Source organism: Methylobacterium litchii, from assembly GCF_038442315.1.
Lineage (GTDB): Bacteria > Pseudomonadota > Alphaproteobacteria > Rhizobiales > Beijerinckiaceae > Methylobacterium > Methylobacterium litchii.
Window position 1 is genome coordinate 1 of the sequence record NZ_JBBXMY010000013.1, and the last position, 56,483, is coordinate 56,483.

51 protein-coding genes and 1 tRNA gene (1 of these 52 running past the window's edge) are annotated in these 56,483 nt (G+C 70.5%); 30 read left to right on the forward strand and 22 right to left on the reverse strand.

Translation table 11 applies throughout. The features are described from left to right. Window positions 1-27 precede the first annotated feature (27 nt). The gene (locus AAHF99_RS20240) at window positions 28-408 is read left to right on the forward strand and encodes a hypothetical protein (protein WP_459558955.1); all 381 of its coding nucleotides are present in this window, start codon (window positions 28-30) and stop codon (window positions 406-408) included. Window positions 409-475: 67 nt separating this feature from the next. Next, a complete protein-coding gene (gene guaA, locus AAHF99_RS20245) occupies window positions 476-2,032 on the forward strand; it encodes a glutamine-hydrolyzing GMP synthase (protein ID WP_342166272.1) in 1,557 nt (518 codons plus the stop codon). 12 nt (window positions 2,033-2,044) lie between these two features. On the opposite strand, the gene AAHF99_RS20250 is transcribed toward guaA, so the two are convergent. The 4 genes from AAHF99_RS20250 to tsaA form a co-directional block, all read right to left on the reverse strand. Continuing rightward, window positions 2,045-2,473, reverse strand: coding sequence for a PIN domain-containing protein (locus AAHF99_RS20250; protein WP_342166273.1), 429 nt, complete (start codon window positions 2,471-2,473; stop codon window positions 2,045-2,047). Next, window positions 2,473-2,772 (reverse strand): hypothetical protein, encoded by a 300-nt coding sequence (locus tag AAHF99_RS20255; protein ID WP_342166385.1) that lies wholly within the window; start codon window positions 2,770-2,772, stop codon window positions 2,473-2,475. The genes AAHF99_RS20250 and AAHF99_RS20255 overlap by 1 nt, the downstream gene beginning before the upstream one ends. A 65-nt stretch (window positions 2,773-2,837) precedes the next feature. Further along, complete coding sequence (locus tag AAHF99_RS20260) at window positions 2,838-3,530, reverse strand: SGNH/GDSL hydrolase family protein (RefSeq protein ID WP_342166274.1); 693 nt, start codon at window positions 3,528-3,530, stop codon at window positions 2,838-2,840. Then, window positions 3,527-4,024: a tRNA (N6-threonylcarbamoyladenosine(37)-N6)-methyltransferase TrmO gene (tsaA, locus tag AAHF99_RS20265; protein ID WP_342166275.1), complete on the reverse strand. Its 498-nt coding sequence runs from the start codon at window positions 4,022-4,024 to the stop codon at window positions 3,527-3,529. Before tsaA ends, AAHF99_RS20260 begins: the two co-directional genes overlap by 4 nt. Before the next feature lie 105 nt (window positions 4,025-4,129). Between tsaA and AAHF99_RS20270 the strand changes: the two genes are divergently transcribed. Beyond that, the gene (locus AAHF99_RS20270; RefSeq protein ID WP_342166277.1) at window positions 4,130-5,623 is read left to right on the forward strand and encodes an AMP nucleosidase; all 1,494 of its coding nucleotides are present in this window, start codon (window positions 4,130-4,132) and stop codon (window positions 5,621-5,623) included. Between the two features lies 1 nt (window position 5,624). Here AAHF99_RS20270 and AAHF99_RS20275 read toward each other — a convergent pair whose 3' ends face one another. After that, a complete protein-coding gene (locus AAHF99_RS20275) occupies window positions 5,625-7,745 on the reverse strand; it encodes a TonB-dependent receptor (RefSeq protein WP_342166278.1) in 2,121 nt (706 codons plus the stop codon). 408 nt (window positions 7,746-8,153) lie between these two features. Here AAHF99_RS20275 and AAHF99_RS20280 point away from each other — a divergent pair, with 408 nt between their 5' ends. The 7 genes from AAHF99_RS20280 (at window position 8,154) to AAHF99_RS20310 (ending at window position 15,852) form a co-directional block, all read left to right on the forward strand. Next, window positions 8,154-9,404, forward strand: a complete 1,251-nt coding sequence (locus tag AAHF99_RS20280; RefSeq protein ID WP_342166386.1) for an SLC13 family permease — start codon at window positions 8,154-8,156, stop codon at window positions 9,402-9,404. Window positions 9,405-9,534: 130 nt separating this feature from the next. Continuing rightward, on the forward strand, window positions 9,535-9,936 hold the full coding sequence (sdhC, locus tag AAHF99_RS20285) for a succinate dehydrogenase, cytochrome b556 subunit (protein WP_243958137.1): 402 nt from the start codon (window positions 9,535-9,537) through the stop codon (window positions 9,934-9,936). Window positions 9,937-9,947: 11 nt separating this feature from the next. Continuing rightward, the gene (sdhD, locus tag AAHF99_RS20290; RefSeq protein WP_342166279.1) at window positions 9,948-10,370 is read left to right on the forward strand and encodes a succinate dehydrogenase, hydrophobic membrane anchor protein; all 423 of its coding nucleotides are present in this window, start codon (window positions 9,948-9,950) and stop codon (window positions 10,368-10,370) included. A gap of 23 nt (window positions 10,371-10,393) precedes the next feature. Further along, window positions 10,394-12,208 (forward strand): succinate dehydrogenase flavoprotein subunit, encoded by a 1,815-nt coding sequence (sdhA, locus tag AAHF99_RS20295; RefSeq protein WP_342166280.1) that lies wholly within the window; start codon window positions 10,394-10,396, stop codon window positions 12,206-12,208. A gap of 84 nt (window positions 12,209-12,292) precedes the next feature. After that, window positions 12,293-13,117 (forward strand): succinate dehydrogenase iron-sulfur subunit, encoded by an 825-nt coding sequence (locus AAHF99_RS20300; protein ID WP_243958143.1) that lies wholly within the window; start codon window positions 12,293-12,295, stop codon window positions 13,115-13,117. 188 nt (window positions 13,118-13,305) lie between these two features. After that, window positions 13,306-13,902: an AprI/Inh family metalloprotease inhibitor gene (locus AAHF99_RS20305; protein WP_342166283.1), complete on the forward strand. Its 597-nt coding sequence runs from the start codon at window positions 13,306-13,308 to the stop codon at window positions 13,900-13,902. Between the two features lie 84 nt (window positions 13,903-13,986). Beyond that, a complete protein-coding gene (locus AAHF99_RS20310; protein ID WP_342166284.1) occupies window positions 13,987-15,852 on the forward strand; it encodes an ABC transporter ATP-binding protein in 1,866 nt (621 codons plus the stop codon). Window positions 15,853-15,856: 4 nt separating this feature from the next. Here the strand turns inward: AAHF99_RS20310 and AAHF99_RS20315 are convergent, their stop codons facing one another. Next, a complete protein-coding gene (locus AAHF99_RS20315; RefSeq protein ID WP_342166285.1) occupies window positions 15,857-17,590 on the reverse strand; it encodes a methyl-accepting chemotaxis protein in 1,734 nt (577 codons plus the stop codon). A 557-nt stretch (window positions 17,591-18,147) separates the two neighbouring features. Between AAHF99_RS20315 and petA the strand changes: the two genes are divergently transcribed. The 13 genes from petA to dprA all read left to right on the forward strand — a co-directional run bounded on the left by petA (window position 18,148) and on the right by dprA (window position 28,974). Then, the gene (petA, locus tag AAHF99_RS20320; protein WP_243958157.1) at window positions 18,148-18,717 is read left to right on the forward strand and encodes a ubiquinol-cytochrome c reductase iron-sulfur subunit; all 570 of its coding nucleotides are present in this window, start codon (window positions 18,148-18,150) and stop codon (window positions 18,715-18,717) included. 14 nt (window positions 18,718-18,731) lie between these two features. Next, window positions 18,732-20,018, forward strand: coding sequence for a cytochrome b (locus AAHF99_RS20325; RefSeq protein WP_342166287.1), 1,287 nt, complete (start codon window positions 18,732-18,734; stop codon window positions 20,016-20,018). A gap of 14 nt (window positions 20,019-20,032) precedes the next feature. Further along, the gene (locus AAHF99_RS20330) at window positions 20,033-20,941 is read left to right on the forward strand and encodes a cytochrome c1 (RefSeq protein ID WP_342166288.1); all 909 of its coding nucleotides are present in this window, start codon (window positions 20,033-20,035) and stop codon (window positions 20,939-20,941) included. Window positions 20,942-21,049: 108 nt separating this feature from the next. Continuing rightward, on the forward strand, window positions 21,050-21,925 hold the full coding sequence (locus AAHF99_RS20335) for an S-methyl-5'-thioadenosine phosphorylase (RefSeq protein ID WP_342166289.1): 876 nt from the start codon (window positions 21,050-21,052) through the stop codon (window positions 21,923-21,925). Window positions 21,926-22,010: 85 nt separating this feature from the next. Continuing rightward, complete coding sequence (hisB, locus tag AAHF99_RS20340; protein WP_342166290.1) at window positions 22,011-22,598, forward strand: imidazoleglycerol-phosphate dehydratase HisB; 588 nt, start codon at window positions 22,011-22,013, stop codon at window positions 22,596-22,598. A 16-nt stretch (window positions 22,599-22,614) separates the two neighbouring features. After that, a complete protein-coding gene (locus AAHF99_RS20345) occupies window positions 22,615-23,100 on the forward strand; it encodes a DUF2628 domain-containing protein (RefSeq protein WP_412759920.1) in 486 nt (161 codons plus the stop codon). 16 nt (window positions 23,101-23,116) lie between these two features. After that, window positions 23,117-23,779 carry an imidazole glycerol phosphate synthase subunit HisH gene (gene hisH / locus AAHF99_RS20350; RefSeq protein WP_342166292.1) on the forward strand — a complete coding sequence of 221 codons (663 nt, stop codon included), beginning with the start codon at window positions 23,117-23,119 and terminating at the stop codon, window positions 23,777-23,779. Between the two features lie 34 nt (window positions 23,780-23,813). Further along, window positions 23,814-24,557, forward strand: coding sequence for a 1-(5-phosphoribosyl)-5-[(5-phosphoribosylamino)methylideneamino]imidazole-4-carboxamide isomerase (gene hisA / locus AAHF99_RS20355; RefSeq protein ID WP_342166293.1), 744 nt, complete (start codon window positions 23,814-23,816; stop codon window positions 24,555-24,557). 37 nt (window positions 24,558-24,594) lie between these two features. Next, window positions 24,595-25,071 carry a DUF29 domain-containing protein gene (locus AAHF99_RS20360; RefSeq protein WP_342166294.1) on the forward strand — a complete coding sequence of 159 codons (477 nt, stop codon included), beginning with the start codon at window positions 24,595-24,597 and terminating at the stop codon, window positions 25,069-25,071. Window positions 25,072-25,090: 19 nt separating this feature from the next. Next, the gene (gene hisF / locus AAHF99_RS20365; protein ID WP_342166295.1) at window positions 25,091-25,885 is read left to right on the forward strand and encodes an imidazole glycerol phosphate synthase subunit HisF; all 795 of its coding nucleotides are present in this window, start codon (window positions 25,091-25,093) and stop codon (window positions 25,883-25,885) included. Further along, window positions 25,882-27,186 (forward strand): dihydroorotase, encoded by a 1,305-nt coding sequence (locus AAHF99_RS20370; protein ID WP_342166296.1) that lies wholly within the window; start codon window positions 25,882-25,884, stop codon window positions 27,184-27,186. Before hisF ends, AAHF99_RS20370 begins: the two co-directional genes overlap by 4 nt. After that, window positions 27,183-27,788, forward strand: a complete 606-nt coding sequence (gene plsY, locus AAHF99_RS20375) for a glycerol-3-phosphate 1-O-acyltransferase PlsY (protein ID WP_342166297.1) — start codon at window positions 27,183-27,185, stop codon at window positions 27,786-27,788. Before AAHF99_RS20370 ends, plsY begins: the two co-directional genes overlap by 4 nt. Before the next feature lie 7 nt (window positions 27,789-27,795). After that, complete coding sequence (gene dprA / locus AAHF99_RS20380) at window positions 27,796-28,974, forward strand: DNA-processing protein DprA (RefSeq protein ID WP_342166298.1); 1,179 nt, start codon at window positions 27,796-27,798, stop codon at window positions 28,972-28,974. Window positions 28,975-29,043: 69 nt separating this feature from the next. Here the strand turns inward: dprA and AAHF99_RS20385 are convergent, their stop codons facing one another. Both AAHF99_RS20385 and ade read right to left on the reverse strand, forming a co-directional pair. Beyond that, complete coding sequence (locus tag AAHF99_RS20385) at window positions 29,044-29,469, reverse strand: organic hydroperoxide resistance protein (protein WP_342166299.1); 426 nt, start codon at window positions 29,467-29,469, stop codon at window positions 29,044-29,046. A gap of 110 nt (window positions 29,470-29,579) precedes the next feature. Continuing rightward, the gene (ade, locus tag AAHF99_RS20390; protein ID WP_342166300.1) at window positions 29,580-31,298 is read right to left on the reverse strand and encodes an adenine deaminase; all 1,719 of its coding nucleotides are present in this window, start codon (window positions 31,296-31,298) and stop codon (window positions 29,580-29,582) included. A gap of 129 nt (window positions 31,299-31,427) precedes the next feature. Here ade and AAHF99_RS20395 point away from each other — a divergent pair, with 129 nt between their 5' ends. Both AAHF99_RS20395 and AAHF99_RS20400 read left to right on the forward strand, forming a co-directional pair. Further along, entirely contained in the window at window positions 31,428-32,948 is a 1,521-nt protein-coding gene (locus AAHF99_RS20395; protein ID WP_342166301.1) for a phytoene desaturase, read from the forward strand. Next, on the forward strand, window positions 32,929-34,005 hold the full coding sequence (locus tag AAHF99_RS20400; protein WP_342166302.1) for a phytoene/squalene synthase family protein: 1,077 nt from the start codon (window positions 32,929-32,931) through the stop codon (window positions 34,003-34,005). Before AAHF99_RS20395 ends, AAHF99_RS20400 begins: the two co-directional genes overlap by 20 nt. 4 nt (window positions 34,006-34,009) lie before the next feature. Here AAHF99_RS20400 and hemC read toward each other — a convergent pair whose 3' ends face one another. After that, the gene (gene hemC, locus AAHF99_RS20405) at window positions 34,010-34,933 is read right to left on the reverse strand and encodes a hydroxymethylbilane synthase (protein WP_342166303.1); all 924 of its coding nucleotides are present in this window, start codon (window positions 34,931-34,933) and stop codon (window positions 34,010-34,012) included. Window positions 34,934-35,099: 166 nt separating this feature from the next. On the opposite strand from hemC, the gene AAHF99_RS20410 reads away from it, so the two are divergent. Both AAHF99_RS20410 and AAHF99_RS20415 read left to right on the forward strand, forming a co-directional pair. After that, window positions 35,100-36,017: a metallophosphoesterase gene (locus tag AAHF99_RS20410; RefSeq protein ID WP_342166304.1), complete on the forward strand. Its 918-nt coding sequence runs from the start codon at window positions 35,100-35,102 to the stop codon at window positions 36,015-36,017. Between the two features lie 48 nt (window positions 36,018-36,065). After that, the gene (locus tag AAHF99_RS20415; RefSeq protein ID WP_342166305.1) at window positions 36,066-36,518 is read left to right on the forward strand and encodes an ABC transporter ATPase; all 453 of its coding nucleotides are present in this window, start codon (window positions 36,066-36,068) and stop codon (window positions 36,516-36,518) included. A 22-nt stretch (window positions 36,519-36,540) separates the two neighbouring features. On the opposite strand, the gene AAHF99_RS20420 is transcribed toward AAHF99_RS20415, so the two are convergent. The 3 genes from AAHF99_RS20420 to AAHF99_RS20430 all read right to left on the reverse strand — a co-directional run bounded on the left by AAHF99_RS20420 (window position 36,541) and on the right by AAHF99_RS20430 (window position 39,085). Beyond that, a complete protein-coding gene (locus AAHF99_RS20420) occupies window positions 36,541-37,287 on the reverse strand; it encodes an ABC transporter substrate-binding protein (RefSeq protein ID WP_342166306.1) in 747 nt (248 codons plus the stop codon). A gap of 53 nt (window positions 37,288-37,340) precedes the next feature. Then, window positions 37,341-38,873 (reverse strand): acyl-CoA carboxylase subunit beta, encoded by a 1,533-nt coding sequence (locus tag AAHF99_RS20425; protein WP_243958226.1) that lies wholly within the window; start codon window positions 38,871-38,873, stop codon window positions 37,341-37,343. A 137-nt stretch (window positions 38,874-39,010) separates the two neighbouring features. Next, window positions 39,011-39,085, reverse strand: a tRNA-Val gene (locus tag AAHF99_RS20430). 166 nt (window positions 39,086-39,251) lie between these two features. Here AAHF99_RS20430 and AAHF99_RS20435 point away from each other — a divergent pair. Both AAHF99_RS20435 and AAHF99_RS20440 read left to right on the forward strand, forming a co-directional pair. Then, entirely contained in the window at window positions 39,252-39,581 is a 330-nt protein-coding gene (locus AAHF99_RS20435) for an Rdx family protein (protein WP_243958228.1), read from the forward strand. 124 nt (window positions 39,582-39,705) lie between these two features. Then, window positions 39,706-41,856 carry a sensor histidine kinase gene (locus AAHF99_RS20440; protein WP_342166387.1) on the forward strand — a complete coding sequence of 717 codons (2,151 nt, stop codon included), beginning with the start codon at window positions 39,706-39,708 and terminating at the stop codon, window positions 41,854-41,856. Window positions 41,857-41,860: 4 nt separating this feature from the next. On the opposite strand, the gene AAHF99_RS20445 is transcribed toward AAHF99_RS20440, so the two are convergent. Genes AAHF99_RS20445 through AAHF99_RS20480 form a run of 8 tightly spaced genes read right to left on the reverse strand, consistent with a single transcriptional unit; the run spans window position 41,861 to window position 52,941 of the window. Further along, window positions 41,861-43,006 (reverse strand): ABC transporter permease, encoded by a 1,146-nt coding sequence (locus AAHF99_RS20445; RefSeq protein WP_342166308.1) that lies wholly within the window; start codon window positions 43,004-43,006, stop codon window positions 41,861-41,863. Continuing rightward, window positions 43,003-44,019, reverse strand: a complete 1,017-nt coding sequence (locus AAHF99_RS20450; protein ID WP_342166309.1) for an ABC transporter permease — start codon at window positions 44,017-44,019, stop codon at window positions 43,003-43,005. Before AAHF99_RS20450 ends, AAHF99_RS20445 begins: the two co-directional genes overlap by 4 nt. Next, a complete protein-coding gene (locus AAHF99_RS20455; protein WP_342166310.1) occupies window positions 44,016-45,896 on the reverse strand; it encodes an ABC transporter substrate-binding protein in 1,881 nt (626 codons plus the stop codon). Before AAHF99_RS20455 ends, AAHF99_RS20450 begins: the two co-directional genes overlap by 4 nt. Beyond that, on the reverse strand, window positions 45,893-46,762 hold the full coding sequence (locus AAHF99_RS20460; RefSeq protein ID WP_342166311.1) for a hypothetical protein: 870 nt from the start codon (window positions 46,760-46,762) through the stop codon (window positions 45,893-45,895). The genes AAHF99_RS20455 and AAHF99_RS20460 overlap by 4 nt, the downstream gene beginning before the upstream one ends. Next, window positions 46,762-48,618 carry an ABC transporter ATP-binding protein gene (locus AAHF99_RS20465; RefSeq protein WP_412759921.1) on the reverse strand — a complete coding sequence of 619 codons (1,857 nt, stop codon included), beginning with the start codon at window positions 48,616-48,618 and terminating at the stop codon, window positions 46,762-46,764. The genes AAHF99_RS20460 and AAHF99_RS20465 overlap by 1 nt, the downstream gene beginning before the upstream one ends. Beyond that, window positions 48,600-50,465, reverse strand: coding sequence for a glycosyltransferase (locus tag AAHF99_RS20470; protein ID WP_342166313.1), 1,866 nt, complete (start codon window positions 50,463-50,465; stop codon window positions 48,600-48,602). Before AAHF99_RS20470 ends, AAHF99_RS20465 begins: the two co-directional genes overlap by 19 nt. After that, complete coding sequence (locus AAHF99_RS20475; RefSeq protein ID WP_342166314.1) at window positions 50,462-51,721, reverse strand: glycosyltransferase family 4 protein; 1,260 nt, start codon at window positions 51,719-51,721, stop codon at window positions 50,462-50,464. The genes AAHF99_RS20470 and AAHF99_RS20475 overlap by 4 nt, the downstream gene beginning before the upstream one ends. Further along, a complete protein-coding gene (locus AAHF99_RS20480) occupies window positions 51,718-52,941 on the reverse strand; it encodes a glycosyltransferase family protein (protein WP_342166315.1) in 1,224 nt (407 codons plus the stop codon). Before AAHF99_RS20480 ends, AAHF99_RS20475 begins: the two co-directional genes overlap by 4 nt. A gap of 169 nt (window positions 52,942-53,110) precedes the next feature. Between AAHF99_RS20480 and AAHF99_RS20485 the strand changes: the two genes are divergently transcribed. Continuing rightward, complete coding sequence (locus tag AAHF99_RS20485) at window positions 53,111-54,394, forward strand: glycosyltransferase family 87 protein (protein ID WP_342166316.1); 1,284 nt, start codon at window positions 53,111-53,113, stop codon at window positions 54,392-54,394. Here AAHF99_RS20485 and AAHF99_RS20490 read toward each other — a convergent pair. After that, the gene (locus AAHF99_RS20490) at window positions 54,366-55,226 is read right to left on the reverse strand and encodes a carotenoid 1,2-hydratase (RefSeq protein ID WP_342166317.1); all 861 of its coding nucleotides are present in this window, start codon (window positions 55,224-55,226) and stop codon (window positions 54,366-54,368) included. The genes AAHF99_RS20485 and AAHF99_RS20490 overlap by 29 nt on opposite strands. Next, window positions 55,223-56,483 carry the 3' portion of a 1-hydroxycarotenoid 3,4-desaturase CrtD gene (crtD, locus tag AAHF99_RS20495; protein WP_342166318.1) on the reverse strand. It continues 275 nt past the right edge of the window, so only the last 1,261 of its 1,536 coding nucleotides appear in the window; its start codon lies off the right edge, out of view — the gene reads right to left on this strand; it ends in the stop codon at window positions 55,223-55,225. The genes AAHF99_RS20490 and crtD overlap by 4 nt, the downstream gene beginning before the upstream one ends.

The following is a 56,483-nucleotide window of genomic DNA, read 5'->3' on the forward strand; positions in this document are numbered from 1 at the left end:
TACAACTTTGGCCGCCGCCTCAAGATCCTGCGTGGCCTCACGCCCTACGAGGCTATCTGCAAAGCATGGTCCGCCGAGCCCGAACGCTTCAGGTCAAACCCGCTCCACCAAATGCCGGGACCAAACACCTACCTCTACGGTAAGAGCCACATGCACCAGCTCGGCCTGAAGGTGGCCCGCGCCTGCGATCGCGAGGATCTGATGCGCGTGGCCGGGGAGATCGGCGCCGTGATCCACGGGCAGGCTCATCTCAAGCCGGCCAAGCCCTCCGTCGACGCGGCGGCGGCGCTCACCAAGCACAAGCCCCTGCCGGGCCAGAAGAAGGTGAGCCTCGCGGGGGCGGCCAAGGGGGCGCCGAAGCCGGTGATCAGCCTCGGCGGTTCGGCCAAGATCCGCAACTTCGACTGACCGCCTTCCCCAGACCGAACGGGCACGCGCGTTGCGTGCCCGCCGCGCCTCGTTCACAAAGCGCCCGATGAATACCGACCACGACAAGATCCTGATCGTCGATTTCGGCTCTCAGGTGACGCAGCTCATCGCCCGACGGGTGCGGGAGGAGGGCGTCTATTGCGAGATCGTGCCCTTCACCAAGGCCGAGGCCGCCTTCCGCGAGCAGAAGCCGAAGGGCGTGATCCTCTCCGGCGGTCCCGAATCGGTGACGGTCGAGGCCAGCCCCCGCGCGCCGCAACTGGTGTTCGATTCGGGCGTGCCGGTCTTCGGCATCTGCTACGGGCAGCAGACGATGGCGGCCCAGCTCGGCGGCGCCGTCGAGGGTGGCCACCACGCGGAATTCGGCCGGGCCGAGATCGAGGTGCTGGCCGCGTGCCCGCTGTTCAACGGCGTGTGGCACAAGGGCGAGAAGTACCCGGTCTGGATGAGCCACGGCGACCGGGTGACGAAGCTGCCCGACGGCTTCACCACCGTGGCTATCTCGAAGAACGCCCCCTTCGCGGCGGTGGCCGACGAGGCACGGAACTACTACGCGGTGCAGTTCCACCCGGAGGTGGCGCACACGCCCCACGGCGCCCTGCTGATCCGCAACTTCGTGCGCGACATCGCCGGCTGCTCCGGCGACTGGACGATGGGCGCCTACCGCGAGGAGGCCATCGCCAAGATCCGCGAGCAGGTCGGCGCCGAGAAGGTGATCTGCGGCCTGTCGGGCGGCGTCGATTCGGCCGTCGCGGCGGTGCTGATCCACGAGGCCATCGGCGACCAGCTCACCTGCGTGTTCGTGGACCACGGGCTGCTGCGCCTCGGCGAGGCCGAGCAGGTCGTGGCCCTGTTCCGCGACCACTACAACATCCCCCTCGTCCACGTGGAGGCGAGCGGCATGTTCCTCTCGGCGCTGGAGGGGGTCTCGGACCCGGAGGTCAAGCGCAAGACCATCGGCCGCCTGTTCATCGACGTGTTCGAGGCGGAATCGAAGAAGATCGGCGGGGCGAAGTTCCTGGCGCAGGGCACGCTCTACCCGGACGTGATCGAGAGCGTGTCCTTCACGGGCGGCCCCTCGGTGACGATCAAGAGCCACCACAATGTCGGCGGCCTGCCCGAGCGCATGGACATGAAGCTCGTGGAGCCCCTGCGCGAGCTGTTCAAGGACGAGGTGCGGGTGCTGGGCAAGGAGCTCGGCCTGCCGGAGGCCTTCGTCGGCCGCCATCCGTTCCCCGGCCCCGGCCTCGCGATCCGCTGCCCCGGCACGATCACGGGGGAGAAGCTGGACGCCCTGCGCAAGGCCGATGCGATCTACCTCGACGAGATCCGCCAAGCGGGCCTCTACGACACGATCTGGCAGGCCTTCGCGGTGATCCTGCCGGTGAAGACGGTGGGCGTGATGGGCGACGGCCGCACCTACGACCACGTCTGCGCGCTCCGCGCGGTGACGTCGGTGGACGGCATGACGGCCGATTTCTACCCCTTCGACATGGCCTTCCTCGGTCGCGTGGCAACGCGGATCATCAACGAGGTGAAGGGCATCAACCGCGTGACCTACGACATCACCTCGAAGCCCCCCGGCACCATCGAGTGGGAGTGAGTAAGGGCCAGCTCAGCTGGTCGGCTTCATCGGATTGAAGATCGCGACGCCGTCGAAATCCCTCTCGTTCTCCGTGACGACCACGCAGCCATTCGCCTGAGCGACGGCGGCGATGATGGTATCGAGGACACTGCGGGGGCGCCCGCGCGCCTTTCCCTCGGCCATCAGTTCGGCCCAGACGAGGGCTGCCTTTTCATCGAAGGGCAGTACTCGACCCGCGAACAGCGCCTGTGGCCCTTCCGGCCCGGCAAACCACATCGCGAGGTCGTTGCGCCGCTTGCCGGCCGGAAGGTCGAGAATACCCCGGCGAATTTCCGCCAGGGTCAGCGTCGCAATGGCCAGATCCTGATCGGCCTGCCGCCCCATCCACTCCAGCAACGCGTCCGATGGGCGGGGCTTGATGGCGTTGCTAACGATGTTCGTGTCGAGCAGGAAGCGCATCAGAGTTCGATGACACGCCCATCCTCGCGGGGACGCTCGAGATCGAGGTTGGCCCCGACCAGAGGCGACCGGCGCAACGCGGCAAGGATGCCTCCTGTGCGAGGGGGCTCGCCGGCCATCGCACGGCCGACGGAGGCGCGCAGTTCCGTGGCCTCAGGCGTGTCCTTCGCCAGCGTGCGGGCGATGGACCGGATCAGGTCACGATCAGCCTCGCGGCCGAGCACCTCGAAGCGCGCCAAGCCGCGCTCGCCGAGACGAGACCGATAAGTTTGCGTAGCGCGTTGGCGAGCCTTGCTGATGGGTGCCTCCCGTATCACCGGGAATATAACCGCAGTCGATTCCGGTCACAATGTGGAGCGCAGCGTCACCCCCCGCACAAAGCCGGCGCCAGGGCCTGGATCGCCGGCCTGAACTTGGCCAGATGCAGCCCGTCGCGCAGGGCGCCGGGCTTGGCGTAGCCGGTCGCGCCATCGCGGAGATCCGCGAACGGGTCGGTGAAGGTGCAGCCCAGCCGGCCGCACAGGGCCTTCAGCCTGTCCGAATAATCGCCCACCGCTCCCGCATCCACGAAGGCGGCGATCTCGCGCCCCACCGGGGGGAGGGCGGTGACGACCACGCGATCCGTCACCCCCTGCAGCCCGCGCACGATCCGCTCGGCCGAGGCCTCGAAGCGAGAGGCCGCATCGACGCCGCGCGGGCGGTTCTTCAGGAGGAGGTCGTTGGTGCCGATAGTCAGCGAGGCCGCTGTCGGCCGCACCGGGAAGCGCAAGGTCGCGAGGTAATCGGCATAGGCCGAGGAGGTCGCCCCGCTCACCCCGCCATTGACCAGAGCGCGGCCGCAGGGCCGCTGGTCGCCGGGTTGCAGCTCCGTCTGCGAATCGCCCGCGAGGAAATCGTACGCCGCCGGCGCCTCGTCCAGGGCGACCTGCACGGCGACGAGGCGCATCCCCGCATAGGCCCGCGCGTCGGCGGGGGCTTTTCGCGAGGACCAGCCGGCGATGGCGCCCGCCGCGAAGATCAGCAGCGCGGCGATGGCCGGTGCGAGGAAACGCTTCATCGGCCGGCGCCCGCGCGGTCCACCTGCGCCTCGGGCCGGGCGTCGGTGGAAGCGTAATAGGGTTTGATGTCGAGGAGCGCCGTGCCGTCGAGGCAATCGAGGCCGCGCACACGTAAGCTGTCGCCCTCACGACCCAGGAGTTCCACCACCGACAGGGCGATGGGGTTCGGCCGGGCGGGGGAGCGCAGCGAGAAGGTGCCGCGCGGCCCGTCCGCATGGCGCGGCTGCTGCACGAGGAGTCCCCGCGTCGCCCGGTCCATCCAGTAGAGCAGGATCAGGTGCGTGCAGCCGGTGACGTGGCTCAACCCCGCCGCGTAGGCCGGATCCACTTCGACGGTGCAGATTTCCTGCGTCTGCAACCCGTTCTTCGGGCAGTCGGCGCGCTCCGTCCACGGCGTGCGCAGGCGGCCGATGAAGTGCAGACCGGCGTCGAAGGACGCCGGCAGGTCGGCCATCACCTCGCCGGGGCGCACCCCGAAAGCGTCATCATCCATCGCCCGTCCCCTTACCGCGCGCGGTGTCGGGCAAGGGACGGCGCGGCGCAAGGGCCGTCTCGCGCGAGCCGCCCGCGCGGTGTAAGGCCGAAGGCCGGAGGACACATGATCGAACGCGAATTGCGGCCGATGCAGGCCGTCCCGGATGCCGCTTCGGCGGTGGCGCAACTCGTCACCCTGTACGAAGGCGCGACATCCGCCCTGTGGGAGGCCCTGGAACGCTACCTCGGCGGCGGCGCCCCGCCCGATGCCTCGGAGCGGCTGGCCTTCCGCTATCCCGAACTGCGCGTGACCTACCAGCCGAACGGGCCGCTGCCGCGCCTGCGCCGGGCGACGGCCAAGCTCCAGGCGGGTGGCACCTATTCCACGACGATCACCCACCCGGCCTTCTTCCGCGATTACCTGCTGCGGCAGTTGGAACCGTTGGTGGCGGATTACGGCGTTTCCCTCGAAGTGGGTGTGAGCGCGCAGGAAATCCCGTACCCCTACGTGCTCGAAGCGGGGCTCGACCCCAGCGCGCGGCAGGTCGAGGCGGCCGAACTCGCCACCTACTTCCCCGTGCCGCTCCTCTCCGTGGTGGGCGACGAGATCGCGGACGGCACCTTCGACATGGTCGAGGGCGAGCCGAGGCCGCTCGCCCTGTTCGACGGGGTGCGGGTCGATTACTCGCTGCGCCGCCTCGTCCACTACACGGGCTGCGATTGGCGCGAGGTCCAGCCCTGGATCCTGCTCACCAACTACCACCGCTACGTCGATCAGTTCGTGCGGCACGGGCTCGAACGGCTGGCCTCCGGCGAGGAGGGGTTCGAGCGGCTGGTCCTGCCCGGCGGCATCGTGGTGAATCGCGGCGAGGCCGAGGGCGCCGATCCGGCGGCCCTGCTCGCCGCCTCGCCCTGGCACCGCCACCAGATGCCAGCCTACCACCTCGTCGCCCGCGCCCCCGATGGATCGATGCAGGGCACGACCCTGGTGAATATCGGCGTCGGCCCCTCCAACGCGAAGACGATCACCGACCATCTCGCGGTGCTGCGGCCGGATTGCTGGCTGATGGTCGGCCATTGCGGCGGCCTGCGCCAATCGCAGACCATCGGCGATTACGTGCTGGCCCACGCCTATTTCCGGCGGGACCGCATCCTCGACGAACTCGTGCCGCCGGACGTGCCGGTGCCGGCGCTCGCCGAAGTGCAACTCGCCCTGCAATCGGCCGCCGCCCAGGTGACGGGGGAGCACGACGACGCCCTGAAGCAGCGCCTGCGCACCGGCACCGTCGTCACCTACGATGACCGCAACTGGGAGTTGCGTTTCACCCAGGAGCGGAAGCGCATCAACCAGTCGCGGGCCATCGCGGTGGACATGGAGAGCGGCACGGTGGCGGCGCAGGGCTACCGCCTGCGGGTGCCCTATGGGGCGCTGCTCTGCGTGTCCGACAAGCCGCTGCACGGGGAGATCAAGCTGCCGGGTGCTGCGAACGCCTTCTACGACCGGGCGGTCTCGGAGCACCTGAAGGTGGGCCTCGCCGCCCTCGACGGGCTCCGCGCCGACCGGGCGGGGCTGCATTCGCGCAAGCTCAGGAGCTTCGACGAGCCGCCGTTCCGGTAGCCTACAGATCGACCGCCATCGACAGGAGGTAGGTGCGCGGCGCCGCCTGGAAGAACGTCCCGTACGAGGCGACGCCCGTCCAGTATTTCGCGCCGGCCACGTTGACGATTGTGGCGCGGAACACCGTGCGGCGCCCGCCGATCAGGGTCGCATACCGGGCGCCGGCATCCACCCGTGTCCAATCCGGCACCGCCTGCCGGTTGGCGGCGTCGAGATATTGGCGGCCGGTATGCACCACCGCTCCGTCGAGGGTGAGACCCGGCACGAAGGGGATGTCCCATTCCCCGCCGAGGTTCAACTGGAGGCCGGGCACGCCAATGGGCGTATGGCCGACATTCGCGGCGGTGACAGTGCGGGTGAGGGTGCCGTCGAGGAGCGTCACCCCGCCGAGCGCCCGGATGCCCGGCGCGACCTCGCCGTAGACGCCGAATTCCAGCCCCTCGATCCGCTGCTCGCCGGTCTGTGCGTAGATGCGGCCGGTGCCGAGTTCGCCGTTCGGCTTGTCGATGCGGAACGCGGCGAGGGTGGTGGAGACGGCGCCCCAATCGACCTTCACGCCCACTTCGACCTGATGCGCGACGTAGGGCGCCAGCACCGCGCCAGAATTGGCGGCGGTGGCGGGGGCCACGTCACCCCGGCTCAGTCCCTCGATGTAGTTGCCGTAGACCGAGACGGCGTCCGACGGCCGCACCACGAGGCCGACCAGGGGGGTCGTGGCGCTCCTGTCGTAGGTCGTGAGCAGCGTGCCGGCATTCACCGCGTAGTTGTGCGCCACGACGCCCTGGCGGCGCACGCCCCACGTCAGCAGCACATGCTCGTCCAGCACGGACATCGTATCGGCGACGGATACGCCCGTCAGCGTGCTGTCGGAAAGGCGCGGGCGAGCCTGGCTCACCGCCACGCCGATGGGCGGGACGAGGACGGGGGCATAGATGTTCGAGCGGTAGCTGCGCCCGGCCGGCGAGAGGTAGCGGCCGATCTCCTCGTGGTAGCTGGACGCCTGGACCGCGAAGGCATGGCGGATGAACCCGGTCTCGAAGGTGGCGCGCAGGCCGCCATCGGCGGTGAGGCGGTCGCTGTCGAGACCGTAGAATTGCGGGACCGTCACCGTATCGCCCCGCAGGTTGGTGATGGTCGGCGCGGAGGCGAAGATGCGCGAAACCTCCGTCTGCGATCCGCCGACATCGGCGAACAGGGTGATCCTGTCGGTCAGGTCGTATTCGGCGCGCAGGAGGCCGCCGCGATCATCGACGGTCGAGGTTTCCCAGGGCTGGGTCACATTGCGGCGTCCGTCCGGGGCTCTCGGCACGCGGACACCGGCCGGCAGCAGGAACGGCCGAAGCGGCGCCTGGAAACGGTCGGTCTGCGCGAGCAGGTAGAGCCACGCCCGGAATCGCTCGCCCTGGTAGTCCAGCGCCAGCGCCCCGACGCCGCTCGTCTCCGATTGCCGGTCGACCGGCGTGTCGCCGCCATGGGCGCTGCCGACGAAACGCACACCCCATTCGCGGTTCGTGCCACCCCGCCGCGCCACATCGAGCTGCCCGCCGCCATGGACGCGGGAGCCGTAATCGAGGGTCAGGCGGGTCAGGTCTTCACCCGCGCGCTTGGGCACCACGTTGACGGTGCCGCCGACGCCACCGTTCGGTGCGATGCCGGACAGGGCCGCGGAGGGACCTTTCAGCACCTCGATCCGCTCGGCATAGTCGGCGAAGACGCGGAAGCTCGGGGCAATGCCGTAAAGTCCGTCGAAGGCGGTCTCGCCGCTGAGTCCCTCGCTGGCGGGCAAGCCGCGAATGTAGAGCGAATCGAACGGCGCCCCGGTCGTTTGCGTGGCGCGGACCGAGGGGTCGAGGGCCAACGCCTCCGACACCGTCGAGGCCTGCCGGTCGCGCACGAACGTGTCGGTGTAGCTGGAGACGCTGAACGGCGACTTGGCCGTCTCGGTATTGCCGAGGAGCCCGAGCCGGCCGCCCCGCGCCACCTGTCCGCCGGCATAGGCCGGCACGACGCCCCGTGGCCCTGCCACGCCCTCGACGGTGAGGGTGTCGAGCATCACCTCGGCGGCCGGCGGCGGCGTGTCCCGCGCCCTGGCTGGTGATGTCGTGGCAGAGACGACGATCATGCAGAACAGAATCGAGCGTCGGTGCTCGCGGTGAAGTATTGAAACCATCGAAGTCGCGGTCTCGGCGCTGCCCACGCGCTGGGTCGGTTGGCGCGGCGTAATGACGCAGATTCGACGCGCGTATTCAACATGAAACAAGCGCGAACGACGATTTATCTTTTAGAACATTTACAATTAAATGGCCTTAAAACTTTTGGTTGTGCGCACGATAGACTTGTTTTTATTTGAATCAATCGATGATTGTGAAATTGCCTCACCCTTCGCTTCGCACGAAGGCTGGATGCACGGACGACGCATTGCGATCGGTTGGGAACCGGGCAGGATCGCGGCCAATCGGGATTGGGGAGGACGGCTGCTTTGACCGGACAGGGTGCGTTGCTCGGCACGGCCCTCCTGCTCGTCCTGTGCATGGGCCTCTGGGCGACGGCGCTGCTGCCGGAGATCGTCACCGCCTTGGCCTTCTTCGGGCTGGCGATGCTGTTCAAGCTCGCCCCGGCCGAGACGATCTTCTCCGGCTTCGCCTCGCAGGCCTTCTGGCTCGTCCTGTCGGGGATGATCGTCGGGCAGGGCATGACCCGCACCGGCCTCGGCGCGCGGATGGCGCGGGTGCTCGCCCAGCGCCTGTCGGGCTCCTACACGCTGTTCATTGCCGGGCTCGTGGGGCTGAGCTTCCTGCTCGCCCTGGTGATGCCCTCGAATCTCGGCCGCATCGCCCTGATGATCCCCGTTACCCTGGCGCTCTGCGACGCCTTCGGTCTCGCGGCCGGGCGGCCGGGGCGGGACGGCGCCGTGCTCGCGGTGGGCGTGGCGACCCCGGTCCTCTCGGCGGCGATCCTGCCCGCCAACGTGCCGAACCTCGTGATGGCGGGCTCGGCCGAGCGGCTGCTCGGCGTGCACTTCTCCTACCTGTCGTATTTCCTGCTGCACGCCCCCGTGCTGGCCTTCGTGAAGGGCGTGATGCTGGTGGGGCTCGTCGTCCGCCTGTTCCCCGACCGGGTCTCGGCGGCGACGCGGGACATGCCCGCCCTGCCGCCGCTGTCGGGGCCGGAGCGCCGGCTCGCGGCGATCCTCGTCGGCACCCTCGCCCTCTGGATGACGGACAGCCTCCACGGCCTGCCGCCCGCCTGGGTCGGGCTGATGGCGGCGGTTTTGTGCCTCCTGCCGAAGGTCGGCGTGATGTCGGCGGATGCGTTCGGGCAGGTGAGCCTGCGGACCTGCTTCTACATCGCCGCCCTGCTTGGCCTCGTCGCCCTGGTGAACGCCACCGGCCTGGGGGAGCGGCTGGGCCATGCGCTCCTCGCGGTGGCGCCGCTCGAGCCCGGTGCCACGGCGCAGAACTTCGCGGTGCTCACGGGAATCAGCACGGCGATCACCCTGCTCGTCACCGCCAACGGGGCGCCTGCGCTCTACACCGCCCTGGCGCCGGAAATGGCCCAGGCGAGCGGCCTGCCGGCGCTCGCCGTCGTCTCGATCCAGGTGATCGGCTACTCGACCCTGTTCTTCCCCTATCAGGCGCCGCCCATCGTCTTCGCCAGCGAACTCGGGCGGGTGCCGCTCGCGCGGGCGGCCCGCCTCACCGTGCCCTTCGGCCTCGTCTCGCTCTTCGTGGCCGCGCCCCTCGATTACGGATGGTGGCGGCTCCTCGGATGGCTGAAATGACAGATTAGTCGATGTGTCAGTGGGTTGGGTGCATTGCGCCGCACCATGCCGCCTTGCGGCTTTCCCGCCCAGACACTACCGCTTCCACCTTAGAGACGGTCCAGTTCGAAACCGCGAGGTTCCCCCGCCGATGGCCCCAACAGCCCGCCCGACAGTGGCCCAGCCGCTCTCGCCGCACCTCCAGATCTACCGCTGGACGTGGACCATGGCGATGTCGGTGTTCCACCGCATCACCGGCACCGCGCTCTACGGCGGCACCGCGCTGGTCGCCATCTGGCTCGTGGCCCTGGCCTCCGGCCCGGCGGCCTATGGGTGGGTCGCGGGCTTCTTCGGGTCGATCTTCGGCAAGCTGATCCTGTTCGTCTACACCTGGATCCTGCTGCACCACATGCTCGGCGGCATCCGCCACTTCGTGTGGGACGCCGGCATCGGCTTCGACAAGACGCAGCGCCTCAGCCTCGCCCGGATGACGCTCATCGGCTCGACCGCGCTGACCGTCGTGGTCTGGGTCGTCGGCCTCCTGGCCCGCTGAGAGGGACTGACATGGCCAAGGAATCCATCCGCCAGAACACCGCCGTCTCGATCCGCACGCCCCGCGCGCGGGTACGGGGGCTAGGCGTCTCGCATCACGGCGCCGGGCATTGGTGGCTGCAGCGGCTCACCGCCGTCGCGAACGTATTCCTCATGCTGGCCTTCGTGGTCATCATCGCCCGCATGGCCGGGCGGCCCTACCCTGAGGCGATCCGCCTCGTGGGCAGCCCCTTCGTGTCGCTGGTCCTGATCCTGGCGGTGCTGTCGGTGACGATCCACATGAGTCTCGGCATGCAGGTGGTCATCGAGGATTACGTCCACGCCCCCGCGACCAAGATCGCGGCCATCTTCGCCAACAACTTCTACGCGGTCGTCGTGGCCGTGGCCTGCCTCTACGCGATCCTGCGCGTCGGCTTCGGCCAGCCGCCCGTCTGATCCCGCAACCTTCGGAGCCGACCATGGCCGTGAACGGAACGAACGGCGGCAAGCCCGCCTACACCATCCATGATCACGCGTTCGACGTGGTGATCGTCGGCGCCGGCGGCGCGGGCCTTCGCGCGACGGTGGGCTGCTCGGAAGCCGGCCTGCGCACGGCCTGCATCACCAAGGTGTTCCCCACCCGCTCGCACACCGTGGCGGCACAGGGCGGCATTTCGGCCTCGCTCGGCAACATGGGGCCGGACGATTGGCGCTGGCACATGTACGACACCGTGAAGGGGTCGGACTGGCTCGGCGATCAGGACGCCATCGAATACCTCGTGCGCAACGCCCCGGCGGCGGTGTACGAGCTGGAGCATTGGGGCGTGCCCTTCTCCCGCACGGAAGAGGGCAAGATCTACCAGCGTCCGTTCGGCGGCATGACCACCGATTACGGCAAGGGCACCGCCCAGCGCACCTGCGCGGCGGCCGACCGCACCGGCCACGCCATGCTGCACACCCTCTACGGGCAGGCGGTGAAGAACCAGACGGACTTCTTCATCGAGTACTTCGCCCTCGACCTCATCATGGACGAGGAAGGCCGCTGCCGGGGCGTCATCGCCCTCGATCAGGCGACCGGCGAGATCCACCGCTTCCGCGCGCAGCAGACCATCCTGGCGACGGGCGGCTACGGCCGGGCCTACTTCTCGGCGACCTCCGCCCACACCTGCACCGGTGACGGCAACGCCATGGTGCTCCGCGCCGGCCTGCCCCTGCAGGACATGGAGTTCGTGCAGTTCCACCCAACCGGCATCTACGGCGCCGGCTGCCTCATCACCGAGGGCTCGCGCGGCGAGGGTGGCTACCTCACCAACTCCGAGGGTGAGCGCTTCATGGAGCGCTACGCCCCGTCGGCGAAGGACCTCGCCTCCCGCGACGTCGTCTCGCGCTCCATGACCATGGAGATCCGCGACGGCCGCGGCGTCGGCAAGAACAAGGACCACATCTACCTGCACCTCGACCACCTCGACCCGAAGATCCTCCACGAGCGCCTGCCGGGCATCTCGGAGAGCGCGAAGATCTTCGCGGGCGTCGACGTGACCAAGGAGCCGATCCCGGTCATCCCGACCGTTCACTACAACATGGGCGGCATCCCCACGAACTATCACGGCGAGGTGCTGACCCTGAAGGACGGCAACCCCGACACGGTGGTGCCGGGCCTGATGGCCATCGGCGAAGCGGCCTGCGTCTCGGTGCACGGGGCGAACCGCCTCGGCTCCAACTCGCTCATCGATCTCGTGGTGTTCGGCCGGGCGGCCGGCAAGCGCTGCGCCGAGATCGTCGAGCCGAACGGCCGGGCGATGGAATTGCCGAAGGGCGCCACGGACAAGGCCTTGGAGCGCCTCGACCGCTTCCGCTACGCCAACGGCAGCACCGCCACGGCGGAACTGCGCGCCGAGATGCAGAAGACCATGCAGAACAACTGCGCCGTCTTCCGCACGGGCGAGGTTCTGGAAGAGGGCCGCGGCCTGATCCACAAGGTCCACGACGCCGCCTCGGACGTGAAGATCACCGACCGCTCGCTGGTCTGGAACACCGACCTCCTGGAGACCCTGGAGTTCGACAACCTGATCGGACAGGCGGTGGTGACGATGGAATCCGCCGCCAACCGCAAGGAATCGCGCGGCGCCCACGCCCGCGAGGACTTCCCGGACCGCGACGACAAGGACTGGATGAAGCACACCCTGGCCTGGATCGGCGACACGGGTGGGGTCACCATCGATTATCGTCCGGTGCACACCTACACGATGTCGAACGAGATCCAGTACATCGAGCCGAAGGCGCGCGTGTACTGAGGCTTTTCCTCGGCTGAACCATCAGGCGGCGGGTCGCTCCGCGATCCGCCGCATCGACCTGCCCTCGCGGAATCGATACTCCCCATGGCCCAGTTCAACCTGCCCAAGAACTCGCAGATCACGCAGGGCAAGTCCTGGCCGGCGCCGGCCGGTGCGAAGAACCTGCAGACCTTCCGGATCTACCGCTGGAACCCGGATGACGGGCAGAACCCGCGCGTCGACACCTATCTGGTCGACCGGGAGGATTGCGGGCCGATGGTGCTCGACGCCCTGCTGTGGATTAAGAACAAGGTCGACTCGACCCTGGTCTTCCGCCGCTCCTGCCGCGAGGGCATCTGCGGTTCCTGCGCCATGAACATCGAGGGGCAGAACGCGCTCGCCTGCACGATGGGCATCGACGAGTGCAAGAGCCCCGACAACGCCCTGCCGATCCTGACCCGCAAGGACAAGGACGGCGCCATCCGCATCTATCCGCTGCCGCACATGCCGGTGCTGAAGGATCTGGTGCCGGATCTCACGAACTTCTACGCGCAGCACGCGGCCATCGAGCCCTGGCTCCAGACCGACACGCCCTCTCCCGAGAAGGAGTGGCGCCAGACGCCGGAGGACCGCGCCCGCCTCGACGGCCTCTACGAGTGCATCCTCTGCGCCTGCTGCTCGACCTCGTGCCCCAGCTACTGGTGGAACGGCGAGAAGTTCTTAGGGCCGGCAGCCCTGCTTCAGGCCTATCGCTGGCTGATCGATTCCCGCGACGAGAACACGGGCGCGCGCCTCGACAACCTGCACGATCCGTTCCGGCTGTACCGCTGCCACACGATCATGAACTGCGCCAACACCTGCCCGAAGAGCCTGAACCCGGCGAAGGCCATCGCCGAGATCAAGAAGATGATGGTCGAGCGCGAGGTCTGATCGCCCGCGCCGACCCCCCCGGCGCCCCTGCGGCGCCGGGGCAACACCGGGGCGAAAAGCCCGTAATTCGCCCCCCGACGCCCGAACGAGCCGGACCCCGCCTTGTGGCGAGCGCATTTCCCGCCGAGGCAGGCACGGGGCGCATGTCGGCGCCCGTCCGAGCCACCAGCCCGAGCCAAGTGGGACCGATGCCGCGCCCGAGCCCCTCGTTGATCGCCGTCCTTTGCCTCAGCGCCGGCCTCGGCGCCTGCGCGTCGGACCGTTTCGAGGGACCGAAGACCCGCGCCCCCGGACCCCGTGCCGAGTTCGAGGCGCCCGTGGCGGCGATCCCCTCCGGCACCGTCACCGCCGCTCCCCTCGCGCCCCCGCCGGGCGCCTCGGCGAGCCCGGATGCCCCGCCCCCGCCCCCGCCCCCCGGTCCCGTCGCCGGCCTGAACCCGAGCGCACCTGCCGTCGTCGCGGAGCCGGTGACGCCGCCCCCGCCGCCGCCGCCGGTCACGACCACCGGCCGCGCCGCCGTGGTGGGCGGGTGGGATGCCCGTGACGCCACGGGCGCCAGCTGCCGCGTGACCCTGTCGAGCACGCCCTCCCTCGACCTCTACAAGGCCTCGACCTCCGGCTGTTCGAACAAGGAACTCGGCCGGGTCTCGGCCTGGGATTACCGCGACGGCGAGGTCTACCTCTACCAGCCGGGCGGCAGCGTCGCGGCGCGCCTGCGCCAGGGCGGTGCGGGGCTCGACGGCGCGCTCACCAAGTCCGGCGCGTCCCTCGCCCTCAACCGCTAGTCGGCTGCCGTGGAGTCGCGGTCGCTTGGCCTGCGGCTCCCGGCCCTTACATGACGGGTCCTGCCGGAGAACCCGTCGTACAGCATGTTCCTCGATTGGCTCGAACGCCGGATCGACCCCTTCGCATCCTTTGATGAGACGCGGATGCCCCCGAAGTCGGTCACCGGCTTCGCGTGGTTCTACCTGCGCCCGATCCGGGGGGCGCTGGCGGCGCTCTTCGCCATCGCGGTGATCGCGGGCACGGTGGAGGCGTCCCTCTACCTCGTCATGCGCTGGTTCATCGACATGCTCGGCTCGGCCGACCGGGCCACGGTCCTGTCGGATCATGCGACGGGCATCGCGATCTCCCTCGCCCTCGTCGCACTGGTGCGGCCGGTCTCGATCTGGGCGCACGAGGCCCTGTCGAACCAGCTCGTGGTGCCGCAATCCACCAACCAGATCCGCTGGCGGGCGCATCTCTACACCCTCGGGCACTCGCTCTCGTACTTCCAGGCCGACTTCGCCGGGCGGCTTGCGAACCGCGTGGTGCAGGTCGGCCCGGCGGTGCGCGAACTCGCGGTCGTGTTCATCGACACGCTCCTCTACGTCGCGATCTATGCCGTGACGGCGGTGGGGCTGTTCGGCTCGATCTCCCCCTGGCTCGCCCTGCCGGTGGTGCTCTGGATCCTCGCCTATGCCGCGCTCACGCGGTGGTTCGTGCCCCGGGCGCGGGCGCGCTCGCACGCCACCGCCGACACCCGCTCGGTGCTGATCGGCCGCGTGGTGGACAGCTACACCAACATCCTCACCGTGAAGCTCTTCGCCCGTGACCGGGAGGAGCGCGCGGCGGTGCGCGACGCGGTGCAGACCCACACCGACGCCTACCTGCACCAGTTCCGCCTCGTGACGGCGACGACGACCCTGCTCGGCATCCTCAACAGCGCGCTGCTGATCGCCACCGGCTGGGCCTGCCTCGCCCTGTGGCGGCAGGGCGGCATGACGACCGGCGAGGCCTCGGCCGGGCTCGCCCTGGTGCTGCGCCTCATCGCCATGTCCGGCTGGGTGATGCAGACCGTGCGCGGCGTGTTCGAGAATGTCGGCGTCATCCAAGAGAGCATGCAGACGATCAGCCGTCCGCACGGCCTCGTCGATGCCCCCGGCGCGCGGGAGCTCGCGGTGACGGGTGGCGAGATCCGCTACGAGCAGGTCGGCTTCCATTACGGGCGGGGCGATGCCTCGATCATCGAGGATTTCTCCCTCACGATCCGGGCCGGCGAGCGCGTCGGGCTGGTGGGGGTGAGCGGCGCGGGCAAGTCGACCCTCGCGACGCTGCTGCTGCGCCTCTACGACGTGGAGAGCGGGCGCATCCTTATCGACGGGCAGGACATCGCGGGGGTCACGCAATTGTCCCTGCGCGAGGCGGTGGCGATGGTCAGCCAGGACACGTCCCTGCTGCACCGCTCCATCCGGGACAACATCGCCTACGGGCGCCCGAGCGCGACCGACGCGGAGGTGGATCAGGCCGCCCGGCTCGCCCATGCGGACGGGTTCATCGCCGACCTCGTGGACCACAAGGGCCGGCGGGGCTACGAGGCCCATGTGGGCGAGCGGGGGGTGAAGCTCTCGGGCGGGCAGCGCCAGCGCATCGCCATTGCCCGCGTGATCCTGAAGGACGCGCCGATCCTCATCCTCGACGAGGCGACCTCGGCGCTGGACAGCCAGGTCGAGGCGGCGATCCAGGATTCCCTCGACACGCTGATGGCCGGCAAGACCGTGCTCGCCATCGCCCACCGGCTCTCGACCATCGCGGCGATGGACCGCCTCGTGGTGATCGAGGCGGGCCGGATCGTGGAGGAGGGGACGCACGCCCAGCTCGTGGCGCGGGGCGGGGTCTATGCCGGACTCTGGGCCCGGCAATCGGGCGGGTTCCTGCCCGACCGGACGGCGCCCTTCGAGGACGCCGCCGAGTAGGGTCTCAGGCCGCCCGCACGCCGTGGAGGAAGCCTTCCACCTCGGCGCGCAGGGCCTCTGCCTGACGCGCCAGCTCCTCGGACGCCGCGAAGACCTGCCCCGCCGCCGCGCCCGTGCCGGAGACGGCGTTCGAGACCACGGCGATGCTGGAGCCGACCTCGGAGGTGCCCTGCGAGGCTTGGCTGACCGCCGAGACGATCTCGCGGGTCGCCGCGCCCTGCTGGTCCACCGCAGTGGCGATGGCCGAAGCCGCACGGTTGATGTCGTGGATCGTCCCCACGATGCCGCCGATCCCCGTGACCGCCTTCGCGGTGGTGGCCTGGATGCCGGCGATCTGCGCCGAGATCTCGTCGGTGGCGCGGCTCGTCTGCGCGGCGAGCGCCTTCACCTCGGAGGCCACGACGGCGAAGCCACGCCCCGCCTCGCCGGCCCGCGCCGCCTCGATGGTGGCGTTGAGGGCGAGCAGGTTCGTCTGCGCGGCGATGCCGGCGATGAGCGCGACGATCTCGTCGATGCGGCCCACCATCTCCTTCAGTTCGCTCACCGTGGCGGCGGAGGCCTGCGTCTCCTGAACCGCCGCGGTAGACTGGGAGAGGGAATGATCCACCTGCCGGGCGATCTCCTGCACCGACGCGCCGAGCTCCTCGGCGGCGCCGGCCACGGAGGTGACGTTCGAGCCCGCCTGATGCGCCGCGACGGCGACGGCTTCCGCCCGCGCCGAGGTGTCGTCGGCGGTCTGCGACAGGTGCTGGGCGGTGGCCTGCAACTCGGTGGCGGCGGAGGAGACGATGCCGACGATGGAGCCGACGCTGCCCTCGAAGCCGTGGATGAGCGCGCTCATCCGCTCGGCCTGGCGCATCTTCTCCAGGGTGTCGGCCTCCTTCTCGGCCGTCATGGTGCGCTGGCTGACCAGCCCATCGCGGAAATAGGCGACCGAGCGGGCCATGTCGCCGATGGCGTCGCCCCGGTCCAGGGAGGGCACTTCGCGGTCGAGGCGGCCGGCGGCGATCTCGCCCATCGCGTCGTTCAGTTGCGCCACCGGGGTGCCGATATGGCGGGACAGGGCGTAGGCGGCGGCCATCGCGGCGGCGGCGACGGCCAGCAGGACCGCGCCGAGGGTGTAGATCGCGCGGTCGCGGGCGGCGAGGAGGTCGGTGACGTCGAGGGCGACCTCCAGCGTGCCGATGGCCTTGCCGGAATAGTTGCGCAGCGGCGCGGCCAGCACCGCGACGGGGCGACCGGCGATCTCGCCCATGTGCGGCGCGATCGGCCCGCCCATCGCCTCGCGCTGTGCGTCCTGCGGCAGCAGCGACTTCTGCGCGAAGGTGGCGCCCAGCGTCTGCACGCCGTTTTCGCCCACGAGATGCATCGCGAGATCGACCCCGACCCGGCGCTTCAGGGCGGCGAGGAAGTCGGGCCCGAGGGCCGCGCCCACGTCGGCGACGCCCACGAACCGGCCCTCGACCGTCATCGGCACCACGGCGAAGATGCTGACGCTGTCGCGGCCGGGCTCGATGCCGGTCTGCGTGCCGCGCGCCTGGATCACGTCCCGCACCATGGCGCGGCGGGCGAGCACCTCGTCGCCGAACTTGTCCGGCGCGTGCGAGCGGGCGAAGGCCTTCCCGTCCGCCCCGTGCAGGGTGACGAGGCCGAGATCGAGCTTCTTCATCTCGGGATAAAGCGGGGCGAGGCGGGCGAGGGCGTCGGCGCGGTCGCCCCGGGCGAAGGCATCGGCCACGCCCCCGGTCGTTGGCGATGGCGAAGGCGGCGGTGAGCGCCCGCTGGCCCTGCTCGGCCATGGCCTCCGAGACGGCGTTGTAGCGCCGCAGGAGACTCGCGCCGATGGCGCTGTCGCTCGCCGAGACCTGGGCACGGTAGCTGACTACGCCGACCACCGCCGCAGAGCCGAGAGACAGGCCCAGCATCGCAATCGTCAGCTTCGCGCCAATGGATTTCAGTCCACTCTTCAACAACGACACGCGACTTCCCCAAGCACAACTTGCACGGAATTTTGAATTATCATGCCGTGGCCTAATTAACGCGCGGCTAACGTTTAGGACAGTCGCGTGTTTCTTGATATTGCTGGACGTTCGTCTTCGCAGGGCGGCCCGGCCGCGCCGCCCTTGTCACACTTTGCGCACTTCCTCGCGGGTTTGGCTTGGCCATTGGTCCGGGGCGCTTGACTTGAGGCGACGGCCGGTCGCATTGCACAGTTTAGAACCATAATGCTGTGGTCCCGGCGGCCGCCTTCCGGCGGAACCGACCCGTGACACACGACCTCGGAGTGCTGAGCCCTTGGCGAACACAACCGCCGCTCCCGCCGATGCGTCCCACGACGGCAGCCGTCGTGATTTCCTGTTCCTCGCGACGGGGGCGGGCCTCGCCGTCGGCGCCGCTGCCGTCGCGTGGCCCTTCGTCTCCTCCATGGCGCCCGATGCCGACGTGATCGCGGCCGGTGCCCCCATCGAGGTGGACCTGACGCCGATCCAGGACGGGCAGATCGTCAACGTCTTCTGGCGGGGCAAGCTGATCTTCGTGCGCAAGCTGACCTCGAAGGAGGTCACGGACATGAAGGGCGTGCCGCTCTCGGCCATGATCGAGCCCGCCGCCTTCGATTCGCGGGTGAAGAACGGCCACGACCAGTGGCTGGTGGTCTACGGCAATTGCACGCACCTGGGCTGCGTGCCGATCGGCCACCAGGGTAACTTCGAGGGCTGGGCCTGCCCGTGCCACGGCTCCCAGTTCGACGCCGTGGGCCGCGTCCGCCGCGGGCCCGCGCCGATCAATCTTCCCATTCCGCCCTACGCCTTCCAGACGGACACCAAGATCCGCATCGGCGAACAGGGCGGGAAGGGCGAGGCCTGAGGACAGAGGCAGACATGAGCGGTACCGCCAGCACCTACGTCCCGAAGAGCCGCGTCGCCAAATGGTTTGAATCGCGGCTGCCGATCGTCGGCCTCGTCCACTCGTCGTTCATCGCGTATCCGGTGCCCCGGAACCTGAACTACTTCTGGACCTTCGGCGCCATCCTCGCCGCCTTCCTCGGCATCCAGATCATCACCGGCGTGTGGCTGGCGATGCATTACGAGCCGTCCGCGACCGGAGCCTTCAACTCCGTCGAGAAGATCATGCGCGACGTGAACTACGGCTGGCTGCTGCGCTACGCGCACGCCAACGGCGCGTCGATGTTCTTCGTGGCGGTCTACGTCCACATGTTCCGGGCGCTCTATTACGGGTCGTACAAGGCCCCGCGTGAGGTGCTCTACATCCTCGGCGTCATCATCTACCTGCTGATGATGGCCACGGCCTTCCTCGGCTACACCCTGCCGTGGGGCCAGATGAGCTTCTGGGGCGCCACCGTCATCACCAACATCCTGGCGGCGATCCCGGTGGTCGGCGACACGATCCAGAGCCTGCTCTGGGGCGGCTACTCCGTCGGCAACCCGACCGTGAACCGCTTCTTCTCCCTGCACTACCTGCTGCCCTGGATGATCGCGGGCGTCGTCGTCCTGCACGTCTGGGCGCTGCATGTGACGGGTCAGAACAACCCGGCCGGCATCCCGATCAAGTCGGGCAAGGACGCGGTGCCCTTCACCCCCTACGCGACGGTGAAGGACGTGTTCGCCACCGTGGTGTTCATGATCCTGTTCGCGTGGTTCCTGTTCTTCATGCCGAACTACCTCGGCCATGCGGACAACTACATTCAGGCGAACCCGGCGGTGACGCCCGCGCACATCGTGCCGGAATGGTACTTCCTGCCGTTCTACGCGATCCTGCGTGCGGTGCCGGACAAGCTCGGCGGCGTCATCCTGATGTTCTCGGCGGTGATCATCCTGGCCTTCGCGCCCTGGCTCGACACGTCGCGCATCCGCTCGTGCAACTACCGGCCGATCTACCGGCAGTTCATGTGGGTGTTCCTGGGCGTGTGCTTCGTCCTCGGCTGGCTCGGCTCGCAGCCCCCGGAAGGCGGCTACGTGATCGCCTCCCAGATCTGCACCGCCTACTACTTCGCGCACTTCCTGCTGGTGATGCCGCTCTGCGGCCTGTTCGAGACGCCCAAGCCCTTGCCCGGTTCGATCGTCGAGAGCGTGACCGGTCCGGGCCGGCAGATCTCGGGGGCGGGCATGCCGGCGGGCGCCGCGGCGGCGCCGCAGGTCAAGGGCTGAAGGACGACGACTCGATGGCCATGACCCGCGTCCTCTCCACGACCCTCGCCGCCGCGATGGCGGCCCTTCTCCTCGGCGCGCCCGCGCGGGCCGAGGATGCCCATGGCGGCCCGGTGCCGCCGCGGGTGAACTGGAGCTTCGCCGGCATGTTCGGCCGCTTCGACGAGGCGCAGTTGCAGCGCGGCTTCCAAGTCTACAAGGAAGTCTGCTCCGCCTGTCACTCGATGAAGCTCGTCTCCTTCCGCAACCTCGCGCAGGAAGGCGGCCCGCACTTCTCGGCCTCGCAGGTGAAGGCGTTGGCCGCCACCTATCAGGTGAAGGACGGCCCGAACGATTCGGGTGAGATGTTCGAGCGGCCCGGCCGCCCGGCGGACACCTTCCCGGCGCCCTTCCCGAACGATCAGGCCGCCGCCGCTGCCAACGGCGGCAAGGCGCCGCCGGACTTCTCGGTGATCGCCAAGGCGCGGACCTTCTCGCGCGGAAACCTGACCTTCCTCTACGACTGGCTGCCCTTCGTCGGCTACACGGAGCAGGGCCCGGATTACATCCACGGCCTACTCAACGGTTACAAGGACGCTCCGAAGGACTTCCAAGTCCCGGATGGCGGCCACTACAACCTCTATTACCCGGGCCACATCATCGCGATGCCGCCGCCCATCTCGGACGGTCAGGTCACCTACGCGAAGAACGACCAGGGCCAGCCGGTCGTGCCGGAGACGGTGGAGCAGTACGGCAAGGACGTCTCGGCCTTCCTGATGTGGGCCGCCGAGCCGCACATGATGGACCGCAAGGCCCTCGGCTTCCGGGTGATCCTGTTCCTGATCATCCTGTCCGGCCTGCTCTACTACGTGAAGAAGAAGGTCTGGGCGGATGTCGGCGGCGAGGTCCACGGCCTCCAGCCGGAACTGCACAAGGCCTGGTAAGCCGGCCACCTTGCACGGACGATGCGGGCCTCCCCTCGGGGAGGCCCGTCTTTTTTGGGCGGCAGGGGCGTGCTACCGGCCCTCGAACGACAAGACAGGGCATCGGGCATGACCGCAGCGGTACTCGGGGTGATCGGCGGATCGGGGGTCTACGACCTGCCGGGCCTGGAGGACGTGCGCGAGGAGCGCATCGTATCGCCCTGGGGCGAGCCCTCGGACGCCCTGCGGATCGGGCGGATCGGCGCGACCAAGGTGGTGTTCCTCGCCCGGCACGGGCGCGGCCATCGCTTCTCGCCCTCGGGCATCAATTACCGCGCGAACATCGACACGATGAAGCGGGCGGGCGTCACCGACATCGTGTCGCTCTCGGCCTGCGGTTCGTTCCGCGATGAGCTGCATCCCGGCACCTTCGTCCTCGTGGACCAGTTCGTGGACCGCACCCACGGCCGCGCCTCGTCCTTCTTCGGCGACGGCTGCGTCGCCCATGTGTCGCTGGCCCACCCGGTCGGTCCGAACCTGCAGAAGCGCATCGCGCAGGCGGCCAAGGCGGAGGAGATCGCGATCCACCGGGGCGGCACCTACGTGTGCATGGAGGGGCCGCAATTCTCCTCGCTCGCCGAATCCCGTGCCTACAAGGCGCAGGGCTTCGACGTGATCGGCATGACCAACATGCCCGAGGCCAAGCTCGCGCGCGAAGCGGAGATCACCTACGCGACCATCGCCATGGTGACCGACTACGATTGCTGGCACCCCGGCCACGACGCCGTGGACGTGGCGGCGGTGGTCGCCGTGGCGCGGGCCAACGCCGACAAGGCGGCCCGCCTCGTCTCGCGCCTCGCCCGCGACTTTCCGGTGGAGCGGGAGGAGTGCCCGGTCGGATCGCACCGGGCCCTCGACGGCGCGATCATGACGGCCCCCGCAGTCCGCGATCCGGCCCTGCTCGCCAAGCTCGACGCCATCGCGGGGCGGGTGCTGAACGGCTGAGGCCGGCGCGCGATTTCCCTTTGGCGACTGGTCATCTAGAAGCAGCCGGCGGCGCCATCGCTGCCTTCACCAACACGCGGACACAATGCGCAGCGCGAGCATCAGCCGGACAACCGCCGAGACCGACGTCTCGGTGAGCGTCGCCCTCGACGGCACCGGCAAGGCGACGATCGCCACCGGCATCGGCTTCCTCGACCACATGCTGGAACTGCTCGCGCGGCACGCCCTGTTCGACCTCGACATCAGGGTCGTCGGCGACCTGCATGTCGATCAGCACCATTCCGCCGAGGATTGTGGCATCGCCCTGGGGCAGGCCTTCGCCAAGGCGCTGGGCGACAAGCGCGGCGTGACCCGCTACGCCGACATTCACCTGCCGATGGACGAGACCCTGAGCCGCGTCTGCGTCGACATCTCCGGCCGCCCCTTCCTCGTGTTCCGCACGCAGTTCCGGGTGGAGAAGATCGGCACCTTCGACACCGAACTCGTCCGCGAGTGGTTCCAGGCCTTCGCGATGAATGCCGGGCTGACCCTGCACGTCGAGACGCTGTACGGCGAGAACGCGCACCATATCGCGGAAAGCCTGTTCAAGGGGCTGGCCCGCGCCTTGCGGGCGGCGGTGGCGGTCGACCCCCGCGAGGAAGGCCGGGTGCCCTCGACCAAGGGCACGCTGTAGGACACCCCCAATGCGGATGCGCAGCTACACCCTCCACTTGCCGCCGGACGCTCGCCCCGGCGAGACCGACACCCTGGACCGGGCCGTGATCGTGCCCGACGGGTTCTCCTGGCCGGCTTTCGCCTACACCGTGCTGTGGTTCCTGTTCCACCGGCTCTGGGTGGCGGCGCTGATCGTGCTCGCGGGCCTCGCCGCTGTGGCCTTCGCCGGCTACGCGCTCGGCCTGACCCGCGCGGCGGGGACGGGCATCGCCCTCCTCGCCAGCGTGCTGATCGGGTTCGAGGCGTCGAGCCTGCGCCGCTGGACCCTGGCCCGCCGGGGCTTCGCCCTGCGCGACGCCGTCGTCGCCCGCGATTCCGCCGAGGCCGAGGCGCGGCTCCTCGCCCGCTGGCTCGATCCCGCGAGCCTGCCGCCGCCGCCGCGTCCGCCCTTCCCGGGTGGTCCCGTGCGGCGCGCCGAGCCGGTGATCGGCCTTTTCCCCGCCCGCGAAGGCGGGCGGTGACGGCGTGGGATCGGGCATGACCGGACGAACCGTCGCCATCATCGATTACGGCTCAGGCAACCTGCACTCGGCCCTGAAGGCCTTCGAGCGCGCGGCCCGCGAGGCTGCGCTCGACGACACCCGCATCGTGCTCACCGCCGACCCGGAGGTCGTGGCGGCGGCGGACAGGATCGTCCTGCCGGGCGTCGGCGCCTATGCCGATTGCCGGGCGGGGCTCGATGCCGTGCCCGGCATGGTCGAGGCCATGACCGGGGCAGTGAAAGAGAAGGGCACGCCCTTCCTCGGCATCTGCGTCGGGATGCAGTTGCTGGCGAGCCGCGGCCTCGAATATGCCGAGACACCCGGCCTCGGCTGGATCCCCGGCGATGTCGGGCCGATCCGCCCGTCCGATCCGGCGCTGAAGGTGCCGCATATGGGCTGGAACACCCTGCGCGCGGCCCGGCCTCACGCCCTGTTCGCGGGCATTCCCACGGGGGAGCACGGTCTGCACGCCTATTTCGTGCACAGCTTCGCCCTGACGCCGGAGCGGCCCGATGATACCGTGATGCTCGCCGATTACGGCGGGCCGGTCACGGCCGCCGTGGCCCGCGACAACGTCGCCGGCATGCAGTTCCACCCCGAAAAGAGCCAGCAACTCGGCCTCGCCCTCATCGCCAACTTCCTCCGCTGGCGCCCGTGAGCGGCGCCGAGGGACCAAACGGAAAGACAGCCCGGTGATCCTGTATCCCGCAATCGACCTGAAGGGCGGCCGCTGCGTCCGCCTCGTGCAGGGGGACATGGACCGGGCGACCGTCTTCGGCGATGACCCCGCCGCCCAGGCGGCGATCTTCGCCGGGCAGGGCTTCTCGTGGCTGCACGTGGTCGATCTCGACGGCGCCTTCGCGGGCGCGCCGCGCAATGCCGAGGCAGTCGATTCGATCCTGGCCACGGTGGACGTGCCGGTGCAGCTCGGCGGCGGCATCCGGGACATGAAGACCCTGGAGGGCTGGCTCGCCAAGGGCGTCGCGCGGGTCATCATCGGCACGGCGGCGGTGCGCGATCCCGAATTCGTCCGCGAGGCGGCGCGGCTCCATCCCGGCAAGGTGGCAGTGGGCATCGACGCCAAGGACGGCCGCGTGGCCGTCGAGGGCTGGGCACAGACCTCCAGCATGACCGCCGAGGAACTCGGGCGCCGCTTCGAGGATGCCGGCGTCGCGGCCATCGTCTACACCGACATCGCCCGCGACGGCATCCTGAAGGGGCTCAACGTCGAGATGACCCTGGCCCTGGCCGACGCCGTCGCCGTGCCGGTGATCGCCTCCGGCGGCCTCGCCTCCATCGCCGACGTGCACCGCCTGCTGGAGCCCGATTGCGCCCTGATCGCCGGGGCCATCACCGGCCGGGCGCTCTACGACGGCCGCATCGATCCCATCGCGGCGCTTTCCGCCATCGCGGCGGCGCGCCACGCCGCGCCGTGATAGGATCACGGCGATGGGATCATCCCGGGAGGGCGCGATGGCTGTCGCGAAGGCTGTGACCCGAGCCGTTTCGCCGACGACGGCGTATGCGGACGACTTTTACACCTGGACCCAGGAGCAGGGCGCGCGCCTGCGGGCCGGCGACCTCGACGGCCTCGATCTGGAGAATTTGGCCGAGGAGATCGAGAGCTTGGGCAAGAGCCAGTTCGCCAGTCTGGTGAGCGCGCTGCGAATCGTGCTGCTTCACATGCTGAAGTTCGATCATCAGCCGGAGCGGGGTACCCGTAGCTGGGCACTTTCCATCGCCGAGCACCGCAGACGGGTCGTCTACGAGTTGCGCGACAGTCCCGGCCTGAAGGGGCGACTCGCGGATGCGATCGAGCGCGCCTATGACCTCGGGCGCATCGAGGCCTCGAAAGAAACCGGGCTGCCGCTGAAGCAATTCCCTGAAACCTGCCCTTATCCCCTGGACGTGATCATGAACCGGCCGTTCGCGATCGATCCGGACGCCTGACCGACGATCGGACGGAACCGTGCTCAAGACCCGCATCATCCCCTGCCTCGACGTGAAGGACGGGCGCGTCGTGAAGGGCGTGCGCTTCGAGGGCCTGCGCGATGCGGGAGATCCGGTCGAGGCCGCCAAGGCCTACGACGCGGCCGGCGCCGACGAACTCTGCTTCCTCGACATCACCGCGAGCCGCGAGGCCCGGGGCACCCTGCTCGATGTGGTGAGCCGCACGGCGGAAGCCTGCTTCATGCCGCTCACCGTGGGCGGCGGGGTGCGCGCCGTCGAGGACGTGCGGGCGCTGCTGCTGGCCGGCGCCGACAAGGTCGCGATCAACACCTCCGCCGTGAAGGACCCGGACCTCGTGGCCCGCGCGGCGGAGAAGTTCGGCGCGCAATGCATCGTCGTGGCCATCGACGCCAAGCGCGTCTCCGCCCCCGGCGAGGCGGCGCGGTGGGAGATCTTCACCCATGGCGGGCGCGACCCGACCGGGATCGATGCCATCGCCTTCGCCCGCCTCGTCGCGGAGAAGGGTGCGGGCGAACTCCTCGTCACCTCCATGGACCGGGACGGCACCCGCTCCGGCTACGACCTCGCGCTCACCCGCGCGATCTCCGACGCGGTGGGCGTTCCGGTGATCGCCTCCGGCGGCGTCGGCGGGCTCGACGATCTCGTGGCCGGCGTCGCGCAGGGCGGGGCCAGCGCCGTGCTCGCCGCCTCGATCTTCCATTTCGGCCAAGCCACCATCGGCGAGGCCAAGGCGCACATGGCCGCCGCCGGCCTCGCCATGCGCCTCGACGCCTCCGCGGAGCCGCGCCCGTGACCGACCTCCTCCTCGCCAACGCGACCCTGCTCGACCCCGCGACGGGCGCGGACACGTCCGGCGCGATCCTCGTCCGCGACGGGCGGATCGCCGACATCGTGCAGGGCGCCGCCCCCGGTTCGCCTGCGGGTGCGAAGCGGATCGACTGCGCCGGCCGCGTACTGGCCCCCGGCCTCATCGACCTGCGCGCCTTCGTGGGCGAGCCCGGTGCCGAGCACCGAGAGACGTTGGCCTCGGCCAGCGCCGCCGCCGCCGCCGGGGGCGTGACGACGCTGGTCTGCATGCCGGACACCAACCCGATCATGGACGAGCCGGCGATCGTGGATTTCGTCCTGCGCCGGGCGCGGGACACGGCCTGCGTGAACGTCTTGCCGGCGGCGGCCATCACCAAGGGCCTTGGCGGCCGGGAGATGACCGAGTTCGGCCTGCTGCAGGAAGCCGGCGCGGTGGCCTTCACCGATGGCCTGCGCGCCGTGGCCGACGCGCAGGTGATGCGCAGGGCGCTGACCTACGCGCGCGATTTCGGGGTGCTGCTCATGCAGCATGTCGAGGAGGCGAGCCTCGCCGCCGAGGGTGTGATGAACGAGGGCGAACTCGCCTCGCGCCTCGGCCTGATGGGCGTACCCCGCGAGGCCGAGACGGTGATGCTGGAGCGCGATCTCCGCCTCGTGCGCCTGACGGGAGCCCGCTACCACGCGGCGATGATCTCTTGCGCCGATTCGGTGGAGATCGTCCGCCGGGCGAAGGAGGACGGGTTGCCCGTTACCTGCGGCGTCTCGGTGAACAACCTCGTCCTGAACGAGAACGACATCGGCCATTACCGCACCTTCTGCCGGCTCTCGCCGCCCCTGCGCGACGAGGCGGACCGGCAGGCCGTGGTGGCAGCCCTGGCCGAGGGGGTGATCGACGTGGTCGTCTCCGATCACAACCCGCAGGATGCGGACACCAAGCGCCTGCCCTTCGCCGAGGCGGCGGACGGGGCGCTCGGCATCGAGACGTTGCTCGGCGCCGCGATGCGCCTCGTCCATACCGGCGACGTCCCTCTGCCACGCCTGCTCGCCGCCTTGACGGTGAACCCCGCCAAGCTCCTCGGCCAGCCGTCCGGGCGCCTCGCGAAGGGGGCGCCGGCCGACCTCGTGCTGATCGACCCGGACCTGCCCTATGTCGTGGACAAGCGGCGGCTAAAGTCGCGCTCGAAGAACTCGCCCTTCGACGAGGCCCGGCTCCAGGGTGGGGCGGTGCTGACGATGGTCGGCGGGCGGATCGTCCACGCGGTCGACGATCTGGCGGCGGCGGCATGATCCCCTCGGACCTCGCCACCCTGCCGACCCTCGCCGGGCTCGGCATCGGCTATGCGCTGGGCGCGATTCCCTTTGGGCTCCTGTTCACCCGCATCGCCGGTCTCGGCGACGTGCGCGCCATCGGCTCGGGCAATATCGGCGCGACCAACGTGCTGCGCACCGGGCGCAAGGGGCTGGCCTTCGCGACCCTGCTGGGGGATGCCCTGAAGGGCACGGCCGCCGTGCTCATCGCCGCGCAACTCGGCGAGGGCCCGGCGCTGGCCGCCGGGCTCGGCGCCTTCCTCGGGCATCTCTTCCCGGTCTGGCTCGGGTTCAAGGGCGGCAAGGGCGTCGCCACGCTGATCGGCCTGCTCATCGCCTTCAGCCCGGCGGCGCTGCTCGCCTTTGCCCTCGTGTGGCTCGGGCTCGCCTTCGCCTTCAAATACTCCTCGCTCTCCGCGCTTGCGGCCTCGGCGGTGACGCCCCTGGTGCTCTGGGCCCTCGGCATGCCGGAGGTGGCGCTGCTCTTCGTCGTGCTCGGATCCCTGCTGTGGTGGAAGCACACGCCCAACATCCAGCGCCTTGCGGCAGGCACTGAGGGGCGGATCGGCCAGAAGGGGTGAGCGCGCGATGGACCTTTCCGACGCGCAACGCCTCGACTGGCTCCGCCTGATCCGCACCGAGGGCATCGGCCCCCGCAACTTCCGCCAGCTCATCAACCGCTTCGGCGGCGCGGCGGCGGCCCTCGACGCCCTGCCGGACCTCACGCAGCGCCGGGGTCGGCCCGTGACGCCCCCGAGCCGGATGCAGGCCGAGGACGAGGTCGCGGCGCTTTCCCGCCTCGGCGGGGTCTTCCTCGCCTCGGGCGATGCGGCCTATCCCACGTTGCTCAGAGTCGCCGACGCCGCCCCGCCGCTCATCGCCCTGCGCGGCGATCCCGCGATCCTCGCGCGGCCCGCCGTCGCCATCGTCGGCTCGCGCAACGCCTCGGCGGCCGGGGGCGCCTTCACCGACCGCCTCGCCCGCGCCCTCGGCGAGGCCGGGCTGGTCATCGTCTCCGGCCTCGCGCGCGGCATCGATGCCCGCGCCCACAAGGCGAGCCTCTCCACCGGGACCGTCGCGGTGATGGCGGGCGGGCACGACAAGATCTACCCCGCCAACCATGCCGCCCTGGCGGAGTCGATCCTCGAAGCAGGCGGCGCCGTGCTCGCCGAGATGCCGATGGGCTGGCAGCCGCGCGCCCAGGATTTTCCCCGCCGCAACCGCATCGTCTCCGGCCTCAGCTACGGCAGCGTCGTGGTGGAGGCGGCGCGACGCTCGGGCTCCTTGATCACCGCGCGATACGCGTTGGAGCAGAACCGCGAGGTCTTCGCCGTGCCGGGCTCGCCCCTCGACCCCCGCGCGGAGGGCACCAACGATCTGATCCGCCAGGGCGCGACCCTCGTCACGGAGGCGGAGCACATCCTGGAGGTGATCGGGCCGATCATCGAGCGGGGTCCGGTGCCGGAGGCGGCGCCCGCCCGCAAGCGCCCGGATTTCGCGGACCAGCCGGATTTCTGGGAGGAACTGGATTTCGAGGGATCCGCCGCCGCGCCTCCGGTCGAATTGATGCCGGAACCGGAATCGGAGCCCGGCGACGAGCGCACCCGCATCCTTGCCCTGCTCGGGCCCGGCCCGGTGGCGACGGACGAACTCGCTCGCGCCGCCGCCTGTGAGGTGCGGATGGTGCAGACCATCCTGCTGGAACTCGAACTCGACGGGCGGATCGAGCGGCAGGGCAGCGGCATGGTCGCCCTGGCGCGCCGCTGAGGCGCAAACGGAAAGCCCCTCGCTTCCAGTAGGAAGGAGGGGCTTGCGAGAGCGCGTGTCAGGCTGAGATCAGGCGACGGTCAGGCCGACATCGACATTACCGCGCGTGGCGTTGGAGTACGGGCACACCTTGTGCGCCTCCTGCACCAGACGCTCGGCGTCGGCCTTGTCGAGGCCCGGCAGGCTGACTTTGAGGTCGGTGGTGATGCCGAAGCCGCCCTCGGAGCGCGGGCCGATGCCGACATTCGCCGTCACGGTCGTGTCGTTCGGGACCTTCAGCGACAGCTGCGGCGCCACGAACTTCATCGCGCCCAGGAAGCAGGCGGAATAGCCGGCCGCGAAGAGCTGCTCGGGGTTGTTGCCCTCGCCGCCCGCGCCGCCCAGCTCCTTCGGGGTCGCGAGCTTGACGGAGAGCGAGCCATCCTCGGTCTTCGCGGCGCCGTCGCGGCCCCCGGTGGCGGTGGCGGTGGTGCGGTACTTCACGTCAACGGACATACTCGTCTCCCCTTCGGAATGGCGATGCGCCTTAGATGGCGGACAATTCCGGGATAGCTAGAATATAGATTGTGCGCAATCGAAAATCGCGCAGCCCCCTCATGCACGGATCACGCATCAACCAGGGCAAAGCGGTCCACGTCCACGAGGCCGCGATCGGTGATCTTGAGGTGCGGGATCACCGGCAGGGGTAGGAAGGCGACCTGCAGGAACGGCTCCGGCAGCACCACGCCGAGCCCCTTCGCGGCCTCGCGCAGGCGGCGCAACGCGGCGGCGATCTCGGGATGGGCGTCGAGGCTCATCAGGCCCGCGAGCGGCAGGGCGATCTCGGCGAGCACCCGCCCGCCCTCGGCCACGACGAAGCCGCCCTCGATCTCCGCGAGGCGGTTCACGGCCACCGTCATGTCGGCCTCGTCGGCGCCGACGACGGTGATGTTGTGGCAATCGTGCCCGACCGACGAGGCGATGGCCCCGCGCTTCAGCCCGAACCCCTTCACGAACGCGACGCCGATGCCCCGTTCCCCCGGCCGGCTTCGCCCGTGCCGCTCGACCACCGCGACTTTCACGGCGTCCTGGCCGAGGTCGATCCGCCGTTCGCCGCCGGAATAGGGCAGGGTGAGGTCGTGCCGAAGGGTGATGATCTTGCCCGGTACCACGCCGATGACCGGCGTCGAGGGTCCGGAGCCCGGCGCGGCGAAGTCGAAAGCCGTCACCCGCCGGCTGCGGATGCTGCCCCGGCCGATGGGCGCCACCTGGGCGCGGCCCGCGAACAGCGCATCGTCCACTACGCGCCCAGCGCTGATGACGCCCGACACCGCGCAATCGAGCAGGTCGTCGAGGATCACGAGGTCGGCGCGCTGGCCGGGGGCGACGAGGCCCCGGTCGCGGAGGCCGAAGGCCCGTGCCGCCGACCACGAGACCGCCCGGTAGACCGCGAGCGGCGGGCAGCCGAGGCGGATCGCCGTGCGCACCACGTAGTCGAGGTGCCCCTCTTCGGCGATGTCGAGGGGGTTCCGGTCGTCGGTGCAGAAGGCCAGGAACGGCGCCGTGCGGTCATCGAGGATCGGCGCCAGGGCGTGCAGGTCCTTCGAGACCGAGCCCTCGCGGATCAGCACGGTCATGCCCTTGGAAAGCTTCTCCATCGCCTCCTCGGGCGTGGTCGCCTCGTGCTCGGTGCGGATGCCGGCGGCGATGTAGCCGTTGAGCGCCGCGCCCCGCAGCAGTGGCGCGTGCCCGTCGATGGGGCGGCCCTGGAAGGCGGCGAGCTTGGCGAGCGCGCCCTCGTCCGCTGCCAACACGCCGGGGAAGTTCATGAACTCCGCGAGGCCGAGCACCTTCGGGTGGTGGGCGAAGGGCATCAGGTCGGCGGCCTCGATGCAGGCGCCCGAAGTTTCGAGATGCGCCGCCGCCGGCACGCAGGAGGACAATTGCACCCGCAGGTCCATCGCCATCGCCTCGGCAAAGTCGAGGAACCACCCGAAGGCCGGCGTGCCCAGCACGTTCGCCATCTCGTGCGGATCGCAGATGCCGGTGGTGACGCCGCGCGGCAGCACGCAGGCCTCGAAGGCGAGCGGCGTCATCAGCGAGGATTCGACATGGAAATGCGTGTCGATGAAGCCCGGCACCACCACCCGGCCGGCGATGTCGATCTCCCGCGCGCCGCGATACTGGCCATAGGTGCCCACGATCCGGTCGCCGCACAGGGCGATGTCCGAGGCGACGAGGTCGCCGGTCACGAGGTCGAGGAACCGCCCGTTCTTCAGCACGAGGTCGGCCTCGCCGCGCCCAGCCCCCTGTAGGATCGCCCGCCTGAGGAAGTCCGTGCTCATGCTCACCTCCACCGGCCACGCTGCCAGGACCGTGCCAGCCTGACCGAACGTGCGAAAGCGTGGGGCGTCGCTGCCGCACCGGAGATTTTGCCCCTTGCGCGCCGTGAAATCGGCGGGCACTGTCAAGTCATGTTGACACTCGCGGCCAGACCGGAGTCGAGGGACACGAGCGATCCACGGCCGCATGCCGTGGTGATCGGCTCGGGCTTCGGTGGGCTGGCCGCCGCCGTGCGGCTCGGCGCGCGGGGCTACCGGGTGACGGTGCTGGAACGGCTGGAGCAGCCCGGCGGACGGGCCCGCGTCCACCGCCGCGACGGCTTCACCTTCGATGCCGGGCCGACCATCGTCACCGCGCCGTTCCTGTTCGAGGAGCTGTGGCAGCTCGCCGGCAAGCCCATGGCCGACGACGTGACGATGGTGCCGATGGACCCGTTCTACCGGATCCGCTTCAGCGACGGCGCGACCTTCGATTACAGCGGCGACCCGGAGCGGATGCGTGCTGAGGTCGCCCGGTTCTCCCCCGACGACGTGGCGGGCTACGAGCGCTTCATGGCCCACGCCCGCAAGGTGTGCGCGCTGGGCTTCGAGCAACTGGGGCACGTGCCGTTCGGCTCGGTGCGGGCGATGCTGAAGATCGCGCCGGATCTCCTGCGGCTCTCCGGCCACCGCAGCGTGCATGCGGTGGTGTCGCGCTTCATCCGCGATGATCGGCTGCGCACGGTGTTCAGCTTCCACCCCCTGCTCATCGGCGGAAACCCGTTCAAGGCGAGCGGGGTCTATTGCCTGATCGCCGACCTCGAACGCCGCTGGGGCGTGCATTTCGTCATGGGCGGCACCGGCAAGCTCGTGGACGGGCTGGTGCGGTTGATCCGGGGGCAGGGCGGCCGGGTGCGCCTCGGCGCCGACGTCGCCGAGATCGTCGTGGAGGGCGGCGCGGCGCGGGGCGTGCGCCTCGCGGGCGGCGAGACGATCCCCGCCGACATCGTGGTCTCCAACGCCGATTCGGCGATCACCCAGGGCAAGCTGCTGCCCAAGGCCCTGCGCTGGAGCCCCGGCCGCATGAAGCGGGCGCGCTCCTCCATGGGGCTGTTCGTCTGGTATTTCGGCACGCGCCGCCGCTATCCGGACGTGGCTCACCACACGATTCTGCTCGGGCCGCGCTACCGCGAATTGCTGGCCGACATCTTCGACCGGAAGGTGCTGGCGGAGGATGCGAGCCTCTACCTCCACCGGCCGACCGCCACGGACGACAGCCTCGCCCCGCCGGGCCAGGATTGCTTCTACGTGCTGGCGCCCGTGCCGAACCTCGCGGGCGGGCAGGATTGGGCGGCGCTGGGGGAAACCTACCGCCGCCGGATCGAGGCGATGCTGGAGGAGAGCGTGCTGCCGGGGCTCAAGGCCGAACTCGTCACGAGCTTCTTCACGACGCCGCAGGATTTCCAGGACGACTTCCTGAGCTATCGCGGCTCCGGCTTCGGCTTGGAGCCGGTGCTGACGCAATCCGCGTGGTTCCGGCCGCACAACCGCTCGGCAGTGCAAAACCTCTATCTCGTCGGCGCCGGCACCCATCCGGGGGCCGGTCTGCCCGGCGTGCTCTCCTCTGCCCGTATCCTCGACCGCGTGGTGCCGGATGCCCGTGTCACGGCCTGAACCGATCCGCCTGGACGACCGCGCCGCCTGCTCGACGGCGATCCGCGCCGGCTCGAAGAGTTTCCACGCCGCCGGCCTGCTGCTGCCGCAGGCGGTGCGGGAGCCGGCGCACGCGCTCTACGCCTTCTGCCGTTTGGCCGACGACCTCGTGGACGAGGCCGGCGAGGCGCGGGGGCGTCACCGTGCCGTCGCCCGCCTGCGCGAGCGCATCCGCCTCGCCTATGCCGGCCAGCCGGCGGACCATCCCGCCGACCGCGCCTTCGCCGGCGCGATCGACGCCCACGCCATCCCCGAGGCGCTGCCCCTCGCCCTGGTCGAGGGGCTGGAATGGGATGCGGAAGGCCGCTTCTACGCCGACCTCGGCGAACTGCACGCATACGCTGCCCGCGTCGCGGGTTCGGTGGGGGCGATGATGGCGCTCATCATGGGCGTGCGCGACGCCGACGCCCTGGCCCGCGCCTGCGACCTCGGCGCGGCGATGCAGCTCACCAACATCGCCCGCGATGTCGGTGAGGACGCCCGGATGGGCCGTCTCTACCTGCCGCTGGACTGGATGGCGGACGCCGGCCTGGACGTGGACCGCTTCCTCGCCGATCCGCGCCCGTCGCCGGCCCTCGCGGAGGTCGTGGAGCGCCTGCTCGCGGAGGCCGACGGGCTCTATGCCCGCGCCGAGGCCGGCATCGCCGCCCTGCCGCCCCGCTGCCGCCCGGCGATCCGCGCGGCCTCGCGGATCTACGCGCAGATCGGCTTCGCGGTTCGTCGCAACGGCCATGACAGCGTGACCCGCCGCGCGCGGATCGGCGGCGTCGCCAAGCTCGGCCACGCGCTCGGTGCCGCCCTGCCGCGCCCGGTGGGGCTGGGCCTCGCTCTGCCGCCCCTGGCGCAGACAGCGTTCCTCGTGGCGGCGGTGGCCGCGCACCCGGTGCCGCGCCTCCCGCGCGGGTTGCCGTCCTGGTGGGACCTGCGCGGCCGTGTCCTCCACGTCCTCGACCTGATCGAGCGACTGCGCGAGCGCGAGGCCTTCGCCCGCGCCGCGCAGTCGGAGATCGCGCGCTGACCCTTTACTGAAGGTGCTTCGTGTAGGTGTCGCCGGCCTGCGCCTTCAGCGCGGCGCCGGCCTCGCGGCCGATGCGCTCGGCCTCTTCCACCGGCCCCTCGCCGGAGGCGGCCCAATGCCGGCTCCCGTCCGGCAGGAACAGCAGCCCGTCGAGGCGTAGCCGGCCCCCGTCGATCCGCGCCAGGGCGGCGATGGGCGTGCGGCAGGACCCGTCGAGCTCGGCGAGCAGCGCCCGCTCCGCCGCGACGGCGGTCGTGGTGGTCTCGCAGGCGATGGGGGCGAGGAGCGCGCGGATCTCCGCATCGTCCGCCCGGCACTCGATGCCCAGCGCGCCCTGCGCCACGGCCGGGAGCATGGTCTCTACCGGCAGGATGCTGCGGGCCATGGCTTCGAGGCTGAGGCGCTGAAGCCCGGCCAGCGCGAGCAGGGTCGCGTCGCACTCGCCCGATTCGAGCTTGCGCATCCGCGTGTTCGCGTTGCCGCGCAGGGGCACGACCTTCAGGTCCGGCCGGTGCATCAGCACCTGCGCCGCCCGGCGCAGCGACGAGGTGCCGACCCGCGCGCCCTCGGGCAGGTCCATCAGCGTCTCGGCATGGGGGGAGAGGAAGGCGTCGCGCGGGTCGTCGCGCTCCAGGATGCAGGCGATGGCGAGGCCCTCGGGCAGCCACGTCTCCACGTCCTTCATCGAATGGACGGCGACATCCACCTCGTTCGCGTAGAGCGCCTGCTCCAGCTCCTTGGTGAACAGGCCCTTACCGCCGATCTCGGAGAGCGGCCGGTCGAGGATCTTGTCGGCGACGGTGGTGACGACGACGAGTTCGGTCTCCAGGCCGGGATTGGCGGCAACGATGCGGTCGCGGACCATGCCCGTCTGGGCCAGGGCCATCGGGGAGCCGCGGGTGCCGATGCGCAGGGGGCGGTTCAGCATGGGTCTGATGTGTCGCTTCTCACGGACGGGGCGGCGGCGAGACCTTACAGAAGGCCATGCCACGCTTCCATCACCTTGAGCGATCCGGTTCAGCCGTCGTCAACCGAAGGTCGCGTATAGGCTCCGGCGGGGCCACCAGTGCCATGGGACAGGACGAACGGGAACCATGCTGATCCTGCCGAGCCGGCGTCAGGTCCTCACCGGGCTCGGTGCGACCGCCGGCATCATGGGGGCGACGGGCGTCTACGGGTTCGGAATCGAGCCCCTGCACCGCCTCGTGGTGACGCGCTACGCGCCGACCCTGCCCAAGTGGAAGGACGGCCCGGCCCTGCGCATCGCGGTGCTGGCGGATTTCCACGTCTGCGAGCCGTTCATGCCGTTCGACCGGGTGGCGGAGATCGTGGATGCGACCAACGCCCTGCGCCCCGACCTCATCCTGATGCTGGGCGATTACCCGGCCGGGAAGGTGGCGTGGCAGAAGCTCCCCCTGTCGGATTTCGCCAAGCTCGTGGAGGGCCTGCGCGCTCCGCTCGGCACCTACTCGATCCTCGGCAACCACGATTGGTGGGACGATCCGGCCACGCAATCGGCGCTCGGCGGCACGCCGCGCATCCGCAAGCTCTTGGAAGCGCGGGGCATCCCCGTGCTGGAGAACGACGTGCTGCGCCTCACCAAGGACGGCAAGCCGTTCTGGCTCGCCGGACTCGGTGATCAGGAGCCGTTCGAGAACCGTTGGCACATGACTCTCGCCGACCTACCCGGCACTCTCGCCAAGGTCACGGACGACGCGCCGGTCCTGCTGATGGCCCACGAGCCGAACATCTTTCCCCGAGTGCCGTCGCGGGTGGCGCTGACCCTGTCGGGGCACACCCATGGCGGGCAGATCCGCCTGTTCGGCCGCTCGCCGGCCATCCGCCGGGTGAACGGGCACGATCTGGCCTATGGGCATCGCATCATGGACGGGCGCCACATCGTCGTCTCGGGCGGGTTCGGCGTCAGCCGCATCCCCGTGCGCATCGGTGTGCCGCCGGAGATCGTGATGATCGAACTGGGACAATCCGCGCCGGAGCCGGGCACCGCATAAGGCCCTCCGGGCAATCCCCTTTCCGGCCATGCGCGCTAGATGGGTGGGATGCGCGCGCTTCTTCTCCTCCCGATCCTCCTGTTCGCGGCCGGATCCGCACGGGCGGACGAATGCGAATCCCTGGTCGCGAAGGTGACGGCCGAGACCGGGGCCAAGACCGACCAGCAGCGGTCCGATTACGCGACCTTCACCGTCGACCCCGACATGACGATGTCGCTCGCCTGCGGGGCTCCGGCGCTCTCGTCGGTGGGGGCGCAGTACCGGGGGGCGAACCCGCCCGAGGCGTATTACGACACATTCGGCAAGGCGGGCCACGCCGTCACCGGCATCGATGCGAAGACGATCACCGAGGCCGCGCACAGGGCCAAGGAGACCGCGAGCCGGATGCGCCACAGCAACATCGATCTCGGCGGGGCGCTCGTCACCTGCTCGTCGATGGTCTCGCCCGACAAGGGGCCGCTGACGCTGTGCGCGGTGATCGAGCACAGCGACAAGAGCTAGGGATCCGGGCCGCGTCCCTCCCTCAGGGAAGCGCGGCCTTGGGGGCGACGGTGGCGTCGTGCTGCCCGCTCCGCGCGAGGGAGTCCGCGACGAACCCCGACGCCTTCATCTCCTCGACGAAGCGGCTGAGATAAGCCGTGGACTCCGGCCGTCCTGTCGGCAGGGCGACGGCCTGCTCGATCACCATGAACCGGCCCGGCAGGAGGCGGACGTCCGCGTTGGCCCGCGCATAGGCTTCGAGCGGCTGGCGAACCGAGGCCACGACGGCCACGCGGTCGCGCCGGAAGACCTCCAGCGCCTCGGCCGATGTCGGCGCGAAGACGCGCTCGGCGTCCTTGAGGTGGCGGCTCAAATAGAGGTCGTAGGCGGTGTTCCGGCCGACGGCGACCGTCACCCCCGCGCGGTCGACCTGCTCGTTCGCGGTGATCTGCGAATCCGCCGGGACCATGTAGGCCCCCTCGATGGTCACGTAGGGCGGCGTGTAGGCGATGGTCTTCGCCCGCTGCGGGTCGATGGCCAGGAAGGCCATGTCCCAGGCGTCCGGGCCGCCGGCCGCGTCCACGACCTTTCCGGCCGTGTCGTAGGTCGTGAAGGCGACCGGCACCTTCAGCCGCCGCGCCATTTCCCGGGCGAGGTCGGCCGAGACGCCGGCCGGCTCACCGTCCGGCCCCTTCTGGGCCAGGACGATGTTGCCGTAGTTGATCGCGGCCCGCAGCGTCCCCGTGGGGGCGATGGCGCGGACCAGTTCCGGGGAGACGTCCTGAGCCACGGCTTTACCCTCGCATGCGGCGAGCCAGAGGAGCAGGCCGAAGAGAATCGCCCTCAAAGCGGGATGTTGTCGTGCTTCTTCCACGGCTGCTCCATCTTCTTGGTGCGGAGCATGCCCAGCGCGCGGGCGATCCGGCGACGGGTGGAATGGGGCATGATCACTTCGTCGATATAGCCGCGCTCGGCGGCCACGAACGGCGAGAGGAAGCGGTCCTCGTATTCCTTGGTGCGCTCGGCGATCTTGTCCGGGTCGCCGATTTCGTTGCGGAAGATGATCTCCACCGCGCCCTTGGCGCCCATCACCGCGATCTGCGCGGTCGGCCACGCGTAGTTCACGTCTGCGCCGACATGCTTCGAGGCCATGACGTCGTAGGCGCCGCCGAAGGCCTTGCGGGTGATGATGGTGACGAGCGGCACCGTCGCCTGGTTGTAGGCGAAGAGCAGCTTGGCGCCGTGCTTGATGAGGCCGCCGTATTCCTGGGCGGTGCCCGGCAGGAAGCCCGGCACGTCCACGAAGGTCACGATCGGGATCGAGAAGGCGTTGCAGTAGCGCACGAAGCGCGCGGCCTTCCGCGAGGCGTCCGAATCGAGCACGCCCGCCAGCACCAGCGGCTGGTTCGCCACGAAGCCGACCGTGCGGCCCTCCACGCGGCCGAAGCCGGTGATGATGTTGCGGGCGTAGGCCGCCTGGATCTCGAAGAAGTCGCCCTCATCGACCACGCGGCGGATCAGCTCGCCCATGTCGTAGGGCTTGTTCGGGTTGTCGGGGATCAGCGTGTCGAGCGACATGTCGAGACGGTTCACGTCGTCGAAGGACTCGATCTCCGGCACGCCGTCAGTGTTGTTGGCGGGGAGATAGTCGAGCAGGCGGCGGATCTGGAGGATCGCCTCGACGTCGTTCTCGAACGCGCCGTCCGCGATGGACGACTTGGTGGTGTGGACCTTGGCGCCGCCGAGTTCCTCGGCGGTGACGACCTCGTTGGTCACGGTCTTCACCACGTCCGGGCCGGTCACGAACATGTAGCTCGTGTCGCGGACCATGAAGATGAAGTCGGTCATGGCCGGCGAGTAGACGTCGCCGCCCGCGCAGGGGCCCATGATGACCGAGATCTGCGGGATCACGCCGGACGCCATGACGTTGCGGCGGAACACCTCGCCGTAGCCGCCGAGCGCAGCCACGCCCTCCTGGATGCGGGCGCCGCCGGCATCGAAGATGCCGATGATCGGGGCGCGCATCTTCAGCGCCATGTCCTGCACCTTCACGATCTTGGCGGCGTGCGTCTCCGAGAGGGAGCCGCCGAAGACGGTGAAGTCCTTCGAGAACAGGAAGACCGTGCGGCCGTTGATGGTGCCCCAGCCGGTGACGACGCCGTCGCCGGGGACCTTCTGCTTCTCCATGCCGAAATCGGTGGAGCGGTGCTGGACGAACATGTCGAACTCTTCGAACGACCCGTGGTCGAGCAGGAGTTCGATGCGCTCGCGCGCCGTGAGCTTGCCGCGGTTGTGCTGCGCCTCGACACGCTTCTCGCCACCGCCGAGCCGCGCCTGATCCCGGCGCTCGGCGAGTTTGTCGAGGATGTCCTTCATGGTCGTCGTCCGCCCCTGGCTTGCCCAGCCGCCCGGTAGTCCCGGATCGATCTCGAGCGTTTGCTGTCGAGCCGGCTCTAGCACGCGCCTACGGCGTGGCAAACAGATCTGAAATCGGTCTTACGGGGGGAGGAAAGTGGTGGACGGTGCAGGGATCGAACCTGCGACCTTTCCCGTGTGAAGGGAACGCACTACCGCTGTGCTAACCGTCCGTTCCGCGAGCCCGTGCAACACGGACGCCGCGCGGAGGCGGGGGCTCGGAGCCGCCCGCGACCGGATGAGCGGCTTCTAGGGCCCTCGCCCCCGCCCCGTCAAGCCGGGTTCCGTCGATTGGCGGCCCCGGTTGACTTTCGTCGCCGTCGGGTGCGCTGTGGAACCATGGATCAGGGTGGAACGGGTCCGGTGCCGGGGGAGGGCACTGCCGAGGTTGCGACGCGTCGGCCACGCGTGGCCATCACCTATTGCGTCCAGTGCAACTGGCTCCTCCGCTCGGCCTGGATGGCGCAGGAACTCCTCTCCACCTTCAAGGACGACCTGTCCGAGGTCGCCCTCCGGCCCGGCAAGGGCGGCGTGTTCCGCATCGAGGTCGATGGCGATCTCCTGTGGGAACGTGTGCAGGATGGCGGCTTCCCGGACGTGAAGGCCCTCAAGCAGCGAGTGCGCGACCGGCTCGACCCGGCCCGCGATCTCGGCCATATCGACCGGTGATGATGGCTCCGAATGCGCAGGGGCGCAGGCGGCGCCGGAGGCCGGGAGCACGCAGCCTGTGAGCCCGCGCCTCGATCGGGAACTTGCCGCGCCGCAGAGCCCGCCCCAGCGGCGCGGCTCCTGGCTGTCCCGCCGCCTCCATCGCTTCGGCCGGAACGGGTTCTCCACCCAGGTCTATCTCGTGGCCCTCGTCGTCGCGCTGATCGGCCCCGGCCTGCTGTTCACCGCGATCCTGCTGATGCGCTACGCCTCCGCCGAGCGGGCGCGGTTCGAGCAGGATGCCCGCGAGAACGTGCGCGGCATCAGCCTGTCCCTCGACAGGGACGTGGCGGGCCTCGTCTCCGTGCTGCAGACGCTCGCAACCTCGCCGCGCCTGAAGGACGGGGATTTCTCGGCCTTCGACTCGCAGGCCCGCCTCGTGCGCGGCTCCCTCGATCTCGACGTGCTCCTGCGCCGGCCCAACGGCCAGGAGGTCGTGAACACCGGCGTGCCGCGCGGCGCGCCCCTGCCGGTGGCGCCCCTGCCGATCGACGCGGAACTCGCCAAGGGGCAGGTCCGCGCCCTGGTCAGCGGCTACGTGCCGGCGGTGAGCGCGGAGGATGCGAGCTACGCGGTCGGCGTCCCCGTCACCGTGGACGGCGAGGTCGCCTACATCCTCAGCTTCACCGTCCCCCTGTCGCGGCTCCAGGGCATCCTGGCGCGGGAGGTGGTGCAGGGCTGGACGACCGGCATTTCGGATCGCAGCGGCACCGTGCTGGCGCGGCTGCCCGACCCGACCGCGGTGGTGGGCAAGCCGCGCCTCTCGACCCTGCGCCAGAACCAGACCAGCACAGCCGGCGTCTGGGAGGGGCAGGACCGGCAGCGGCGCCCGGTCGTGGTGATCGAGGCGCGCTCGCGCCTCACCGGCTGGACCGTCGCGACCAGCATCCCGCAGACCATCGTGGATGCGCGGGTGCGGCGCTGGGTCTGGGCCTTCGCCGGGTTCGGCCTCCTCGTGCTCGCGACCTCCTCGGTGCTGGCGGTGAGCCTGTGGTCGCGAGTGACGCGCCCGCTGCGCCACCTCGCGGCCTCCGGGCCGGCGCTCGCGCGGGGGGAGGCGATCCCGCGCGTGGCCTCGCCGGTCCACGAGATCCAGCGCCTCGCCACCGTTCTCTCGGACGCGTCGCTGCGGATCCGCACCCGCGAAGAGGAGCGCGACCGCGCCCTCGAGGACACGCGGCGCGGCCTCTCGGCCCTGAAAGAGAGCGAGGCCCGCTTCCGCCACATGGCGGATTCCGCCCCGGCGCTGATCTGGATGACCGACGAAACCGGCGAGGTCAGTTTCGCCAACCTGCATTTCGACCACCTATTCGGGATGCCCGCCGAGGCCTTGGCCGATGCGGGCTGGGAGCGGATCATCCACCCGGACGACCTCGACATGTTCCGGGGGGCCTTCCAGGACGCCTTCGCCGCGCGCGGGCCGTTCCGCATGGAGACCCGTATCATCGATCGCACCGGCGCCGTGCGCTGGCTGCGCTGCGAGGGCGTGCCGCGCCTCGACGATGGCCAACGCTTCCTCGGCTATACCGGCTGCAACGTCGACATCACCGATGCCAAGCTCGCGGAGGAGCATCTGCTCCTGCTGATCCACGAGTTGAACCACCGGGTGAAGAACACCCTGGCGACGGTGCAATCCATCGCGACGCAATCCCTGCGCGGCCTCGACGGGCCGGAGGCCGAGATCGCCCGCGCCGCGTTCGAGGCGCGGCTCCTGGCGCTGGCCCGCGTTCACGACGTGCTCACCAAGGAAAGCTGGGACGGCGCGGAATTGTCGGCGGTGGTGGCCGACGCGATCCGCCCCCTCGACGGCGGCGGCACCGGGGCGTCGCGCTTCCGTGTCCAGGGGCCGCCTTTGCGCCTGCCGCCGCGGCTCGCCCTCTCCATCGCCATGGCCCTGCACGAACTCGGGACCAACGCCGTGAAATACGGCGCGCTGTCCAACGATGCCGGCACCATCGACATCGAATGGGCCGTGCGGCGCGGGGAGGAGATCATGCTCCTCCTGCGCTGGCGCGAGAGCGGCGGCCCGCCCGTCAAGAAGCCCACCCGCACCGGCTTCGGCTCGCGGCTCATCGAGCGCAGCCTCGCCCGGGAACTCGCGGGCGAGGTCAACCTCTCCTACGAGCCGGGGGGCGTCGTCTGCACCATCGAGGCGCCGGTCCCGCCGCCGGGCTTGCTGGAGCGCAAGACTGTCGCCGCGCCGACCCGTATCGCGCCCCTGCCGCTCGCCGGGTGAGGCGTCAGTTGTAGGGGTCGGCGGCGTCGCGCAGGCCGTCGCCCACGAAGTTGAAGGCCAGCACCGTCACCAGCACCGGCACCACCGGCAGGAGCAGCCACGGATAGAGCTGTACCGCCGCGAGATTCTGCGCCTCGTTGAGGAGCACGCCCCAACTCGTCACCGGCGGGCGCAGGCCGAGGCCGAGGAACGACAGGGCCGTCTCGCCGAGGATCATCGTCGGGATCGACAGGGTCGCCGAGGCGATGAGGTGGCTCATGAAGTTCGGGATCAGGTGCCGCCCGATGAGCCGCGCGGGCGAGGCGCCCATGAGTTCGGCCGCCTGCACGAAATCTTCCTCGCGCAGCGCCAGCAGCTTGCCGCGCACCGCGCGGGCGAGGCCCGGCCAGTCGAGCAGGCCGAGGATCACCGTGATGCCGAAGAAGATGAGAAGCGGGCTCCAGTTCGCCGGCAGCGCCGCCGAGAGGGCGAGCCACAGCGGCAGTTCAGGGATCGAGCGGACGATCTCGATCAACCGTTGCACGGCGGCGTCGGCGAGGCCGCCGAAATAGCCGGCGATGCCTCCGAAGAGGAGGCCGAGCACGAAGGAGATCGCCACGCCCACGAGGCCGATCGTGAGCGAGACGCGGGTGCCGTAGACGATCCGCGAGAACAGGTCCCGCCCGAGGCGGTCGGTGCCGAGCAGGAACAGGGTCCCGCCCTCCGGCGCGCAGACGAGGTGCAGATCGGTGTGGACGAGGCCGAGCCAGTCGTAGCCGTCGCCCCGGCAGAGGAAGCGCAGGGGTTGGGGCTTACCTGTGTCGGTCACGTAGTCCCGGCGGAACGTGTCGAGGTCGAGCTGGGAACGGTACGGGTAGACGAACGGGCCGACGAACCGGCCGTCGTGGATCAGATGCACCCCCTGCGGCGGCGCGTAGAGGAAGTCGCTGTCCCGGCGCGCCTGCCCGTAGGGGGCGATTATCTCCACGAAGGGGATGAGGGCGTAGAGCACGAGCAGGATCAGCGCGAAGAACACCGCCAGCCGGTGGCGCAGGAACTTGCGCGCGATGAGCCGCCACGCCGAGGCCGAGCCGGCGGTTGACTCGGCCCGCTCGTCGGGGGTGAAGGGCGCCGGATCGACGAAATGCGTGCGTTGCAGGGCGCCGCTCATCGCAGGCCCATGCGGATGCGCGGGTCGAGCCAGACCAGGGCGAGGTCCGAGATCAGCATTCCGACCAGGGTCAGGGCGGCGACGAACATCAGGATGAAGCCCGCCATGAACTGATCCTGGTTGCGCAGGCTCTCCAAGAGCAGCGGCCCGACGGTCGGCAGGCTCAACACCAGCGAGACCAGCACCGAGCCCGAGACGAGATGCGGCAGCAGGTTGCCGATATCCGCCACGAACGGGTTCAGGGACATGCGGAACGGATATTTCAGCAGCGCCCGCGTCGGCGCCATGCCCTTGGCGCGGGCCGTCACCGTGTAGGGCTTGGCGAGTTCGTCGAGCAGGTTCGCCCGCATCCGGCGGATCATCGCCGCCGTGCCGCCGAGGCCGATCACCAGGGTCGGCACGATGAGGTGAGCGGCGAGCGAGCGGATCTTCTCCCCGTCCCAGGGCCGGTTGGTGAGCGAGGCGTCGTAGAGGCCGCCGATGGAGAGGCCGAACCAGCGGTTGGCGTAGAACAGCAGGATCAGCGCCAGCAGGAAGCCCGGCACGGCGAGGCCGACATAGCCGAGCACGGTCACGACGGAATCGCCCCAGGTGTATCGGTTCGTGGCCGAATAGATCGCCGCCGGGATCGCCACGAGGTGGACGAAGATCACGGCGGTGACGTTCACGAGCAGCGTCAGCCACAGGGTGTCGCCGACCACGTCAGCCACCGGCTTGTCGTATTCGAACGACCAGCCCCAATCGCCTTGCAGCAGGCCGGAGAAGCCGGCGGGCCCCGGAATCAGCCCGACCCAGATCAGGTATTGCTCCCAGACCGGCCGGTCGAGCCCGTATTGGCGGATCAACAGTTCCGCCTTGGCCACGGAGCCCGCCTCGCCCGTGGCGCGGAGTTCCATGATGCGGTTCGTCAGGTAATCCCCCGGCGGGAGCTTGATGACGAAGAAGACCAGGGCGGAGATGATGAGCAGCGTCACCGCCATGGTGAGGAGACGCCGGAGGAGCAGGCCGATCATCGCCCCTCGGCCCGCTTGTCCATGGCCTCGTCCCAGAACAGCTCGTCCACCCGCTGCACGCCGATCATCGCCGTGGGCTCCCAGGAATAGAGCGCCTTGGCCGGCAGGTTCACGAGCCGGTCGGCGGTGACGACCGGCTGCAACGCCCCCGCCACCGTGCCGATCACCCAGGTGTTGCGCGCGTGGTTCATCAGCATCTCGCGCCAGATCGCCCCCTGCCGGGTCGCGTCGTCCGTCTGGCGCCATTCCCGGTCGAGGTCGATCAGGCGCTGCACCTCCGGCACGTCGCAGGCCTCGCCGCTCCGGCCCCGGCTTTCGAGGTTCATCGACCAGCGCGGCCAGGCATAATGGTCGGGCTGGGCCGGGCTCAGTTCGGTCGGCGGCATGATGGCGGTGGGCACCGCGAGGTCGAGCCCCTGCGCCGCCACCATCACCGTCAGCCCGCCGATGGAGCGGCGGCGCAGGTTGGTGCGCTCCTGCGGCTTGGTGACGAGGCGGATGCCGACCTCCCGCCAGAACTCCGCAATGAGGGTGAGGGCATCGAGGATCTCACCGGCCTCGCCGTCGCTCTCCACCACGATTTCCAGCGGGCGGCCGTCCGGTAGGAGGCGGATGCCCGAGCCATCGCGGCGGTCGAGCCCGGCCTCGTCCAGAAGCCGGTTCGCCTGGGCCGGGTCGTAGCCCGCGTTCAGGGTCCGCATCTCCGGCGCATAGAGGGGCGATTCGGGGATGATCGTGTCGTTGCCCTCGGTGCCGAGGCCGAAGAGCAGGGTGTTGTTGAGCGTGCGCCGGTCGGTGGCCAGCGAGAGCGCGTGCCGGTAGCGGATGTCCCGGTTCAGGGCACGCCAGACGGGATCGACCGTCGTCAGGTTCGGGTAGAGCGCGATCTCCGAGCCCCGGGCCACCGGCCAGAGGTTGGTGCGGTAATGGTGGGCCTTCTCGCCCTCCTTGAGGCTCGGGATGTCCGGCATCATCAGGCCCCGGAACATCAGGTCCGCCTCGCCCGCATTGGTCTTGGCGACGAGCAGTCCGGAGGAGGCCACGTCCATCACGATGCGGTCGACGTAGGGCAATTGCGTCCCGGCGGCGTCGACCCGGTGATAGGAGCGGTTGCGCTCGAAGGCGAAGCGCGTTGCCGGGGAGCGGGTGCGCGGCACCCACGCCTGCAGCGTCGGGCAATCCGGGTTCATCAGCTCGTAATTGTCGTCGAGCCGGTTGTGCAGGGCGGCCCAGCTCCGCAGCTTCAGCCCCTTCGCCTTGGCCTCGGCGGCCTCCTTGCCGACGTAGCGCGGGTGATACGGCTTCAGGTAATGCGCCGGCCGGTAGATCAGCGGATCGCGGGGAGCGGCGAGCGCCGGCAGAAACATCGGGTTCGGCCGGGGCCACGTGTAGCGGATGGTCCGCGCATCCGGGAACTCGACCTGCGGCGGCGTGCCATCCACCATGAAGAAGGTGGGCGGCCCCTCGGGGCTCAGCTCCTTCTGGTTGGCCACGTCCTCCCAGTAATAGCGGAAATCCTCGCTGGTGAAGGGCTGCCCGTCCGACCAGCGGTGCCCGTCCCGCAGGGTGAAGGTGAAGCGCCCGCCCTCGACGTCGATCCGTTCCAGCACGTCGGGCTGGAGGGTCAGGCCAGCATCGTAGCCGACGAGGCGGGTGTAGCCGTAGACCGAGAGGTAGCGGACATCCCGCGCCTTCGCGATCAGGGTGCGGATCGTCCCGCCCTGTTTGCCGAGACGCCTTCCCCGGGCGGCGAGGTTTGCCACGAGGGGCGTGGTGGGGGGCGCGGGAGCGTCGTCGGCGAGGGCGCGGCGGGGGAGGGCGGTCGTGGCCGCGAGGCCGGCGAGGAGCGTGCGGCGGGAGAATCCGGTGGTGCTCACGGCCCGCCCCCGTGCAGTTCCACGTAGGTCAGCCGGGCCGGCGAGTAGCCGGTGGCGCGGTGCATGTCGTCGAAGGCGTGGGCGCGGCGGATCAGGTCGCCGGCTTGGCGCGCCTCCGCGTCCCCGGCGGGCTGCTCGAAGGGGCGGCCGTTGCGGGTCCAGCGGATCGGCTCGGGGTTCGAATCCAGGGCGGTGATCATCGCGATGGTCGGATGGGCCGGGCCGCCATGGGCGTGGATGCGGTGCGCCGCCACGTCGTCATCGAACAGCAGGCGGGTCAGGCCGCGCACATGCGCCTCCACCACCCGGCGGGCCTGGGAGATGTGGTCATCGAAGAAGGCCACCGTCCGCGCCGGGTCGAGCATCGACCAATCGGCGCGGGACCAATCCTCGCGGCTGTAACGCGCTCCGGCGTCGCGGTATTGCAGGCCCGACAGGTCGGGGTCGTGGCAGAAGATCCGCGCCTCAGGGCAGGCCTGCCGGATGACCCAGGTGGTCAGGCCCCGGAACACGCCGGATTCGATCACGAAATCCGGTCGCAGTACCCGCATCGCCACGTAGAGTTGAAGCGCGCCGTTGAACCCGCTGCCGCCGCGCCGCTGGCGCACGGGCGCCTCGGGAATGAGGTGCCAGAACCGCTCCACGAGGGCGCGGACATCCTTTTCCGGTGTCAGGCCGGAGGCGCGCAAGTCGGTGTGCAGGCTCTCGGCGGCGGCATCGAGCAGGCGCCCGACCTCGCGTGGGGAGGTGGGGCGGTGGGTCCAATCCGGCGCTGCGGGCACGAGATCGTAGCCGAGGCGGTCGAAGAGCGGCCCGAGCACCTTCCGGCGCAGGCGTTCGAGGACGATGGGCGGGCGCGGCTGCATCAGGCGGCGTTCCGCTCGGCTTCGGATCGGTAGCGGGCCCAATGCCCCGGCTCGACTTGCATCATGATCCCGGATTCGTGGGGCGCGAGGGCGAAACCCTTCGGCCAGCGTGCGGGGTCCGAGGCCTCGCCCGTCACCTTCGCGAAATCGAGGGGATGGTCGAGGCTCGGGTCCGGCACGGCGGCGAGCAGCGCCTTGGTGTAGGGGTGGACTGGATCGCGGAACAGGGTGGCCCGGTCGGCCTCCTCCACGATGCGCCCGCGACACATGACGCTGATCGTGTCGGCCATGTAGTCCACCACCGCGAGGTTGTGGGACACGATCAGGTAGGACAGGCCCAGTGCCTGCTGCAGATCCTTGAGCAGGTTCAGGATCTGCGCCTGCACCGACACGTCGAGGGCCGAGACGGGCTCGTCCAGCACGAGGAGGCGCGGTTCGAGGCTGAGCGCGCGGGCGATCCCGATGCGCTGGCGCTGGCCGCCGGAGAAGGCGTGCGGATAGCGGCCGAGGGCGGACTCCTCCAGGCCGACCATCGCCATCAATTCGCGGCAGCGCTCGCGCCGCTTCGGCTGTGGCACGCCGTGGATCTCCATCGGCTCCGACAGGATCTGCCGCACGGTCATGCGCGGATCGAGGGAGGCGTAGGGGTCCTGGAAGACGAACTGGACGTTGCGGCGGTAGGCGAACAGGGCGTCGCCCTTGAGCGCGTGCACGTCCTTCGGGCCGTCGCCGGCATCGAACAGGATGCGCCCGCCATCGGGCGGCATGGCCCGCATGACCATTTTCGAGACGGTGGTCTTGCCCGAGCCCGATTCGCCCACGAGCCCAAGGGTGCGCCCGCCCCGCAGGGTGAGGGACACGTCCGACACGGCCCGCACCGTGCGCGGGCTGGCGAAGAGCCGCCCGGCGCGGAGGGTGAAGGTCTTGCTGACTGTCTCCACCTGCAGGATCGGGCCGGCGAGGGGCGGCGCCTCCCGCGTGGGCGGGATCGTCGCGCGGGCGGGGCGGATCGGCGTCAGGCGCTCGCCCGGCGCCATGTCGAAGCGGGGCACCGCCTCGATCAGCGCCTTGAGATAGGCGTGGCCCGGCCGGCGCATCACCTCGTCCTTGGGGCCGGCTTCCACCAAGCGGCCCCGGTAGAGCACCGCCACATCGTGGGCGATGTTGGCCACCACCCCGAGATCGTGGGTGATGAGCAGGATCGCCATGCCGGTCTCGTCCTGCAGCCGGCCGAGCAGGGCGAGGATCTGGGCCTGGGTGGTCACGTCGAGCGCGGTGGTCGGCTCGTCCGCCACGAGGAGCGCCGGGCGCATGATGAGCGCCATGGCGATCATCGCCCGCTGGCGCAGGCCGCCGGAGAGTTCGAACGGATAGGTCTTGAGCGCCCGCTTCGGATCGGGGAAGCCGACCTTCGCCAGGGCTTCCTCCGTGCGCGCATCCGATTCCCGCCGGTCGGCGCCGGTATGGACGCGCAACGCCTCGCCGATCTGATCGCCGATCGTGTGGAGCGGCGACAGGCAGGTCATCGGCTCCTGGAAGATCATCGCGATCCGCCGGCCCCGGATGTCGCGGATGGCCGGGCCGTCCTCCGGCAGGCGGGCGAGGTCGACCGTCTCGTTGGGGCCTTCGAACAGCATCTGGCCCCGGCTGATCTCGGCGGATCGCGGGAGGATGCGCAGGATCGCCTGCGCCGTCACCGACTTGCCGGAGCCGGATTCGCCCACCAGCGCGAGGGTCTTGCCCCGCGGGATATCGAGCGACAGCCCGTGCAGGGCCTCGAACCGGCCGGTCTCGGTACGGAAGGCGACAGCGAGGTCGCGGATCGACAGGAGCGCGCTCACCCGGCCCTCGGCCATTCGTCCGCCGTGGACATAGGCGCCGGGACTCCCGCGTCCACAGGCGACGGGAACAGGTCGCAAGGATCGCACCAGCGTACGGCCGGGTGATCGAGGACGGTCAGCAACTCGGCGAGGAACGCCCACACCGCCTCGTCATGGGCGAGGTGGTGGGTGAGGAGGCCGAGCGGCGCCCCGCTCCGGCTCTCCGCATGGGCGGTGAGGGTCGCGAGCAGGGCGGCGGGGTCGCGCAGCGAGCGGGTGCCGCGCCAGTCGATCACGTCGAGGGCGGCGCCTCCCGGTCCCCTGGCCGCCGAGAGGCCGGCATAGCCGAGGGCGGGCAGGTCGGCGGCGAGACCGGGGTCGATCCGGTTCCAGGGCGGTACGAAGACCGGCAGCAGCGTCTCGCGCGGCAGCCTGTCCTGCGCGAGGGCCAGCGCGCGGGCCGCCTCCTCGCGGAGGGTGGCCAATGGCCGGTGCGGGCCGAACTCGGCGGGCTTCGCATCGGGCGGGGCGTGGTTGTCGTGCGCGAGGCCGTGCACGCCGACACGGAGGGTGCGCATACCGGCAAGACGCCGGCCGAGCGATGGCTCGATCCGCGCCGGGATCGCCGCAATCAGGATCGGGCGGGAACCCGCGAGGGCCAGCAGGCGGTCGAGGGCAGGGGTCGCGGCCACCGCGTCGTCGTCCCGCCACCAGAGGCGGACCTCGCCCGCCCGGTCGAGGGCATCGCGCAGGCGGGCGAAGGCGCGCTCACGGCGAAGCCGTTCCACCAGGGCGACGGTGCGGGCCGCGCCGTCGAGGGCGGGGCGTGGGCCCTCGGGGAGGGGCGGCGCGGCGAGTACGGCCGCCAGCAGCGTATCGGGCGAGAGCGCATCCTCCGGCACGATCCGCGCGCGGCCCATGGCGGCGAGGCGTTCGGCGCGCAGGCGCTGCTCGGTCTCGCGGCCCGCCTCGAAGGGCACGAGCACGGCGGGCGTGTCCGTCACCAGCAGGTCCACGGCGGTGTTGTAGCCGCATTGGCTCGCCGAGACGCGGGCACCCGCCAGCAGCGCCCGGTAATCGGCCCGCGCCCGCATCACCGTGCCGGCGGGCAGGCCCTCCGACAGGGTCGCGAGGGTCGCGTCCGGGATGCCGTGCCCGACGAGGAGCCGCCAGCCGAGATCGGGCCTGTTCCGCGCCGCGCCGACGGCCGCGCGGAACAGGCCGAGCCCGGCCGCGCTCGACCCGGCGGCGACGAGGATGCCCGTGCGCTCGCCCGGCGGCGGGATCGCGGCGCCCTCGTCGACGTAGCCGGTGTAGCGGAGCCTCGGCCGCACCGCGTCATCGACCGGCCAGGAGGCGTCGAGGGGCGCCAGGGCTTCGTCGCCGTGGACCAACACCGCATCGTAGAGCGCGGCCAGGCGGGCATGGGCCTGCGTGACCTTGGCCGGACGGTCGGGCGGCACGAGGATGTCGCGCACCGAAGACAGGATCAGCGGCGCGGGGTCGAGGGCGCGGGCCGCCTCCACCAGGGCGAGGAATTCGGGCGCGAGCCCCCGCCGGCCGAAGGGGAACAGTTCGGTGATGACGGCATCCGGCGCCGTCTCGCGGAGCGTCGCGAGGAGGGTTTTGCGCCGTTCGGCGAGGAGGGTTTCGCCGGCCGGCTCGCCATCCGGGCCGATCAGCCGGGTGAAATCGAATCCCTCGATCCGCAGGGGCGGCAATTGCACGAGGCGCACGCCGTCGAGGCGCACCAGCGGCGCCGGGCTTCCGCCGGAAACCAGCACGGTCTCGTGCCCGGCGGCGGCGAAGGCGCGGGCGAGGGCGGCGGCGCGGGTGAGATGCCCCGCCCCGAGGAGATGCGTGACCGCGATGAGGATCCTCACGCAGCCTCCTCGCGGAGGGGCGAGGCTATCCCGGCCGAGCGGGCCAGGGCGTCGGCAATGAGGGCGATGCCCGCCTCCTCGGAGAAGTCCTGCACGAGGCGCGCCAGCGCCGCGCGGCCGAGGCGACTGCGCCGCTCGGGATCGGCGAAGAGGGCGCGCAGCGCCTCCGCCAGGGCGTCGGGCTCGCCCGGCGGGACGAGGAGGCCGTGGATTCCATCGGTCAGGAATTCGGGCGTGCCGGCGAAGGCGGTGGCCAGGATCGGCAGCTCCTGGCTCGCGGCCTCCATGAGGACGTTCGGCAGCCCGTCGCGGTCGCCCCCGGCGGCCGGCTTGGTCGGCAGCACGAACAGGTCCGCCTCGCGCATCGCGTCGATGATCGCCGGCTGGGGCAGGGCGCCCCGGAAGGCGACGCGCCCCTGCAATCCGCGCTCCAGGGCGAGCCGTTCCAGGGCGCCGCGCAACTCGCCGCCGCCGATCAGGTCGAGCCGCCAGTGCAGGTCGTCGGGGAGGGCGGCGAGCGCCGCGAACAGGTCGTCATGCCCCTTCTTCGCCACGAGCCGCCCGACGCAGAGCAGCCGCAGCGGCGCCTCCGGGTCGCGCCCGTCGCGGGCGGGGCGGGCCGGGGGCGGCGCGGGAAAACGCGCGAGGTCGAGCCCGTGATAGGCGAGCCGCGTGCGTCCCGGCCCGAGGGCGTCGAGGCGCGCGAGCCCGTCGCGGGTGCAGGTCACGCCCCAGGCGGCATCGGCGAGCTTCTCGGACAGCTCCCATTCGGGCGTGGTCCAGATGTCCTTGGCGTGGGCGGAAAAGCTCCAGCGCCGGCCCGTCAGCAGGGCGGCGTAGCGGGCGACGCTGCCGGGCGTGTGCAGGAAGTGGACGTGGAGATGGGCCACCGCCGGCCCGGCCTCGCGGGCGAGCACCAGCGCCTGCCCGATCCGCCGCAACCGCGAGGCGGTGGGGTCCCGCCGCAGGTCGCGCAGAAAGGTTCTCACGAGCGCCGGGAACGCCCGTTGCCGGCATCCCCAGAAGAGCCCGCGCATCACCCGGGCGGGGTCGTCGCGCAGGTATTCGGGCAGGTAGGCGACGGGCGCGCGGATCGCCGTGTGCATCGGGTGGCGGAACCGGTCGGTGGGCTTGCGCAGCGACCAGATGTCGAGGGCGAGGCCCCGCTTCTCGAGGGCCAGGATCTCCTGCGCGATGAAGGTCTCGGAGAGGCGCGGATAGCCCTTCAGCACCACCGCGATACGCGGGCCGCTCATGACATCGCCCGGCACGGCGCGTCGGCATCCTCCGGCACGAGGTGGTGCAGGCGGCGCACCACCGCGTCGAGCCCGTCGAGGAGGCCCGGCACCACCACCCGCGAGGGTTCGGGCTGGCCGGGCACCGCGCGCAACGCCGCCGCCATGCGGAGCGGATCGCGCCCGTCGTCTTCCATCAGCACCCGCACGAGGCCGAGCCGTTCGGCGGCCAGCGCCCGGATCGCCTGTTCCCGCCGCGGTTCGGTGCGCGGCACCAGTACGGCCGGACGGTCGAAGGACAGGATCTCGCAGAAGGTGTTGTAGCCGCCCATGGCGACGATGCCCGCCGCCTTGCGCATCAGCACCTCGATCTCGCTGTCGAAGGTGATGGCCGAGACCCGGCCGCCGAGTGCCGCGATGCGCCGGTCGAACCCTTCCCGGATCGCGGCGTCGAGGAACGGCCCGAAGGCCACGAGGCAGGGCAGCGGGATGCCGGGATCGGCCTCGTAGGCCGCGATCACCCAATCGATCAGCCCCGCGCCGTCGCCCCCACCGCCCGGCGTGACGAGGAGGAACGGCCCCGCCGCCACCGCCGGCTCCCGGCGGTCGGCCCGCGCCTCGGGCAGCTCGCGGCGCAGGTAGCCCGTGTAGACGAGCCGGTTCCCGATCCGCCGCGCGAGGTCGGGCGCCAGGGCGAGCCCAGCCAGGGGCTCGTGGATGCGCCCGAGCCCGTAGACCCAGATCTCGTCGTAGAAGCGGTCCATCGCCTCGACGGCGCCCTTGCGCTCCCATTCGGGGGCGAGCCGGTCGGCCTCGTCGAGGACATCGCGCAGGCCGAGCACCAGCTTGGTGCCCCGCGCCGCCTCCCGTTCCAGCACGGGCAGCATCTCGCCGTGGAATCCGGCGGGCTCCTTGTCCACGATCACCACATGGGGGCGGACCGCTTCCGCCGTGCGCATCAGCGCCGCCGTGCGGTCCTCCACCGTGCGGGCGAGGGTCGCGGGGCCGGCGCTGGCATAGGTGCCGTCGGAGAGCTTCGTCACCGGCGGCAGGCGCACCGTGCGCACGCCCGGCGCGAAGGCGAAGCGGTCCACCACCGGCGATCCCGATACGATCACCGCCCGCGCATCGGGGCAGGCGGCGACAAGGGCGTGGGCGATCGCCCGGGAGCGCCGCAGATGGCCGAGGCCGAACGTGTCGTGGCTGTAGATCAGGACGCGCAAGGCGGACGACGATTCCATTCCCCAGCCCGGCGACACGCGCCTCATCCCGCGATGCGTCGGACCATCGCAGCCACATCCATGCTGCACAAGTGTGACGGTGCTTCGAATCCCATCGTTAACGGGCTCGGAACCGTTGTCTCCTAGGCTCGGCCGGGCCCTTTCCGATGGCCCGATGCCGGGACAGACCATGCACGCTTCCGCTCCGCAGACCGGCCGGACGTTCCTCGCCGGCCTGCGCGCGGACCTCGCGGACATCGTCTTCAACGATGCGCGCTTCCTGGCCTTCGGGCGGCTGGCGGCGATCTTCCTGCTGCCGATCACCGCCGCGATCATCATCGTGCTGTTCGGGACCGGGCCGGAGCCGCGCCGGAACTGGTACGGCGAGATCCTGGGCAACGACTTCTCGCAGATCTGGGTCGCCGGCCGCGCCGCCCTGGAGGGCCGGGCCGCCGAGCCCTACGACCTCGCCCGCCACCTCGCGAACCTGCGGGAGGCGTTCGGGCCGGATTGCCGGTTCGCATGGCACTACCCGCCGATCTTCCTGATCCCGTCGGCGGCGATGGCGTGGATGGACCCGCAGGCCGGCTACCTCGCGTGGTGCGCCCTCTCGGCCGCGTTTTTCCTGTTCGTGCTGCGGCGCGCGGCGGGGCGGATGGACATCGCCCTCATCGCGTTCGCCCACCCTCTCGTGTTCTGCAACCTGTCCTATGGGCAGAACGGGCTGTTCACCGCCGGGCTGATGACGCTGGGCCTCGTCCTCCTCGACAGGCGCCCGCGCCTCGCCGGCCTGTGCTTCGGGCTCCTCGCCTTCAAGCCGCATTTCGCGCTGGTGGCGCCGCTCCTGCTGCTCGCCACCGGACGGTGGACCACGCTCATGAGCTGCGCCGCGACGGTGCTCGCCGCCAGCCTCGCCTCGGTGGCCCTGTTCGGCATCGAGCCGTGGATCGGCTTCCTGCACTCGTTGTCGAGCACCAACCGAATCATCCTGCAGGAGGCCGCGTCGGGGCTCGATCTCAACGCCAGCGCCTTCGGGGCGGTGCGCCTCCTCGGCGGCTCGGTGGCCCTGGCCTGGGCGTTCCAGATCGCGGTGGCACTCATGGCCCTGGCCTTCGTGCTGCGGGTCTGGCGCTCCGGGGCCTCGCCCGAGTTGCGGGCCGCCGCCTGCCTGTGCGTCACGCCGCTGCTCTCGCCCTACGTGCCGGTCTACGACCTCGTGCCCCTGCTGCCCGCGACCCTGTTCCTCGGGCTCGCCGCCGTGAAGCAGGGCGGGCTCGTCGCCCATGAGCGGCTGCTGATCGCGCTCAGCCCGCTCACCGCCCTCGTGCGGTTCGCGGCCGGCGAGACCGGCTTCTCCTTCGGTCTCGCCCTGGCGCTGGCGACCTTCGCCTGCATCGCGTGGCGCGTCGGCCTGACGGGTTTGCTGCCGCAGGGCGGCTTCAGCCTCACCCGCCGAGCGGTCGTGGGATCCTGAAGGGCAGCATCAGCTGCACCAGCGGGTTGCGGAACCGGTCGAGGGACAGGCTCTCGTGGACCGCCCGCACCGGCTCGCCCGCCAGGGTCGAGGCCAGCAGCGAGCGCGAATAGAAAGGCGTGTCCTCGAAGGTGGTGATGACCCGCGCCTTGCCGTCGTCGCTGCGGGTCTCGCGGGGCATCCGCCAGAACCCGGTGGGCGGCAGCTTGGCCGAGAGCGGCGGGCGGATGTCCCGCCGCGTGCCGTCGAAGGCGAAGCCCAGCGACAGGTTGCGCCCGCCGCCGTCCCGGTGCGCCACGTCGTAGAGGATCGCGGCCCCGTCCGGCAGTTCGGCCCGGCACCATGTCCAGCGGGTGAAGGCGTCGGCCAGGGGTTCGTCGCCGTCGTTGGTGTCGAAATAGCCGCTGCCCTGCCAGGACAGGCCCGGCTCGCTCAGCGAGACCTCCACCCGCGAGGCCGGCGCCATCGGCCACCAGCGGTGCCGCCCGGCCGGGTCGAGATGGAACGGCCCCGCCGTGATGCCGGAGGGCCGCAGCCGCACCGTGCCCCGGATGCGCCGGGGCAGCGGCGCCCCGCGCTCGTCGATGCGCACCGTGAGTTCGGTGCCGTCCCACTCCATAGCGCTCGGGCCGATGGCGATGTGGTCCGCCCCGCGCGCCAGGGTGCCCTGTTTCCGCTCGGTCATGGCGAAGCGGCTCGGGCGGCCGTAGAGCACGACGTTCATCGCGCAGTGGTCGAAGGGGTTCTTGTCCCGGCTCCAGCCGTAATACGGCGAAAACACGCTGCCGATGAAGGCGATGATGGTGAGGCCCTGGGTGCCGTCGTCGCTCACCGCATCGACGTACCACCAGACATAGCCGTTGCGCCCGACAGGCCCGTCGAACCAAGGTCGGCGAGGATCGCTGCCGCCGCGAGCCTCCCCGATTGCGCCGCCATCGGCACGCCCGGCCCCGGATGGACCGAGCCCCCCGCGAGGTAGAGCCCCGCTATCTTCGTGCGCGCGCCCGGCCGCTTGAACGTCGCCGCCCAGCCCTGCGAGGCCCGCCCGTACAGGGCGCCCTGGCTCCCCGGGAACAGGCCCGCGAACGCCTCCGGCGTCGTGACCGTGGCCGCCGATTCCCGCGTCAGGGACAAGCCGCAGGCGTGCAGCCGCGCCTTCAGGTTGGTCTCGCATCGGGCGATCTCCGTGGCAGGCAGGGGGCGCTCCGTGCCGTCGGCCGGGGCGTTGACGAGCATCAGCAGGCGCTCCGGCCCGCCGGGAAAGGCGCCCTCGGCGCTGCGGTCCTGGGCGCAGACGTAGACCGTGGGGTCGGTGGGCAGGCGGCGGTCGCGCAGGATCGTGTCGAATTCGGCGCGGTAGTCGCGGGAAAAGAACACCGTGTGGTGGGCCAGCGGAAAGCCCGCCGTCTCGGCCCGCACGCAGTAGGTCACCGCCGAGAGCGAGCGCTCGGCCCGCCCGATCCGGTCGCCGGCCGGCGCCGCCGCGCGGCCCAGCAGCCCCGCGTCCAGGGCCGCCACGTCGCCGTTACAGATCACGACATCCGCCGGGATGCGCCCGCCGCCCGCGAGCCGCACGCCCGTGACCTTGCCCCCGGAGACCTCGATCTCCTGGACATGGGTGCCGTAGCGGAACTCCGCCCCGTTCTCCACGGCGAGGCCGGCGATGGAGGCGGCGAGCGCACTCAAGCCCCCCTGCACGGTCCAGACACCGGCCTGCTCGACATGGGCGACCAGCATCAGCGTCGCCGGGGCGGTGAAGGGCGAGGCGCCGCAATAGGTGGCGTAGCGCCCGAACAGCTGCAGCAGGCGCGGATCATGGAAATACTCCTTCAGCGCCGACCAGAGCGTCGCGAAGGGCTGGATGCGCCAGAGGTCGCCGATCCCGGAAATGCCGACCCGCTTGGCGAGCCCCGTCGGCCCCGTCTGGCCGGAGCGGATGAAGGGCCCCTCCAGGGTGCGGTAGACCTCGGCCGCGCGGGCGCAGAACCGCCGGTAGCCCTCGGCTTCGCCTGCTCCCGCGAAGGCGTGAATCGCCGCCGCCGAGGCGTCGATGTCGGCAAAGAGGTCGAGGCGTTCGTCGCGGCTCCAG

Bases quoted from the DNA above. Each gene is read 5' to 3' on its own strand.
- guaA (WP_342166272.1), top strand. From the start codon at position 476: ATGAATACCGACCACGACAAGATCCTGATCGTCGATTTCGGCTCTCAG.
- AAHF99_RS20250 (WP_342166273.1), bottom strand. From the start codon at position 2,473: ATGCGCTTCCTGCTCGACACGAACATCGTTAGCAACGCCATCAAGCCC.
- AAHF99_RS20260 (WP_342166274.1), bottom strand. From the start codon at position 3,530: ATGAAGCGTTTCCTCGCACCGGCCATCGCCGCGCTGCTGATCTTCGCG.
- tsaA (WP_342166275.1), bottom strand. From the start codon at position 4,024: ATGGATGATGACGCTTTCGGGGTGCGCCCCGGCGAGGTGATGGCCGAC.
- AAHF99_RS20270 (WP_342166277.1), top strand. From the start codon at position 4,130: ATGATCGAACGCGAATTGCGGCCGATGCAGGCCGTCCCGGATGCCGCT.
- AAHF99_RS20275 (WP_342166278.1), bottom strand. From the start codon at position 7,745: ATGATCGTCGTCTCTGCCACGACATCACCAGCCAGGGCGCGGGACACG.
- AAHF99_RS20280 (WP_342166386.1), top strand. From the start codon at position 8,154: ATGGGCCTCTGGGCGACGGCGCTGCTGCCGGAGATCGTCACCGCCTTG.
- sdhC (WP_243958137.1), top strand. From the start codon at position 9,535: ATGGCCCCAACAGCCCGCCCGACAGTGGCCCAGCCGCTCTCGCCGCAC.
- sdhD (WP_342166279.1), top strand. From the start codon at position 9,948: ATGGCCAAGGAATCCATCCGCCAGAACACCGCCGTCTCGATCCGCACG.
- sdhA (WP_342166280.1), top strand. From the start codon at position 10,394: ATGGCCGTGAACGGAACGAACGGCGGCAAGCCCGCCTACACCATCCAT.
- AAHF99_RS20300 (WP_243958143.1), top strand. From the start codon at position 12,293: ATGGCCCAGTTCAACCTGCCCAAGAACTCGCAGATCACGCAGGGCAAG.
- AAHF99_RS20305 (WP_342166283.1), top strand. From the start codon at position 13,306: ATGCCGCGCCCGAGCCCCTCGTTGATCGCCGTCCTTTGCCTCAGCGCC.
- AAHF99_RS20310 (WP_342166284.1), top strand. From the start codon at position 13,987: ATGTTCCTCGATTGGCTCGAACGCCGGATCGACCCCTTCGCATCCTTT.
- AAHF99_RS20325 (WP_342166287.1), top strand. From the start codon at position 18,732: ATGAGCGGTACCGCCAGCACCTACGTCCCGAAGAGCCGCGTCGCCAAA.
- AAHF99_RS20330 (WP_342166288.1), top strand. From the start codon at position 20,033: ATGGCCATGACCCGCGTCCTCTCCACGACCCTCGCCGCCGCGATGGCG.
- AAHF99_RS20335 (WP_342166289.1), top strand. From the start codon at position 21,050: ATGACCGCAGCGGTACTCGGGGTGATCGGCGGATCGGGGGTCTACGAC.
- hisB (WP_342166290.1), top strand. From the start codon at position 22,011: ATGCGCAGCGCGAGCATCAGCCGGACAACCGCCGAGACCGACGTCTCG.
- AAHF99_RS20345 (WP_412759920.1), top strand. From the start codon at position 22,615: ATGCGCAGCTACACCCTCCACTTGCCGCCGGACGCTCGCCCCGGCGAG.
- hisH (WP_342166292.1), top strand. From the start codon at position 23,117: ATGACCGGACGAACCGTCGCCATCATCGATTACGGCTCAGGCAACCTG.
- AAHF99_RS20360 (WP_342166294.1), top strand. From the start codon at position 24,595: ATGGCTGTCGCGAAGGCTGTGACCCGAGCCGTTTCGCCGACGACGGCG.
- plsY (WP_342166297.1), top strand. From the start codon at position 27,183: ATGATCCCCTCGGACCTCGCCACCCTGCCGACCCTCGCCGGGCTCGGC.
- dprA (WP_342166298.1), top strand. From the start codon at position 27,796: ATGGACCTTTCCGACGCGCAACGCCTCGACTGGCTCCGCCTGATCCGC.
- AAHF99_RS20385 (WP_342166299.1), bottom strand. From the start codon at position 29,469: ATGTCCGTTGACGTGAAGTACCGCACCACCGCCACCGCCACCGGGGGC.
- ade (WP_342166300.1), bottom strand. From the start codon at position 31,298: ATGAGCACGGACTTCCTCAGGCGGGCGATCCTACAGGGGGCTGGGCGC.
- AAHF99_RS20395 (WP_342166301.1), top strand. From the start codon at position 31,428: ATGTTGACACTCGCGGCCAGACCGGAGTCGAGGGACACGAGCGATCCA.
- AAHF99_RS20400 (WP_342166302.1), top strand. From the start codon at position 32,929: ATGCCCGTGTCACGGCCTGAACCGATCCGCCTGGACGACCGCGCCGCC.
- hemC (WP_342166303.1), bottom strand. From the start codon at position 34,933: ATGCTGAACCGCCCCCTGCGCATCGGCACCCGCGGCTCCCCGATGGCC.
- AAHF99_RS20410 (WP_342166304.1), top strand. From the start codon at position 35,100: ATGCTGATCCTGCCGAGCCGGCGTCAGGTCCTCACCGGGCTCGGTGCG.
- AAHF99_RS20415 (WP_342166305.1), top strand. From the start codon at position 36,066: ATGCGCGCGCTTCTTCTCCTCCCGATCCTCCTGTTCGCGGCCGGATCC.
- AAHF99_RS20425 (WP_243958226.1), bottom strand. From the start codon at position 38,873: ATGAAGGACATCCTCGACAAACTCGCCGAGCGCCGGGATCAGGCGCGG.
- AAHF99_RS20435 (WP_243958228.1), top strand. From the start codon at position 39,252: ATGGATCAGGGTGGAACGGGTCCGGTGCCGGGGGAGGGCACTGCCGAG.
- AAHF99_RS20445 (WP_342166308.1), bottom strand. From the start codon at position 43,006: ATGAGCGGCGCCCTGCAACGCACGCATTTCGTCGATCCGGCGCCCTTC.
- AAHF99_RS20450 (WP_342166309.1), bottom strand. From the start codon at position 44,019: ATGATCGGCCTGCTCCTCCGGCGTCTCCTCACCATGGCGGTGACGCTG.
- AAHF99_RS20460 (WP_342166311.1), bottom strand. From the start codon at position 46,762: ATGCAGCCGCGCCCGCCCATCGTCCTCGAACGCCTGCGCCGGAAGGTG.
- AAHF99_RS20465 (WP_412759921.1), bottom strand. From the start codon at position 48,618: ATGGCCGAGGGCCGGGTGAGCGCGCTCCTGTCGATCCGCGACCTCGCT.
- AAHF99_RS20475 (WP_342166314.1), bottom strand. From the start codon at position 51,721: ATGAGCGGCCCGCGTATCGCGGTGGTGCTGAAGGGCTATCCGCGCCTC.
- AAHF99_RS20480 (WP_342166315.1), bottom strand. From the start codon at position 52,941: ATGGAATCGTCGTCCGCCTTGCGCGTCCTGATCTACAGCCACGACACG.
- AAHF99_RS20485 (WP_342166316.1), top strand. From the start codon at position 53,111: ATGCACGCTTCCGCTCCGCAGACCGGCCGGACGTTCCTCGCCGGCCTG.